The sequence below is a fragment of the uncultured Maribacter sp. genome (assembly GCF_963977385.1).
GTDB lineage: Bacteria > Bacteroidota > Bacteroidia > Flavobacteriales > Flavobacteriaceae > Maribacter.
In genome coordinates, this window is sequence record NZ_CAXBOU010000020.1 from 1 (window position 1) to 57,671 (window position 57,671).

45 protein-coding genes and 1 tRNA gene (1 of these 46 running past the window's edge) are annotated in these 57,671 nt (G+C 34.5%); 10 read left to right on the forward strand and 36 right to left on the reverse strand.

The genetic code is table 11. The features are described from left to right. Positions 1–417: 417 nt before the first annotated feature. Positions 418–1,002 carry a BfmA/BtgA family mobilization protein gene (locus tag AAC084_RS17935; RefSeq protein ID WP_339841626.1) on the reverse strand — a complete coding sequence of 195 codons (585 nt, stop codon included), beginning with the start codon at positions 1,000–1,002 and terminating at the stop codon, positions 418–420. Between the two features lie 274 nt (positions 1,003–1,276). Continuing rightward, the gene (locus AAC084_RS17940) at positions 1,277–2,536 is read right to left on the reverse strand and encodes a site-specific integrase (RefSeq protein WP_339841627.1); all 1,260 of its coding nucleotides are present in this window, start codon (positions 2,534–2,536) and stop codon (positions 1,277–1,279) included. Between the two features lie 141 nt (positions 2,537–2,677). On the opposite strand from AAC084_RS17940, the gene AAC084_RS17945 reads away from it, so the two are divergent. Further along, positions 2,678–2,830, forward strand: a complete 153-nt coding sequence (locus AAC084_RS17945; RefSeq protein WP_339841628.1) for a hypothetical protein — start codon at positions 2,678–2,680, stop codon at positions 2,828–2,830. A gap of 101 nt (positions 2,831–2,931) precedes the next feature. On the opposite strand, the gene AAC084_RS17950 is transcribed toward AAC084_RS17945, so the two are convergent. After that, entirely contained in the window at positions 2,932–8,991 is a 6,060-nt protein-coding gene (locus tag AAC084_RS17950; RefSeq protein WP_339841630.1) for an ATP-binding protein, read from the reverse strand. Positions 8,992–9,344: 353 nt separating this feature from the next. On the opposite strand from AAC084_RS17950, the gene AAC084_RS17955 reads away from it, so the two are divergent. Genes AAC084_RS17955 through AAC084_RS17965 form a run of 3 tightly spaced genes read left to right on the forward strand, consistent with a single transcriptional unit; the run spans position 9,345 to position 10,713 of the window. Then, complete coding sequence (locus AAC084_RS17955; protein WP_339841631.1) at positions 9,345–9,887, forward strand: hypothetical protein; 543 nt, start codon at positions 9,345–9,347, stop codon at positions 9,885–9,887. Positions 9,888–9,889: 2 nt separating this feature from the next. After that, on the forward strand, positions 9,890–10,261 hold the full coding sequence (locus AAC084_RS17960) for a helix-turn-helix transcriptional regulator (protein WP_339841632.1): 372 nt from the start codon (positions 9,890–9,892) through the stop codon (positions 10,259–10,261). Then, positions 10,261–10,713, forward strand: a complete 453-nt coding sequence (locus tag AAC084_RS17965) for a hypothetical protein (protein WP_339841633.1) — start codon at positions 10,261–10,263, stop codon at positions 10,711–10,713. Before AAC084_RS17960 ends, AAC084_RS17965 begins: the two co-directional genes overlap by 1 nt. Positions 10,714–10,869: 156 nt before the next feature. On the opposite strand, the gene AAC084_RS17970 is transcribed toward AAC084_RS17965, so the two are convergent. From AAC084_RS17970 to AAC084_RS17995, 6 genes are all read right to left on the reverse strand, one after another. Continuing rightward, the gene (locus tag AAC084_RS17970) at positions 10,870–12,591 is read right to left on the reverse strand and encodes a WG repeat-containing protein (protein WP_339841634.1); all 1,722 of its coding nucleotides are present in this window, start codon (positions 12,589–12,591) and stop codon (positions 10,870–10,872) included. A 161-nt stretch (positions 12,592–12,752) separates the two neighbouring features. Beyond that, the gene (locus AAC084_RS17975) at positions 12,753–13,325 is read right to left on the reverse strand and encodes a BfmA/BtgA family mobilization protein (RefSeq protein ID WP_339841635.1); all 573 of its coding nucleotides are present in this window, start codon (positions 13,323–13,325) and stop codon (positions 12,753–12,755) included. A 363-nt stretch (positions 13,326–13,688) separates the two neighbouring features. Continuing rightward, the gene (locus tag AAC084_RS17980; protein WP_339841636.1) at positions 13,689–14,945 is read right to left on the reverse strand and encodes a site-specific integrase; all 1,257 of its coding nucleotides are present in this window, start codon (positions 14,943–14,945) and stop codon (positions 13,689–13,691) included. Positions 14,946–15,163: 218 nt separating this feature from the next. After that, positions 15,164–15,237, reverse strand: a tRNA-Pro gene (locus tag AAC084_RS17985). A gap of 66 nt (positions 15,238–15,303) precedes the next feature. Continuing rightward, complete coding sequence (locus tag AAC084_RS17990) at positions 15,304–16,236, reverse strand: alpha/beta hydrolase (RefSeq protein WP_339841637.1); 933 nt, start codon at positions 16,234–16,236, stop codon at positions 15,304–15,306. Continuing rightward, positions 16,233–17,003: a M15 family metallopeptidase gene (locus AAC084_RS17995; RefSeq protein ID WP_339841638.1), complete on the reverse strand. Its 771-nt coding sequence runs from the start codon at positions 17,001–17,003 to the stop codon at positions 16,233–16,235. The genes AAC084_RS17990 and AAC084_RS17995 overlap by 4 nt, the downstream gene beginning before the upstream one ends. Before the next feature lie 108 nt (positions 17,004–17,111). Between AAC084_RS17995 and AAC084_RS18000 the strand changes: the two genes are divergently transcribed. Next, positions 17,112–18,236, forward strand: coding sequence for a glycoside hydrolase family 130 protein (locus AAC084_RS18000; RefSeq protein ID WP_339841639.1), 1,125 nt, complete (start codon positions 17,112–17,114; stop codon positions 18,234–18,236). A 34-nt stretch (positions 18,237–18,270) separates the two neighbouring features. Beyond that, positions 18,271–20,058, forward strand: a complete 1,788-nt coding sequence (locus AAC084_RS18005) for an arylsulfatase (protein WP_339841641.1) — start codon at positions 18,271–18,273, stop codon at positions 20,056–20,058. Positions 20,059–20,110: 52 nt separating this feature from the next. Here AAC084_RS18005 and AAC084_RS18010 read toward each other — a convergent pair whose 3' ends face one another. From AAC084_RS18010 to AAC084_RS18025, 4 genes are all read right to left on the reverse strand, one after another. Then, positions 20,111–20,932: a sugar phosphate isomerase/epimerase gene (locus AAC084_RS18010; protein ID WP_339841642.1), complete on the reverse strand. Its 822-nt coding sequence runs from the start codon at positions 20,930–20,932 to the stop codon at positions 20,111–20,113. 14 nt (positions 20,933–20,946) lie between these two features. Next, the gene (locus AAC084_RS18015) at positions 20,947–21,672 is read right to left on the reverse strand and encodes a gluconate 2-dehydrogenase subunit 3 family protein (RefSeq protein WP_339841643.1); all 726 of its coding nucleotides are present in this window, start codon (positions 21,670–21,672) and stop codon (positions 20,947–20,949) included. After that, complete coding sequence (locus AAC084_RS18020; RefSeq protein WP_339841645.1) at positions 21,673–23,394, reverse strand: GMC family oxidoreductase; 1,722 nt, start codon at positions 23,392–23,394, stop codon at positions 21,673–21,675. A gap of 122 nt (positions 23,395–23,516) precedes the next feature. Then, positions 23,517–24,896, reverse strand: coding sequence for a sialate O-acetylesterase (locus tag AAC084_RS18025; protein ID WP_339841646.1), 1,380 nt, complete (start codon positions 24,894–24,896; stop codon positions 23,517–23,519). Positions 24,897–25,038: 142 nt separating this feature from the next. Between AAC084_RS18025 and AAC084_RS18030 the strand changes: the two genes are divergently transcribed. Beyond that, positions 25,039–26,412, forward strand: coding sequence for a Gfo/Idh/MocA family oxidoreductase (locus AAC084_RS18030; RefSeq protein ID WP_339841647.1), 1,374 nt, complete (start codon positions 25,039–25,041; stop codon positions 26,410–26,412). A gap of 1 nt (position 26,413) precedes the next feature. On the opposite strand, the gene AAC084_RS18035 is transcribed toward AAC084_RS18030, so the two are convergent. The 7 genes from AAC084_RS18035 to AAC084_RS18065 all read right to left on the reverse strand — a co-directional run bounded on the left by AAC084_RS18035 (position 26,414) and on the right by AAC084_RS18065 (position 35,257). After that, positions 26,414–27,430 carry a LacI family DNA-binding transcriptional regulator gene (locus AAC084_RS18035; RefSeq protein WP_339841648.1) on the reverse strand — a complete coding sequence of 339 codons (1,017 nt, stop codon included), beginning with the start codon at positions 27,428–27,430 and terminating at the stop codon, positions 26,414–26,416. Between the two features lie 159 nt (positions 27,431–27,589). Continuing rightward, entirely contained in the window at positions 27,590–28,915 is a 1,326-nt protein-coding gene (gene xylA, locus AAC084_RS18040) for a xylose isomerase (protein WP_339841713.1), read from the reverse strand. A 4-nt stretch (positions 28,916–28,919) separates the two neighbouring features. Then, positions 28,920–30,404, reverse strand: a complete 1,485-nt coding sequence (locus tag AAC084_RS18045; protein WP_339841649.1) for an FGGY family carbohydrate kinase — start codon at positions 30,402–30,404, stop codon at positions 28,920–28,922. A gap of 238 nt (positions 30,405–30,642) precedes the next feature. Then, a complete protein-coding gene (locus AAC084_RS18050) occupies positions 30,643–31,284 on the reverse strand; it encodes a response regulator transcription factor (protein WP_339841650.1) in 642 nt (213 codons plus the stop codon). A gap of 675 nt (positions 31,285–31,959) precedes the next feature. Then, on the reverse strand, positions 31,960–33,666 hold the full coding sequence (locus tag AAC084_RS18055; protein WP_339841651.1) for a type IX secretion system membrane protein PorP/SprF: 1,707 nt from the start codon (positions 33,664–33,666) through the stop codon (positions 31,960–31,962). A gap of 66 nt (positions 33,667–33,732) precedes the next feature. Next, positions 33,733–34,959 carry a cell envelope biogenesis protein OmpA gene (locus AAC084_RS18060; RefSeq protein ID WP_339841652.1) on the reverse strand — a complete coding sequence of 409 codons (1,227 nt, stop codon included), beginning with the start codon at positions 34,957–34,959 and terminating at the stop codon, positions 33,733–33,735. A gap of 154 nt (positions 34,960–35,113) precedes the next feature. Beyond that, a complete protein-coding gene (locus tag AAC084_RS18065; protein ID WP_339841653.1) occupies positions 35,114–35,257 on the reverse strand; it encodes a hypothetical protein in 144 nt (47 codons plus the stop codon). A 242-nt stretch (positions 35,258–35,499) separates the two neighbouring features. Between AAC084_RS18065 and AAC084_RS18070 the strand changes: the two genes are divergently transcribed. Continuing rightward, positions 35,500–35,952 carry a PA2169 family four-helix-bundle protein gene (locus AAC084_RS18070; protein WP_339841654.1) on the forward strand — a complete coding sequence of 151 codons (453 nt, stop codon included), beginning with the start codon at positions 35,500–35,502 and terminating at the stop codon, positions 35,950–35,952. Between the two features lie 60 nt (positions 35,953–36,012). Here AAC084_RS18070 and raiA read toward each other — a convergent pair whose 3' ends face one another. The 5 genes from raiA to sbnA form a co-directional block, all read right to left on the reverse strand. Next, positions 36,013–36,315, reverse strand: a complete 303-nt coding sequence (gene raiA / locus AAC084_RS18075) for a ribosome-associated translation inhibitor RaiA (RefSeq protein ID WP_339841655.1) — start codon at positions 36,313–36,315, stop codon at positions 36,013–36,015. A 10-nt stretch (positions 36,316–36,325) separates the two neighbouring features. Continuing rightward, the gene (locus AAC084_RS18080; protein WP_339841656.1) at positions 36,326–36,724 is read right to left on the reverse strand and encodes a VOC family protein; all 399 of its coding nucleotides are present in this window, start codon (positions 36,722–36,724) and stop codon (positions 36,326–36,328) included. 90 nt (positions 36,725–36,814) lie between these two features. Beyond that, on the reverse strand, positions 36,815–38,284 hold the full coding sequence (locus AAC084_RS18085; RefSeq protein WP_339841657.1) for a Y4yA family PLP-dependent enzyme: 1,470 nt from the start codon (positions 38,282–38,284) through the stop codon (positions 36,815–36,817). Continuing rightward, positions 38,259–40,100 (reverse strand): FAD/NAD(P)-binding protein, encoded by a 1,842-nt coding sequence (locus AAC084_RS18090; RefSeq protein ID WP_339841659.1) that lies wholly within the window; start codon positions 40,098–40,100, stop codon positions 38,259–38,261. Before AAC084_RS18090 ends, AAC084_RS18085 begins: the two co-directional genes overlap by 26 nt. Beyond that, positions 40,094–41,098, reverse strand: coding sequence for a 2,3-diaminopropionate biosynthesis protein SbnA (sbnA, locus tag AAC084_RS18095; protein ID WP_339841660.1), 1,005 nt, complete (start codon positions 41,096–41,098; stop codon positions 40,094–40,096). The genes AAC084_RS18090 and sbnA overlap by 7 nt, the downstream gene beginning before the upstream one ends. A 332-nt stretch (positions 41,099–41,430) precedes the next feature. Here sbnA and AAC084_RS18100 point away from each other — a divergent pair, with 332 nt between their 5' ends. Next, positions 41,431–41,895 carry a (2Fe-2S)-binding protein gene (locus AAC084_RS18100; protein ID WP_339841661.1) on the forward strand — a complete coding sequence of 155 codons (465 nt, stop codon included), beginning with the start codon at positions 41,431–41,433 and terminating at the stop codon, positions 41,893–41,895. 51 nt (positions 41,896–41,946) lie between these two features. After that, positions 41,947–44,151: a molybdopterin cofactor-binding domain-containing protein gene (locus tag AAC084_RS18105; RefSeq protein WP_339841662.1), complete on the forward strand. Its 2,205-nt coding sequence runs from the start codon at positions 41,947–41,949 to the stop codon at positions 44,149–44,151. Positions 44,152–44,227: 76 nt separating this feature from the next. Here AAC084_RS18105 and AAC084_RS18110 read toward each other — a convergent pair whose 3' ends face one another. The 11 genes from AAC084_RS18110 to AAC084_RS18160 form a co-directional block, all read right to left on the reverse strand. Then, the gene (locus AAC084_RS18110; RefSeq protein ID WP_339841663.1) at positions 44,228–45,106 is read right to left on the reverse strand and encodes a DUF6268 family outer membrane beta-barrel protein; all 879 of its coding nucleotides are present in this window, start codon (positions 45,104–45,106) and stop codon (positions 44,228–44,230) included. Between the two features lie 106 nt (positions 45,107–45,212). Next, positions 45,213–46,694: a malate dehydrogenase (quinone) gene (mqo, locus tag AAC084_RS18115; RefSeq protein ID WP_339841664.1), complete on the reverse strand. Its 1,482-nt coding sequence runs from the start codon at positions 46,692–46,694 to the stop codon at positions 45,213–45,215. A 148-nt stretch (positions 46,695–46,842) separates the two neighbouring features. Then, positions 46,843–48,168, reverse strand: coding sequence for a DUF3570 domain-containing protein (locus tag AAC084_RS18120; protein WP_339841666.1), 1,326 nt, complete (start codon positions 48,166–48,168; stop codon positions 46,843–46,845). 22 nt (positions 48,169–48,190) lie between these two features. After that, entirely contained in the window at positions 48,191–48,403 is a 213-nt protein-coding gene (locus tag AAC084_RS18125; protein ID WP_291787746.1) for a DUF4266 domain-containing protein, read from the reverse strand. Continuing rightward, complete coding sequence (locus AAC084_RS18130) at positions 48,400–49,380, reverse strand: FAD:protein FMN transferase (protein WP_339841667.1); 981 nt, start codon at positions 49,378–49,380, stop codon at positions 48,400–48,402. The genes AAC084_RS18125 and AAC084_RS18130 overlap by 4 nt, the downstream gene beginning before the upstream one ends. Position 49,381: 1 nt before the next feature. Continuing rightward, positions 49,382–49,822, reverse strand: a complete 441-nt coding sequence (locus AAC084_RS18135) for a thioredoxin family protein (RefSeq protein ID WP_339841668.1) — start codon at positions 49,820–49,822, stop codon at positions 49,382–49,384. Between the two features lie 104 nt (positions 49,823–49,926). After that, complete coding sequence (locus tag AAC084_RS18140; protein WP_339841670.1) at positions 49,927–51,069, reverse strand: efflux RND transporter periplasmic adaptor subunit; 1,143 nt, start codon at positions 51,067–51,069, stop codon at positions 49,927–49,929. A gap of 10 nt (positions 51,070–51,079) precedes the next feature. Continuing rightward, positions 51,080–55,417: a CusA/CzcA family heavy metal efflux RND transporter gene (locus AAC084_RS18145; protein ID WP_339841671.1), complete on the reverse strand. Its 4,338-nt coding sequence runs from the start codon at positions 55,415–55,417 to the stop codon at positions 51,080–51,082. Between the two features lie 77 nt (positions 55,418–55,494). Next, a complete protein-coding gene (locus AAC084_RS18150; protein ID WP_339841672.1) occupies positions 55,495–55,854 on the reverse strand; it encodes a hypothetical protein in 360 nt (119 codons plus the stop codon). A gap of 110 nt (positions 55,855–55,964) precedes the next feature. Beyond that, on the reverse strand, positions 55,965–56,909 hold the full coding sequence (locus AAC084_RS18155) for a L,D-transpeptidase (protein WP_339841673.1): 945 nt from the start codon (positions 56,907–56,909) through the stop codon (positions 55,965–55,967). Positions 56,910–56,929: 20 nt separating this feature from the next. Further along, on the reverse strand, positions 56,930–57,671 hold the 3' portion of the coding sequence (locus tag AAC084_RS18160; RefSeq protein ID WP_339841674.1) for a TIGR00730 family Rossman fold protein. The gene runs 17 nt beyond the window's last position; the window shows 742 of its 759 coding nt (coding positions 18–759); its start codon lies off the right edge, out of view; the stop codon is at positions 56,930–56,932.

Genomic DNA, 57,671 nt, shown 5'->3' on the forward strand with positions numbered 1-57,671 from the left:
ACTTACGAAAGTCCTCGCGGACTTTCTTGGTCGGTAATTATTTACTAAATTAGTTGCATAAACCACGCAACAAACCATATACAAACACGTTGGCATTAATTATGACCCGTCCTGAAATATGTATACAAAACACTTCAAGTATATGTATAAAAATGATGGATATGTAAGACGCTATAGCGAGAGCTTTAAACTAAAAGTCTTAGCAGAACTTTCTCACGCAAATATTTAGTCTACTTAGGGACGTAAGTCCTCGATTTTTTTGAGTTTTAGCGAGCGAAACAAAATTTCGTGCTGCAAGTCCCAAATTCTTACCCCTAACTTTGCGCGTGGTTCCTGTGCGGCTTTTGTAGTGTTCCGGTAGATAAACGTTAAGCAAAAACCGCATAGGGCGCATCCTGCTTATGTTGATTAAATAGTTCATTTATTAATTAGTTCTTGTTCAAGGATATTCAATTCGGTTGCATTAATTTCAATTTTAAAATACGGCTTACCAAAAGCGGGTTCTACTCTTTTTATTTTACGGAGTACTTCTCTAAACTTTCTCAAGTCATTTCCTTTGGACTGAACTAGTTCATGGTATTTATCAAGGGATACAGTTCCTTGCTCCTTATGCCATTCTTCTAGTGTCAACTTTTTTAAACTCTTTTCTAATAAGACAGGTTGCTTATTTTCTTGAATAGCTTGACCTTGAAAAAGACTTAGAAGCATATCATGCGTAGGCTTATGGTATTTAAGTTCTTGTTCTCGAATTAGTTCAATAATATAGTCCAGTCTGCCCTTCATGTAATTTTGAAACGTAATAAAACTAATCATCACCTCACTTTCTGGAGTGATTTTCGTCTTCTCAAAAAAATCAATAATCGTGTCAATAGTGTCTGAATGTGATTTTGAAACTGTCTTGGAAAATGCCCGAAATCGCTCCGCTGTTATTCGATTAATACTAATTGCTGAAAATGTGCTTTTTTTCTTGTTCTTTAAGTCCATTACTGTAATTTTCTTCAACGTTTATAGGGTCTTGTGGCTTGTTTGATACAAATTTTCAATAAACTATAATAAGTAATTATTTTCAATTCATTGAAAATCAATGGTTTGAAACTCTTAACATCGCTTTAGCGTGTTATCCTCTTGCTATTCAAACTTTATCCGCTTCGCTTCTAAACCTTGAATACTTTCAATGAGTACTTTCATAAGGAAAAAGTAGGTGCGCCCTATTCGGTTTTTGCTTAACGCTTACCTATCGGGACGCTACAAAAACCAAACAGGAACCATGCGCATTTCAGTTAAGGTAAGATTTGGGGGCTTCGCTTCTTTGTTTCTCCTTTGCTTCGAAAAGTTTCATTAGGTTTTGCATATCCTCTCCTACTTTCTTTTGTAAAACCCTAGCATAAATCTGAGTGGTGGTGAGTTTAGTATGGCCTAAAAGTTTTGAAACTGTTTCTATAGGAACTCCGTTTGATAGTGTCACTGTTGTAGCAAAAGTGTGGCGCGCTACATGGAAGGTAATGTTCTTATGTATTCCGCAAGCCTTGGCAATCTCCTTCAAATTCTTATTCATCTTTTGATTACTATAAACAGGAAGTAATTTATCTGATGCTACAATTTCGTTTTTGTACTTCTCTAAAATCTTTTTTGCCTTAGGAAGTAATGGAATTTTAAGTTGCTCGTTGGTTTTAATTCTCTTTGTATGTATCCATTTATTTCCATCGATACCAACAAGGATTTGATTGGGATTCAATTCTCTAATATCAATATAGGATAAACCTGTATAACAACTAAATAAGAAGATATCCTTGACTATTTGTAGGCCAATAGTTATGAAGGTAGTTCCTTCAAATAAATCTAGCTCTCGTTCTGTAAGATAGTCCCTTTCATTTTTAACAAACCTTAGCTTGTAGTTCTTAAAAGGATCTTTGTCCAACCACTCCATTCGGATAGCCATGTTAATTATTTTCATCAGTCTAGACATATGCTTCATCACCCCATTATTGGTACAGGTTCTTCTTTCTTTTTTCGGCTTATAGGTTCTAATGTAATTCTCAAAATTTACAATAAACCTATAGTTGAGTTGTACCAAATAAATATCATCCGTTTTGTGCTTTTCTTGGAGGAACTCTCTTAAATAATTCTCAGTAGAGAAATAGTTTTTCAAAGTTCCTATCCTGAGTTCATTGTTGATATTTAGATTGTGGTACTCCACAGACTTCATTAAGGTCATTCGCTGTTCGTCCTCCCCGAAGTACCTTAACTTGATTCCTTTGGCGGTAATCACCTTCCTTTCGGAGTGTAATTGCTTGTGGGCATTGAGAACTTCGGCATGGACGTCATCCAAATAGGTGTTAAGTAAAATGTGATTATGGTCGATTTCTTTGGCTCTACACCTGAAAATATGCCAATTGCACACCGAAATGTCACGTTTTATACTGAATTCAGCGCGCTGTTTATTGACCGTAATTCGGACATAGATGTCCAATAATTCGGGATTACTTCGTTTTCTTCTAGTAAAGAAAATTACTCCTAAAGTGCTGTCTGTACGCATGTTGTAAGTCTTTTTAATTAAACATCTTTTGTTTAAAGACTACATCTAAAATGGTCTAAATGCTATTTAAAGTTAGCACAAAATACGTACCGCTTTGTACACCGAATTGCACACCAGAATGGTGGTTTCAAACGATATCATATGAATGCATGGAAAATGAAAAACCCTGATAATCATACGATTAGCAGGGTTTTGATATTGCCAAAATGGCCGTTCGTCGGGATGACAGAAGTAATGCTATCATCGCAATATGTTAACTATCAGTCTTTTAAAGACTCTATTTTAAATGGTTAACCGAACTCTAAACTCGGTTCAAAATGGCACAAATAGATGCAAATTTTATGCGTCTTTTGCAATACTAAATTAAGAAATATTTTAATATAAAATAAACAAGTTTATATGTCTATTTCAGTAATATTCCAATGGTCATGTTCTTCTTTTATATGTGTGTTATACCTCCTTTGGTGAAACTCCATTCTTCTAAATATTTTTTTATGATGGAATAAATGGCCAACACCAAGAGATTTGATTCTATTTAATCCTTCTTGGGAGATTATAACAAACCAACCAAAACCGCTTTCAGAGTGTAAATTTCTATTGCGATTACCCTCATCATTATTACGCCAAAAGACTGATTCAACAACAATTTCTCCATTTTCATTTACCCAGCGAAAATTACCTTCATCAGATAATTTCAAATTCATTGCTTTAGCCAAACTAGGATTTATGGCTAACCAATTTCTTTTTTTTCCAAAGTTTAAAATCCAATTGTAAAAGCAAATGGAATTGTTTTTGCTTAAATTATGGTAATCCTCAATACGCGCTTTCATATCAACATTAAATATTGTGTGGTTATCCTTTATATCAGATTCCTTCTCTATTGCCACAAAAGCCTGTCTAATTTCACTGCTAATCCCGTCACCTTGTCCTTCAATGATACTATTTTCAGCAAGAACAAAAAACCCATTTTCAACCTGAAAACTCAATTTATCTCTTAAATAATCATCTGATAGTTCATAAACCCAACCTTTTTTTGCAGAAGGTGCATAATCTCTTTCTTCACTGCCTATAATAGAGGATATGAATTTTGGTTTCTTAGTAGGTCCTATAAAAAAAGTTTCTTCTTCAAATTGATTAGAAATAAAATCACAAAGCCATTTATCTAAGTAGTCTAATTCCAATAACTCTTTTAAAACAACCATTAAGCCACACCAAACCTTTTGAGACTGAGGTCTTCTGTATGGTATTTTTAACTCTAGGTCGTGTTTATATATGTTTCTTATCTCTTTTTCGGACAACCCATTTAACCAATCTGGTTGTTTGTGATAGCTTTCTCCAATATTTTTAATTCTGGTCGCAATATTAATTACCTCTAAACCACTATCTTCTGAAATTTTCTTGATATCCTCCATGTATATGTTACAATATTCGATAGGGTCGTTGGTTTCTCTCAAATACCCCGTTTGTTGAATTCTATCCATGCGTTCAATTCCTGATACAATTAATTCTGGGCTATGGACAATTTCAATTGTATAGATAAATGGCAGAGTTTTAGTTTTTGGGTGGTAAAAGGATTCATAATCTTCACCCATACGTTTCACTATTCTACAACCAATAGAATGTATATCATATCGATCGTGATTAACAAGCCCTGTTAACTTCTCGTGGAAATCCCAAACAAAATCTAAATCTATTAAGCTAAGTCCTGCAAGTAGTTTTATAAACTTAAAATCGTATTCATTTTCATGGTAATGATTAAGAATGGCTTTGACTAAAGGTTGGTTTGATTGGAACTCTTCTAGCAGAATCTCAAAAATGATATTATCAAATCCACTCGGTATTTCAGTAAGAAATAGAATTAAAGATTCTAGGATCTTATCATCGGAATCGATTCCGACTATTGAAGGAGAATCGTTTTCTTCATAATGAATGTCAATAAATAGATCCTTATAGCCTTTTATATGTGAATAATAATCATCATAGGAGAATTTGGGGTCGATAATTTTAAAAATATCATCTATTGTATTGAATAATCTACTACTCGATATTTCAATACTGTTGGCAAAATCATTGAAAGCAATATCCCTTACTTCATCTCCCTCATCTATTTTTATCAATTGCTTATAGGTTTTTATTTTACTGCCCCCATCGTATACCCAACTCCAATTAATATCCGAGGAATTTGCAATAGCCTTGTGAAGCAGCTTGCTTATCGTCTTTTTATCACGATTCTTCTTGCCTAAGTGCTCGGCAATATCTGCAAGTTCTGAAACCCCTAAGTTTATTTTTTCTGCAAGGGATTTAATTTCTTCATCTGTTATTTTATCAATTTTCTCAATAATAATTTTTGACCATCTAAAGAAACTATTTGCTTGGTCTTCTTGTTCCAATAAATTAAGAATATCTTGGTAAGAATCCACTTTTACTAAAACCTCGGCATATTCCATTTTATCTAATCCCTTAAGACGTAATTCAGAGGGAGAATTTGATTCTAACTTAGAAGTTAACTCCTGTTCAATTCCGATTTCAGATAAAGGGAGTTCAATATCTTGAGCATATTCCTGTATTGCAGATAAATAGTCCTTTCTTTGTTGATATACCGCATAAATATTTACTTCCTGAACCAATAATTTCAAATCATCCAAACTAGGTTTTAAGGAAAATAATTTGTTCAAGAAAGTACTTCTAAATCTATTTGAACCATCATGGTTGAGAATAACTCTAGAATATAGTTTTATAAAAGAAGTGTTGTTTGAAAACCTTTCTATAAAATGACTTAAGAATGATTCTAAAGCGTCATTTAAGTTAGTAAACTGATTGAATAGTAAATATTTAAATAGATTAAAACTATTTCCTTTACCCAAAGCGTAATTAAAAATCTGTTTAACTATATAGTCTGTAGAATGACTTGTTTTGTGCTTTATAGAATCGAGACTTTTTACATAAGATTCAAACTCTTCTGTTTTATCTTTTTCAAGGCTGACAAGCCAATCAATCATATAATCAAGCTGATAGTCCTTCTCATATCGAATATCAACAGAAATAGACATAAGCCTATTCAAAATATCATTCCCTTTTTCATATTTGTCAAGCTTCGACCAAAGCTCTATTTGTTCTATACCACTTTCTATTCTAGAGCTTATATCACTATATTCTAAAATGGAATTATGTAAGTGATTCAAATAGTTTTCGCACCAAGTATCATTTATTTTTGTGTCGATAACAAAGTCTATTATTTGCTGCTTAGAACTGTTACCCCAATATCGGGAGTAGTTTGACCACTCTTCATCTATCTCTTCTAATATTTCGTTGAAAAATTCATTAGAGATTTTTGAACTAATATTCAGAATTAGATTTACTAATGATGATTTGTTTTGACTGATTGAATATTCGTACTGATAATCGGTAACATCAAAATGAAAATAGTGCATTAATTCCTTAAATCTGAAGCGAAATTCCTTTGCAGCCTCGGGACTATCATGATAAATGTAAGCAAAGGCTTTACCTAATTTTGCAAACTCTTTATAGTACGCCGTAAGGGTTATTTTCGACTCTATCGGGGTAAAATCAGGTTCTTTCTCAAAATTTTTAGATGTAATATAAAATAGGCCTGAATAGTGAAAAATATAATTTAGAAAACCTTCATCAAAGCGATCAAAGTTATTAGAGGACTTAATCTTGTTTGGTGGAAGTAATTGCTTAAAGTAAATTTTTGCTTTATCAAGATTTTTTACTCTCAAAGTATTAAACAATGCCAATCTTTTATTAATCGGATTTGACTGTGTTATTTTCCAAGTCGTTAATCTATCAAGACACTTTTCATAAAATGCGTCTTGATTTGGAAGTTCCCACACTATATCAAAATAGAAAAAGAACTGATTGTATTCGTCAAGGTTTCTTACATATTTTTCTAGTTGATTTAGCCTGCTCCAATCTTCTAATTCAATATATAAATCGGTAAGACCTTCTACTGTTTCTACTATGATATTCCTTTTGCTATTGTTAGGCCTATGCTCATCATAGACTATTTCTAAGTTTTCGATTCGTTTAAAAACGTCTCGCAATTCGTTATATAGACTTGCCAATTTAGCCCAATCAATGATTAAAGAAACTTCATCAATTTCATTCAATTCATTTCTATCATATCTATTCGGAGAAGCTTGTTTTGCAATATCTAAAAGATAATTTGGCTCACCCTTTTTAAGAAGTTCATAGGCCAAATCTTCGTATCCCTTTTTATATAGGTCTAGAGCATATTCTAACACCTTACTATTCGATACTAAAAGCTCCGTTGCATCGAAAACAAATGAATTAGATAGAGCAATTAAATTTAGATTTAAAAAAGTACTAGTATAGTTGCTCAGATAAAAATTATTTATCCTTTGGTCCAACTCTGAATAGCTAACAAAACAGTCAAATAAAGCTTTAGGTTTCTTTGCTTTATACGATGCTTTTGCCGTAATCTTTATATCTTCAAAAATGTACTTGTAATTTCGGAAACTAAACCACTGTGACCTGAAAAATTCTTGATTCCCAAGTTCGACGACTTTTGTAAACTCTTGTGCCTCATATAGATGAAACAGGATATTATACTCATAGTCGTTATCTAAATCTTTTATAACATCATAAATTCTTTGGTGATAGTTTTTATTTAGTTTTTCATTGTATTGATCGGTTATGAAATCTTTGGCGGTTTCTTCTTTCAAAAATTCTTTAAAACTGTTATGGAAGTATTGCCAAATATTATTTTTTCTGAAAAAGTAATGTTCGGAAACTTTCTGTACCTTATTCCAATGTTTACGGCTTTTAATAAAATTAGGTAATAAACTAATATCAACATAAGAGTATCGAAATCTAGAAATTATACCTAGAATGTCGACGAACTCATCCTCATCTTTATTTTTACTCCAGAAGATTTTATATTCATCGTAAATGTCACCCTTAAAATCTTTTTGGGATATAATGGTGTCATAAAGTGATTCATCAGCATTTTTGATTTCCTCAATGGTGTATCGCAGAAATAAAGGATGTCCCAAAGTATTGGAATGTAGAGCAGAAATTTGGTCTTTTGCTAAACTGATTTGATGCGAATCTAAAAGTGTTGTTACTTTAGCTATTGATAATGGAGCTATTACTATTACTCTATTTTCGTCTTGAAGATTAATCTTTATTCTGTCCGGAAGCCCCTCTAGGTTTTCTGTAGTTCTAGTTCCAAGGATAAAGTAGACATTATGTGGTATCTGTTCGGGATTGGGCAATATGTCAATAAGACTTCTGTTGACTTTCTGTTCTCTTTCAATATGGTCTAACCCATCAACAATAATAAAAGTTTTCTCACCCCCTCTGCTCAATATTTCCAATTCGCTATAAAGTTGCTTTTGCAACTGTTGGAAATCGTGGGAAGGCAAATTTTCTTGTTGCGAAAATTGTTTTTCTCTGATTTGAACTAGTAAATCTTTTAAAAAAATATTTGCCTCACCTCTATAACCAAACTCGTTGTTTAATTCTTTATTTACATAAGCATAGTATTTTAGTATATTTTCTTTTCTGCCACTTATCCATTTAGTTAATAGGGTGGACTTTCCTGAACCTGCATTTCCAATTAATGCTATATAACCACCATGTGTATTTTTAAGTAAGTCCTCAAGATTTGTTATAGTTTCATTAATAGGCTGGTAGTGTTCATTATCAACAAAAAAGGAGTGTTTAAAATGTGTTTCGTAACGTGATAACAAACCAAACTCATGTAATATCTGGTTTTCGTTTAAAATGACATTTCCTCTTTTACCAATAATAGTAAAGATCTGTCTAGAAATTTTTTCAATATCATCAATTCTCAAATAGTTGACCCCTAGCTTTGTATTCTTAACCTTTGCATATTCATCTTCAAGCAAAAATCTAAACGATTTGATAAATGCCTCTAGCTCCTCATCATTAGAATTAGAGACAGTTTTCAACTCATTAATTATGGGTGTCCAATCTGATGAAAATGAATGCAACGACTTAGATGAATCGTTTATTTCATCCCAAAAGAAGCTTTTAAATTTTTTAAAATGAGGTTTATCTACACCGCTAAATGATTGAATTTTATCATGAGATGAAGGTTTTTGATTTGATATATAATAGGCTCTTATTTCTTTATTAGGGTATTTGGATTTTAGCAGTGAAAAATCTTCAAAACTTCCTTTAAAAAGATTGTTGTCAGAATTAAGAAAGCTTTTATATGTAAAATTTTCAGTAATATCTTTTACTTGATAAGCCAGTACATAATTTTTACAAATTATAAGTATGTCATCAAGCTTTTTTAATTCTTTGGAAGCGAACTCTACTTCTTCTAACTGATTGTTTAAAAGTGCATCGTAAATTTCCAATGCGCAGATTTCATATTGTTTGTAATAACCTACAATCGCTGAAACTTCACCAGTATTTTTGATTAGTGAATTAAAATCCCTCATTTACATCGTATATGGTTTGTAAAAAATCTATCTACCGTACTAAAAGTACCCAAAATCAAACATTTTTAAACAACAAGTGTGGCTGCTAAGGAACAAATTTGTCGTGGGGACAACATAAGATCGCTTAGCTTTTCTTATAAGAACTAGCATCAATCTCCAAAGTGGGATTAAAAAGAAAATGTTACTAGATGATATATATGCTTGTAATTATAAATCAACTGATTATTTATTTAGATATTTACCGATAAATAAATTCCATTTATACAACCCACACTACAAAATACAATGTTTTCACAACAAAATAACATAGCATTTCACTTATAAGTGAAATTAATTTATATATTTACCGACCAATGAATGGCATAGTACGCTTAAAACATATTGATGATTATTCCAAAGTATGTTACTATTCTGTTTGTTTGAATCAAGAAGATAGAAGTGTTGACTATGTTTATTCTTTATACGAGTCTTTCATTAAAGAGCAGGAAGTTTTGAATCTTGATAAGCTAAACCATATTACTGCATGGTTAGGGGAAATAGGTGATAAATATGGAGCAACTACGAGATATTTTAGACATGAGCAACATCAGGGAGAAGCCATGGGCTTGCCCCCAAATCAAATCGGAAAAGAACCCGTTTATACCGAAGATGGTGAAACAGTACCCAACAACCTTAGATTATATTGTCATAGGTTGAATGAAAATGTGGTTATTTTATTTTCAGGTGCCGTAAAAACTGCAAAAACGCCTCAAGAATGTCCAAATGTGAAAAAGCATTTCGAATTAGCCAATAAACTAACAAACGTAATTGACAGTGCCATCAGAGAACGGGATATCGTTTGGATTGATGGAAATAAGGATATAGACTATTCAGATGACCTAATTCTATACTATTAACTATGAAAAAAAATAAAATCATAAGCAACTGGCTTAAAGAAAAAGGCAATCCTGAAATCGCAAGACTAGTAAGTCTTAATCTTGCCATTTCAAATAAAGTCCATAAAATATTGGAAGAAAGAAAGCTTAGTGATACCGATTTTGCAAAAATGCTAGGAAAAACTCCATCCGAAGTATCCAAGTGGTTAAGCGGCACACATAATTTAACTCAAAAATCCATTATAAAAATGGAAATAGCCCTAGGAGAGCCTCTTATTCACGTAGAACAAGTTGAGAAATACGTTTATTTCCATATTGAAAGAACTACTAGGGAAAAAGTGGAAGAGTATACAGAAGGTAATTATAATACTACCATGCCTGCATACGCAAGCTAATGACAAAACAAAAAATTAATATCGATCCAGCAAAAATACATCTCAAGTTAATTGAAGAGGTGTATTCGAAAATTGAAGAAATCGATGAGGCTGATCAACAGTCGGAATTCGATACAAACCTTGCTCATAAAAGTGCTTATAACATTTCTGCTAATGGTTTTCTACTGGGATTAAAAGTAGAATTCAAAACATCTGGTAAAGACAAAGCGAAATCTTGTCAATTCCGCTATAATTTCCATTTTATTATTGAAAATTTAGAAGAAATGTATCATTTAAATGAGGATGACCTACCTGTTTTCCAGACTTTATTTGTAGCCACATTATCAGGTATCTCCTATTCTACTCTAAGAGGTATTATTTTTGAAAAGACCCTAAGAACCAATTGGAACGGCTTGACACTTCCAGTTGTCGACCCCTCCTTAATATTAAATAGCTGGATTGAAAAAGATTAACTCTAGCTATAAAGGTTGGACTTTTAATTTTGAGGCATTTTTTAAACTGTCCCAAATCCTTACCTCTAAACTTTGCGCACGGATCCTGTTTCGATTTTATAGTGTTCCGGTAGATAAGCGTTAAGTAAAATCGAAATAGGGCGCATCCTATATCTCCTAGTATGAATTGTTTGAAGTAATCAAGTACTCAAACTTTTCTTCAATAAACTCTTTGGAAACGGAGTTGTCAAGGATATTTCCTAAAGTGTCGGTAGCGAAATATTTTCCTGATTCCTTTAAAAAAACTGTATCCAAATCTTTGCCAGTTAAGTAAGGCCATTCCCAATAGATTTGCTCATATTTAATGGGGTGTACTATTTCGTTTTTCCAGTTAATGGTTCCGTACAATTCATCCTGTTTGACTTTTATTAGTTTGCTATTGTTAACGGTTATTTCATTGTAGATTGGAGGAACAACAATTTCGCCTTCCCTACCAATTAACCCATGCTTCCCGTTTTTCACCACAAGATGTTCTTTCGGACCGTATTCTACCCAATTGGAAATTTCATCATATTCCAAAGAAACAATTGTATCCTGTTCTTTGTTGATAATTCCTAACTTACCATTAATACCAGCAATGAATCGGTTATTTTCATCATAGTGGCATGGTCTCAAATAGTCATATTTCAACGGAATGATTTCTTTTCCGCCTTTGGTAAATAAACCGAACTTACCTTTATTTTCGACAATAAGGTAATCAAACCACCGACCTGACCGGATAAAGTTATTTTCGATTGGTATAACCTCTTTGCCCTGCCAGTTAATTAGACCGTACTTATTATTTCGCAAGACTACCGAATAACTATAACCGTTAACAACTTGAAACTTCTGAATGGAATCGTATTCCAAAGGAATAAGAATATTACCATCATAATCTGATACCCCAAACTTCCCATTTTGATTTTTTAGTATCAGGGTGCCTTTTGAAATAGTATCAAACTTGAAATAGTTGGGCACAATAGACTTATATCGGATTGGTAAAATCTTGTTTGCAAAAGAATCAAAAATTCCATTTAATCCATTTAATCTAATCTTATATCGTTCGGAGGGATACGGAAAATATTCAATTGATTCATATTTTGGTTCGAGAATGAAACGATCTTCAGGGTCAATCAAACCGAATCCCATATATGTTTCAATTATCGCTCTTTTCGATTGATCGAAGGCAATAGGTTTTGTATACTTTCCGTAGGGAATTACAACATTAAAATTTTCATTAATGAACCCATACTTACCGTCAATATTTACCAGACATGGGCCATTTTTGAAGTAGGTATAATTATCTTCGTTATATTTGCCTTCGACTATCCGATCATATTGGAAATCTGTCAATTTCCGTCCATCACATGAAAAAAAACCCCATTTATTGTTCTGGGATAGACAAACGTATGAATCCAATTTGTTGAAACTAGCTTTTTCATACTTTATTGGTATTACCTCATTTCCAGATTTATCTATAAACCCCCATTTCCCATTTTGCTTTGCAGCAGCAAGACCACAATTATAAAAATAGCCCTCATTGTCAAATTCAAATGGAACCATAATTTCTCCTGACCTAGTTAAATGGCCCCATTTCCCATTCATTTTTGCTGGTGCCAGACCATTTGAGAAAAGCCCTATGTCCTCATAAATAAAATCAACAAGAGTATCTTGGTTGATATTGATGTAGCCAGAACGACCTTCATTATGGGCAAGGATCATTCCTTCTTTATCAAGCGGATTTAGAAACTCATATTTGTTAAGAGGGATGAGAGTGTCGCCATTTGAATCTATATAGCCCCAACTTTCATCATAATAAATTCGTTTAAATGGTTCTTTAAAGCTTTGGGGCTTTTCCATCCGTGTAACGCAGGAAAAGGAGAGTAAAAGCAGTGTAAAATAAAAAAGCGATTTCTTTATCATTGTTTGGTCGAAGTCAGTCAGAATAAACTAAAATAACAAAAAGCGTTCCAATTAAATTTCAGGAGTTTAACAAAAATGCAAAGTGAATCCGATAAAAACTAAATTTGGTTTCCATTTAATTCCTTTCGAATCCTTTCCAATTCAACTGCATCAATTTCAACTTTAAAATAAGGCTTCCCAAAAGTGGGTTCTACTTTAGTAATACTTTCCAGAACTTTAAAAAAAGTTTGTCGGTCTTTGCTTCTTGCTTTTATGGCATCGTGGTATTTTTCGAAGGAAACTTTCCCCTCTTCCATATTCCACTCCTCTCTAGTCATTCTCATGCTCTTTTTGTCCACGAGTAAGGGTTGCTCTTTTTTCTTCAATGCCGTTCCCTCGAATAGGCTTTTAAGCATATCATGGGTGGGCTTTAGCTGCTCACGCTCCATCCTACGCAATACTTCCTCTATATAATCAATACGTCCCATCATGTAGTTTTGGAACTTGATAAAGCTAATAATCACTTCACTTTTGGGAGTTATTTTCGCTTTTTCAAAAAAGTCGATCATGGTATCAATCGTATCCGAATGTGATTTTGAAACGGTTTTGGAATAGGCACGGAATCGCTCAGCGGTTATCCGATTGATACTTATAGCCGAAAAGGTATTTTTTCTTTTAATTTTCACATCCATTACTGTAATTTTTATTAATGTTTTCAGGCGTTTCCAGAAGGTTTGACGCAAATTTGTCCTAGTGGAAAACTCATGAGTACTTCTATAATTTTTATAATCAATTGAATAGCAGTATTTTAATCGTTAAACGATTTATGTCATCAAAACGGTTTACTGTAAATTCTTTCAGTGTTTTTAGAGGCTTACAGGGTGTTTGACGCAAATTTAGCCTAAGCTCCATAACCAGAATGTTTTCAATTAATTGAAAATCAATGGTTTGAATATCGTAACATCGCTTTAGCGTGTTACCCTCTTGCTATTCAAACCTTCTCCGCTTCGCTACTAAAATTTGAATACCTCTAAATGGTTTGCCTAATTTGAAAATCAATCGCCGACTTTAGAAAGTTTCTGTTGCTTTTTGGACTCAAATTGGGCAATCAAATTTTGCATGTCCTCCCCGACTTTCTTCTCTAACACCCGTGCATAAATTTGTGTAGTGGTCAATTTTGCATGGCCCAACATTTTTGACACCGTTTCAATGGGTACACCATTGGAAAGTGTTACCGTGGTAGCAAAAGTATGCCTGGCGGAATGAAATGTGATTTTTTTATGGATACCACAAGCCTTTGTAATCACTTTCAAGTAGCTATTCATCTTTTGATTGCTGAAAACAGGTAGCAACTTACCCTCTGGATGCTGCCTCATTTCATCAGCATATCTTTTAATGATGGCCTTTGCTTTTGGTAGTAGTGGAATCTTGACGATTTCGTTCGTTTTTTCCCTTTTGGTATGCAACCAATAATTCCCATCGATACCCAAAACCATTTGTTCGGCTAATAACTGCTTTACGTCTATATAGGCCAAACCTGTATAACAGGAAAATAGAAATACGTTCCGAACCTTTTCGTAACCCGCACCTTTAAAAGTTGTTTCCTCGATTAGTTCGAGTTCTCTTTCGGACAAGTAACTCCGATTATGTTTTTGAAAATTTAACTTGAATTGGTGAAAAGGGTCTTTCTCCAACCATTCCAACTTGACCGCAAGGTTGGTCATTTTCATCAAGCGTTCCAAGTGCTTCATCGCACCGTTGTTGGAGCAAGTCCGTCTTGCCTTATCCGGCTGATAATTTCTTAGATACTGTTCAAAATCCGCAATAAATCGGTAATTCAATTGCTTCAAGTAGATGTCGGGGGTCTTGAATTTATCCCTCAAAAATCTATGCAGATAGCGTTCCGTGGAATAGTAGTTCTTCATCGTACCGTATTTCAGTACGGAATCCATAGTGGTATTGTGGTACTTGACCAATTCCATCAAGGTCTTGTGTTGTTCGTCCTGCCCCAAATAACGGGCTTTGACGGCTTGTGCGGTAATCACTTTACCTTCGGAAAGCAATTGCTTATGCGCCTCCATAATTTGTACATACACCTCATCCAAATAGCTGTTGAGCAGTCTTGCTTTTTGGGTCGTTCCAATGACCCTTCCTTTGGAAACGTCCCAAACATTCACCGAAGTATAACGTTTTAGACTGATTTCGGCGCGCCTTCCATCGACCGTAATCCGGGCATAAATTGTTAGCTTATCGGGATTATAGGTAATGTCCCGAGTGAAAATAAGTACTGCTAAAGTGCTGTTGTTGCGCATGATACACGTCTTTTGAATTAAACAAACCTTGTTTGCAAAGACGACCTTAAATAGCCCTAAATGCTACTTAAATTTACAACAACTTGTATACCGATTCATTCACCGAACTCTACACCTTTTATATGATATCAAATGAATTCATTTGAATACATTAAAAACAAAAAGCACTGTCAACCAGTCAGTTAACAGTGCTTTGATACCACTTAAAAAGTGGTTCGTCGGGATGACAGGATTTGAACCTGCGACCACTCGACCCCCAGCCGAGTGCGCTACCGGACTGCGCTACATCCCGAATTTGGATTGCAAAAATATAAAAGTTAACTAGATTATCTTCTATGTTCTTCTGGTAAAATAAAAACTATTCAAGGCTTTCTATCCAGGCATGCATAAGCTCTGGCCAACCTTTTAAATACTGATCTTTAAGTGCTAACGAAAAACCATGTCCTCCTTTTGGATAAATATGCATTGTAGCCGAGATTCCTTTATCCTTTAGGGCCTTATAAAAAAGTAAACTATTCTCAACTGGAACGGCGGTATCGTCGGTAGCATGAAGCAAAAAAGTTGGAGGCGTATTTGTGGTAACCTGTTTTTCATTTGAAAATGAATCTAGATTTTTTTGGGAAGGATTCTTACCTAATAAATTTTTCTTAGAACCTTCATGAGTCATGGGGCCCATACTTATTACTGGGTACCCTAATACCATAAAATCTGGTCGGGCACTTTGTTTATCCACATCATCTATAGGGTCATAAACCTGATTATCAAAGTGTGTGCCCAAGGTAGATGCGAGATGTCCGCCAGCAGAAAATCCGATTATACCAATTTTATCTATATCTATATTAAATTTTTCAGCATCATAACGAACCATTCGTATAGCTCTTTGAGCATCTATTAATGGTACATTTTGTTTATTTGTTTGCGATGCATCTGATGGTAATCTATATTTAACAACTATACCTGCAATACCTTTACCATTCAGATATTTTGCAATATCCGTTCCTTCCCAGTCATAGGCTAGTATTCGATAACTACCACCTGGAAATATTAACATTGCCTCACCTGTAGCATTCTGTTTGGCAGGCAAAAATACTTCAATTGTAGGTTCTTGTACATTTGCGTATCTGTGAATTCCACCTGTTTCTATATATTCTTCTTTTTTATCACTTGCTTTCCAATTTGGTATCTTATTCTTTGGCCATAATGGTATAATAATATCTTGTGCCATGATTTGCCCTCCAAAAATTAATACAATAAGCAATGTTATATATTTCATATCTCTAACCTTTTTCATTCACATATCCATTTAAAGTTGGCTATAGGATCATTAGATGCTCCTTGTAAGTTATAGTGCCACCATTCTGTTCTTGTCGACCAGAAACCATATTTCTCCATGGTTTCTTTCAATAATTTTCTATTTTCTAAAATTTCTTTCGGCAAATCAAAATTATCATGATACGCACGTTTACCGAAAAAATCAAAATCCGTACCCATATCCAACTCCTCCCCTTCTATAGTTACCAAAGTAATATCTACGGCCCCACCTTTGTTATGAATAGAACCTTTAACAGGATTTGCCACATATTGCGGATTGGGAACTATCTTCCACATTTTGTATTGTACTGAATTTGGCCGGTAACAATCATAAAATTTTATTTTAACTCCGTGTTCCTTAAATTCTTTATTAACTGCTAACAAAGCTTTTACAGTTTTTACCCTAGTATAGCATTCAGCACAATCGTATACTTTTTCTTTTAAGAAATTATTATCGGTAGCATATCTTAAATCAAAGGCAAAACCATCGCTGTAATCTGCCAATCTTACAAATGTTGTATCAATAAGTGAAGCTAAAGGCACTACCTCCTTTTTACTTTTTAATTCTATAATATCAGTTTTAGGCAAAGAATCTACTTTTACGAATACATTTGTCGGTGTTGACTCAGGTATTTCTGTCTTAACATTTTCTTTACAAGAAAGTATCAACACCAAATTAAAAAACGCTATCATTCTTAATCTAAAGCTTTTTCTAAATTCTTGTTTTAAAGTCATTAAGCAACTCATTTTCTTTACCCTTCTGTTATTCAACATCTTCCTTTAATAGGTTACGTACTTGTAGAATAATAACTACCTTACTTGTACCTTTTAATTATAGCAATTTAACCAAAAACTATGAACCACCATATATCGTTATTTTTCACACTCGCAATTTTGTTTATCTCTTGTAAAGATGAAAAAGGCTCAACATCTGAATCTAAAGAAGTTAACAAATCTCCTTGGTTGCTAGGTTTTGAAAAAACCAAAATAAATCCAATAATGCAGGCAGATTCGACCTATACATTTTTAGACCCAATATCAAACAACGAAGTAAAATGGCAAAAAGCCGATGTTTTTAATCCTGGAGCAATCGTAAAAAACGATACTGTATTTCTATTATTTAGGGCAGAGGATAATCCTGCTGCTATTTTAGGCGGAAGAACCTCTCGTATCGGATTGGCTTATAGTACAAACGGGATTGACTTCACAAAATATCCTGAACCTGTACTATTCCCAGATAATGACGAATTTTCGCAATGGGACCAACCTGGCGGAATCGAAGACCCACGTGTCGTGGAAACTCCTGATGGCACCTTTATTATGTTATACACAAGTTGGAATAAAGATGTTGCCCGTCTATCAAGTGCGACTTCTAAAGACCTGAGAAATTGGTCTAAACAAGGCCCTATTTTTGAAGATGCTAATGATGGTAAGTTTTTAAATGAATGGAGCAAATCGGGTTCTATTGTAACAGAGCTGGCAGATGGAAGATTGATTGCGAAAAAGATAAACGGGAAGTACTTAATGTATTGGGGCGAGCTATTTGTAAATCTTGCAACTTCTAGTAATGGTGTCGATTGGGAGCCAACATTGACCGAAACAGGAGAATTACTGCATAGTTTTAAACCAACTTTAAATGAGTTCGATAGCCACTTAACCGAACCAGGTCCTCCTGCCCTATATACAGATGCAGGCATTCTTTTACTATACAATGGAAAGAATTTAAGCGGCGAAGGTGCCACAGACAAATTTCCAGAAGGAACCTATTGTGGAGGGCAAGTTTTATTCGATAAAAATGACCCAACTAAGATGATAGAAAGACTAGACACTCCTTTTATCTGTCCTAGCCTACCACATGAAATAAGCGGTCAGTATAAGGCCGGTACTACCTTCATTGAAGGTTTGGTCTATTTTAAAGATAAATGGTTTCTATATTATGGAACAGCAGATTCTATGGTGGGTTTAGCGGTTAAAGAGTAAATTTTAAAAATCCAGTAAAGTCTTTAGATATTTCATGAAGCAATTTAAAATATTAAGCATTCTTATCTTTTTATCAGCACTAATTTCTTGTGTTGAAAAAGTAAAGGAAAAAAGCTCGAAACCCTCAATAAAAAAACCTAACATAATTCTGATTCTTGCTGATGACCAAGGCTGGGGCGATTTAAGTAGCAATGGTAACACCAATCTAAATACACCCAATATTGACTCTTTAAGAATTAATGGAGCATCCTTTGAAAATTTCTATGTGCAACCAGTTTGCTCACCCACACGAGCCGAATTATTGACCGGTAGATATTTTACTCGTATGGGCGTTTATGAAACCTCATCTGGAGGTGAACGTTTTAATTTGAATGAAACTACCATAGCTGAACTTCTTAAAAATGTAGGTTATCATACTGCTGCATTTGGCAAATGGCATAATGGTATGCAACCTCCCTATCACCCAAATTCAAGAGGATTTGAACAGTTTTATGGTTTCGCTTCTGGCCATTGGGGTAATTACTTTAGTCCCATGTTAGAATATAATGGAGAGATAGTTAAAGGGAATGGTTTTTTAGTAGATGACCTTACAGATAAAGGACTTGATTTTATTGAGAAGAATGCCAATGAAGCATTCTTTCTTTATCTGCCCTACAACACCCCTCATAGTCCAATGCAAGTACCTGATAAATATTGGGATAGAATGAAATACAAGTCCTTAGAATTACTTTCTGAAGCTGATATAGGGGAAGATTTACAATTTACAAAAGCCGCGTTGGCCATGGTCGAAAATATAGACGATAATGTTGGCAGAGTTACCGATAAAATTAAACAGCTAGGTTTAGAAGAGGACACCATCATTATTTATCTTTCAGACAATGGACCTAATTCATACCGATGGAACGGTGGCATGAAAGGTAAAAAAGGATACGTAGATGAAGGTGGCGTTCGTACTCCATTCTATATTCAATGGGTGAACCATATTGAAAAAGGGTTGAACCTTACCGAAGTAGCAAGTGGTATCGATATTTTGCCAACCCTTTGCAATTTACTATCGATACCTATAAAAACAGAAAAGCCAATTGATGGCATAGATTTGAGCGCATTACTATTAGGAAATGCTGTACCTATTAAAGACCGTTTTATCTATAATCATTGGAATGGTAAAACAAGTGTTAGAAGTCAGCAATTTAGATTAGATGAAGAAAATAGACTTTACGATATTAGTATTGATCGTGGTCAAAAATTTGATGTATCGAATAAATATCCACAAATTACAGACTCACTAATTACGGCAAAGAATAGCTGGGAAAAAGAGACGATTCAAATAACCAAGGAAAACGATAAACGTGATTTCACATTGGGTTACCCAAAAGCATTATATACTCAGCTGCCTGCAAGAGACGGTGAAGCCCATGGAAATATTAAACGAAGTAATCAATGGCCTAATGACTCATTTTTCACAAATTGGATATCAGTTAAAGATTCAATTATCTGGAATATTGAGGTAATTGACGATGGAAGATTTGAGGTAGAATTGTACTATACGTGCCCAGAAATAGATTTAGGGTCAATTGTTGAACTAAGCTTTAACAATAGTAAAATAGCTAAGAAAATTATAGAACCACATAACCCCAAATTAATTGGCATGAACGAGGATAGAGTTCCAAGAATGGAATCTTATGTTAAAGATTTTAAACCGCTTAATTTAGGTGTTATTACCCTTTCCAAAGGAAGTGGCACACTCACACTCAAAGCCTTAAAAATAGAAGGTAGCCAAGTTGGTGACTTTAGGTTATTACAGTTTAAAAAAATAGAATAAAAAAAGCCCAAACTTCATAATTGAAATATGGGCTTTTTATGGTTAATTGGTTCTATTTTTCTAATTGACCTAGATATTCTAAGCTTTTAGGCACCTGTGAAACTACATCAGATGATTCATCTTCAATAAACATATATTCTATACCTAACTTTTTAGCTTCGGCAACAATACCTGAAATATCTACTTGACCTGTACCTAGCACAACATTAGAATCATCTTCTTCATGGCCGGTATCGTTTCCAACTACATCCTTGTGCATATCTTTTAAATGAAGTAAGACAAACTTTTTAGGATACTTTTTCATCAAAGCTAACGGATCTGCACCACCATGTTGTGCCCAAAATACATCTAATTCAAAACTGAAATCAGTTGCATTCTTGGCCATATAATCGAACAACGTACCATTCTTATAAGGTCTAAACTCATACCCATGCGCATGATAAGCTAGGGTGAGTCCATTTTTCTTCAAAATCTTACCTGCTTTATTAAAAACATTGGTTGCATGTTCTGTTTCTTCCAAATCCCATTTGTTACCATCATGAGGTACCCAAGCACACATTACATATTTAGCGTCAAAATCTTTAGCGTTTTTAATGACTTTTTCGATGTCATTCTCTAAGTCATCAAAACCAGCACCTACACTTACTACGTCTAAATTGTTTTTATCAAGTAAAGCTTTAAAATCATCAACGGGCATACCATAAGTGTCTCCTCCTTCAATTTTAGTAATTCCCCATTCATTAATTAGGCCCAATGTATTTGATACATCAACTTTAAATTGATCCCGCAAACTATAGAGTTGCAAGCCAACCTCTTGTGACTGCCCCAGAAAACCACTACCCAAAAGGATAGTGGCTATGATAATTCTTTTCATATTATTTCTTTTATCTAGGTAAGTAAATTACCATTTTCATCCCATTCGGCGATGACATTTCTTTGGCTCTGATCTACACACTTTGCTATCCATGCTGGATCATAAGCTACACCATGCTGGTCAAGAACATCTTGAGGTACCCCATCCCAAACATTAGGTGAATTACCTTTATAGCCTAGTTCTGCTATACCTACTTCAGAGGTATAATAACCTGTTACGGTTAGGCCTCGCATCATATAAAAAAACTGTATTTCTAAAGGTTGTTTTTCTAAAGGTATTTCCTCATCGTGCCAACAAATTTCATCACAGATCTGTTTCTTTTGTTCTAAGGTAATAGACTTAAACTCTGCTCCGAATTCTGTATTACTCTTATGATCCAACCACATTAAGCCACCTAACAGCGTAGGTGCCATTTCTGGAATATCTTTTCCCATGAATTCTACAAGGTCGGGAACACCAGCCTCAATAGGTCCGCCATGCGGTTCTTTTGCAGGAAGAATAACTACAGCCAATGCTGCAATAGTTTCCATCTCATGTTCATTAAATAATTGCTCTGCATTTATTTTTTCAATACGCTCCAATTCTTCTGGCGTTCTTCCAAAATATTTCTCACTACCACTGATAATAGCTTCATCGATAGTATCAGCGTTTTCCGTTTTACAGGAATTAAATACTAAACCAGTACTGGCCGCAGCACCACCAAGTATTAATGTTTGTAAACTCTTTCTTCTGTCCATCATCTAAATGTTTTGTGCTTTAAGTTGTTCAATAATATAGTCAGATGCTCTCCATGAAAGTGCCATTATTGTCCAAGTACAATTCTTATCTGCTTGAGAAACGAAAACCCCTGCATCTACAATGAAAACATTGTCAACATCATGTAACTGCTGATACTTATTAGTTACGGAAGTCTTTGGGTCATCACCCATTCTTGTCGTTCCTACTTCATGTATTATTTCACCTGGTTTATGTAGCCCATAATCTTTATCCTTACCAGGTTTATCACCTAAATAATGACCACCCATATTATGAATTAGCTCTTCAAAAGTATCTTGCATATGCTTGGCTTGATTTCTTTCTAAATCTGACCACTTGTAATTAAACTTTAATACAGGAATACCAAATTGATCAACAGTTGTTGGGTCAATTTCACAATAGTTATCTTTTCGAGCAAGACCTTCACCACGACCACCAAAACCAATTACTGAACCGTAATATTTTTTTACATCATCTCGCAAACTATCTCCATAACCTCCAGATTTTAATCCGAAGTATTTGTTCATTGCATTAGGATCAAAACCAAAACCATAATTAGGTTGACTCATACCTCCCCAAACTTCAATATGATACCCTCTAGGGAAATCTAGCTTGGAATTATCGCCCCACCATGGCGAATACACATGCATACCACCAACACCATCTTCATTATAAGAAGTCTTTCTATCTAACAATCCTGGGATGATACCTGCGGCACTTGCACCAGTTGAATCATGTAAATACTTACCTACATGATTACTACTATTTCCTAATCCGTTAGGGTGTTGTTTACTTTTAGAGTTTAACAAAATTCGCGCCGAACTACATGCAGATGCAGCCAATACGACAACCTTTCCTCTAAGCTTGTATTCTTTTCTATCGTCTTTACTGATGTATGAAACTCCTGTTGCTTTACCTTCCTCATTGGTCGTTATTTCGCGAACCATTGAATTAACGAATATCTTTACTTTACCACCACTCTTCTGTGCTGGAAATATTAAACAGCTACCCGCTGAGAAATCGGCATATACAGAACAAGAACGGGAACATTGCCCACAATAGAAACAAACACCGCGATCTTCATTAATTCTTTTGGTCAACATTGAAAGTCTACCCGGTATTACAGGGATATTAGATTTCTTTGCGCCATTGATATAAAACAACTCATGCAATCTTGGTTTCGGGGGAGGAAGAAAGAATCCGTCAGGATCATTCTCACGGCCTTCATTGGTTCCAAAAACACCAATTAGCTTATCTAATTTATCATAGTAAGGTTTAACATCATCATACCCTATAGGCCAATCATCACCATGCCCATCACGCGTTTTTCCTTTAAAATCTTTTGGTCCGAATCGTAAAGAAATTCGTCCCCAATGGTTGGTTCGTCCACCTAACATTCTTGCTCTCCACCACTTAAACTCTGTACCTTCTTCATGTGTGTATGGCTCTCCATCAACTTCCCAGTCTCCCCAAGACATATCCCATTCACCAAAAGCACGATCAGTTCCTGCTCCTCTACGAGGAGAATCATATGGTTGCTTTAATTGAGTCATAGTTTTAGGATCAGCTGGGTCAAAAAATGGACCCGCCTCAACTACAGCTACATTAAGACCAGCATCTGCCAACTGTTTGGTAGCCATTCCACCACCAGCGCCAGAACCAACAATAATGACATCATATAATTCTGAGGATTCTTTTATCTGCATAATTTCGAATTAGTTATTGAATACAATTTAGTTATTAATCAAAAAATAGTACTTGTTTTTAGCTGAATAACAGTAATGATTGGATGGGCGTAGTATTTTAAAGGTCATTCGCGCACTCTACTTCACTCAGTTGTAAATGTGGATGCAGGTAAACCTGCTTCATTAATCAAATTACTTAAATTAGTACTTTTCCAAGCGTACCTGACTGCTTTAGGGTTTTTAACGTTTTTTGAACTCACTAAAACAGCACCATTTTTCAATTTTGCTTTAGCCGTAAACCACTCCCCTTTCGCATTTGATAATTCAAATAATTCTATATTTTTTTTGGTGCTTTTTAACCCCTTATCATGACTGAATTTTACCTGAATTTGACTCCCTATAATTTCTGCAGAATCGAACAAAGGGCCATAAACCTCTTGGTCCTTTAAAATATTATAATGTTGTTTCAAAGCTATATTTGCCAATCGCAAACCAACGTCTTGTTTGTTCTGTGGATGTATGTCTTCAACCGTACAAATATCACTGGTCAGTGCCATTCCTGTATTTTTCAAGGCTAAAGTTCTGCGTTGTTGATCACGAACTATACCACCTTCGAACTCTCCACCATATTTAAACGGTGCAATTTGCACGTAGTAAAATGGAAAATCATTATTCCAATTAGCGCGCCATGAAGTAATCATTTCAGTAAAAATCTGTTGGTAAGATTCTGCGTTAGCCGTGTTCGATTCTCCTTGATACCACAAAACTCCTCCAATTTTAAAATCGGTCAATGGTGCAATCATGGCATTATATAAAATAGATTTCTCTATCGTCACCCATTTATTGGGTTGAATCAGTTCATGTGCTGTAACCAATTCTGGATGTGCTTCAAAAACAGATTCTGGCGTCCATACTTCAGCACAAGAAGCACCCCAAGACGAATCGATTAACCCTATAGGAATATTCAATTCTTTTTGAACTTTTCTAGCAAAGAAATAAGCCACGGCACTAAAATCTTGCATGGTTTCAGGAGAGCAAGTTTCCCAAGTTCCTATTACATTATCTAACGGATATACTGCAGTTCTTTTCTCAACAGTGAATAATCGAATATTCGGATGGTCTGCATTTTTAATTTCAAACTCCTTATTGTCAATATTGCTGTTGGCACTCCACTCCATATTACTTTGTCCTGAACAAAGCCATACCTCACCTATCAACACATTTTTTAAAATAACTTCATTAATATTCCCTTTAAAACTAATTCGATAAGGCCCTCCCGCTTTTGGCGTTGCCACCTGTATTTCCCATTTCGCATCATTTCCGGTTTTTACATTTAACGTGGTATCATCCCAACTTGTGTAAATCGTAAATTCCTCATTTGGATTTGCCCATCCGTATAACAAAACATTAGATTCTCTTTGCAAAACCATATGATCCGAAAAGATATTGGGTAACGTTATTTCTGCCTTAACAATACTGATTGCAAATAGGCATAATAAAAAAAGACTTAAACGTAATTTCATAGAATTGATAATAAATATGATTTAAATATACTTAAATATGATTCATAATGACAAATTCGTAAACAGGGAGTATTAATTTTAAATGATTTCATACCTTAACTCTTCTTATTATCAATTTCATAAGTAACCAAAAAACACCACCATGTCAAAGTTCAAAGATCCTATAAAAAGACGGAATTTTATTAAAGCTGCATCGGCTTCACTATTGCTAACTTCTTTAAACTCATATGGTTTTGAATTCTTTAAAGATGAAAAGCCCAAAAAAGTAGGACTTATAGGTACTGGCTGGTATGGTACTAGTGATTTAATGCGGTTAATTCAGGTAGCTAATGTTGAAGTTGTTTCTCTTTGTGATGTAGATTCGAATTTTCTAAACGAAACTGCACTACTCGTTTCTCAACGTCAAAAAAATGGGAAGAAACCTAAACTTTATTCTGATTACAGAACTATGCTAAAAAGTGATGACTTGGATATTGTTCTAATCGGCACACCTGATCATTGGCATGCTTTAACTTGTATCGAAGCCCTAAAATCTGGCGCTCATGTATATGTACAAAAGCCTATTAGTGTCGATATCATTGAAGGAGAAGCCATGGTTGCTGCAGGCCGAAAGTACAATAGAACGGTACAAGTTGGTACCCAAAGAAAAAGCACACCACATTTAATTGATGTAAAAAAACAAATCATAGATACGGGATTGTTAGGTACTATTGGTCATGTTGATATGGCTTGTTATTATCACATGCGTGCAAATGACAACCCTCCGCTACAAGCAGTACCCGATTACTTTGATTATGAAATGTGGACTGGCCCGGCACCAATGAGACCTTACGATGGTATTCCACACCGAAGATGGTGGCGAACTTTTCGGGAATACGGAAACGGAATAACCGGAGATATGTGTGTTCATATGCTCGATACTGTTCGGTGGATGCTAGATCTAGGATGGCCAAAACGCATAAGCTCTGAAGGTGGAATTTTTGTTCAGAAGGATGGAAAATCGAATATATCCGATACACAATCGGCAGTATTTGAATATGATGACCTTAACTGTAATTGGCAGCATAGAACTTGGGGTAACCCAGCCGACCCAGATTACCCTTGGTCGTTTAAAATTTATGGTTCTAAAGGCGTTTTAAAAGGAGATGTAATGAAGGCAGAATTTATTCCAATTGATGGTGGAGAAATTACCCGTTTCGATGTTCTTTATGAACGTGAAAAATACCCTGAAGATTTAACCGAAAAAGATATAGAGTTACATGCAGCACCTGCAACACGTGGGCATATGATAGATTTTTTAAACGCCATTAAAAACAATACTAAGCCTATTGCTGATATTGAAGAGGGACACATTTCAACAGCTAGTTGCATATTAGCTAACCTTTCAATGGATTTAAAAAGACCATTAATTTATGACCCAAAGAGTAGAACGGTATTAAACGACCCTGAAGCAACTACATTATTACAAAGAGATTATAGAGGCGAATGGGAGCATCCACATCCTGACACCGTATAAATTATTGTAGCTTTTTAGTAGAATCTCTAACCAAAAGACTGGTTTTTACAGTTTTGGTCTCATAAGGCAGACCTGGTGTTTTAATTCTATTTATCAGTAATTTAGCGGTAAGTTCGCCAATATATTTGCCATGCTGACTAACCATGGTTAATGATGGTGTCACATATTTTGATAATTGCCCGTTGGTGAACCCTATAATAGATATATCGTTGGGCACATTATACCCTCTAGCTTTTACCACTTCTAACACTTTTACAGCCGTAATCTCATCTAAACCAATTATACCTTCTATTGTTTTATAGTTAAGTAAAAAGGACATCAACATATCTAAATCGTCCTTTGATGTAAGGTTCATTATCAACTTAGGATCATAAGGTATATCAAATTCCTCAAGTGCCTTTTTATATCCTAAAAGCCTCAACTTACCTACACTTGAACTGCCTGTAGGGTTTACAACCGCAATATTATTACAGCCAATATTAATTAAGTGTTTCGTAGTTTTATAACCTGCTTCAAAATCATCAACAACAACTTTGTCGCACTCTAGCGCATCTGTAACGCGGTCAAATAGCACTACCGGTATATCATTATTTATAATATCCGATAAAGCTTCATGTTTATTCTCATTCTGGGTTTCTTCCGCTAAAGAAATTATAAGTCCGTCGACGGTTCCCGAATCAAAAAATTCTAAGGTCTTACTTTCCTTTGCACTAGATTCATTACTAATACAACTAATTATATTATATCCATTCTCATTGGCAACTTTTTCAATACCATATAAAACCTGAACAAAGAAGTAATTTAAGATATTAGGCACAACAACCCCAATAGTATTGGTACTTCTATTCAGTAAATTCAGTGCTAATCTGTTGGGTTTATAGTGCTTTTCTTTCGCGTATTCTTGAATCTTCAGTTTTAATTCAGCACTTATTTCATGACTATCATTTACAGCTTTTGAAACAGTAGAAATAGAAACATTAAAATGCCCAGCAATATCTTTTAAAGTTACTTTTTTCATATTTCATTCTTAAATGGAACTCATTTTACACGCTGCTTCCACCTTGTATTCATACTAAAGCAAACTGTCCCTAATGGAAAACCAAGGGACAGATTACTATATTATTTTGGATGATAAAACTACTAACGTATTTTACTGATACAGTTAGAGCTTAATCAATTATATGTATTGATTAATGATATTCTCGAACATCTCTTGTTTACCACTCTGTAATTCTAATTCACCATTCTCTTTTGCGATAGTGTATAGATCTTTCAAATCTAATTTACCATTTTCAAAATCTTTCCCTTTACCAGCGTCGAAAGAGCTATATCTCTTTTCACGTAACTTGTTATAAGCTGATGATGAAATGATTTTATCTGCAGTAATCAATGCTCTCGCAAAGGTATCTGCACCACCTATATGTGCATGGAATACATCATCTAAGTCTGTACTATTTCTTCTGATTTTTGCATCAAAATTGACACCGCCACCTTGCAATCCGCCAGCTGCCAAGAATACTAACATAGCTTCTGTTGTTTCTTGAATGTTGTTCGGGAACTGATCAGTATCCCATCCATTTTGGTAATCACCTCTGTTAGCGTCCATACTACCAAGCATACCAGCTTTCGCTGCAACAGCTATTTCATGTTGAAAAGTGTGCTGTGCCAACGTAGCATGATTCACCTCTATATTCATTTTAAAATCATTCTCTAAACCATACTCCTTAAGGAAACCGATAGCAGTAGCACAATCAAAATCGTACTGATGCTTCATTGGCTCCATTGGTTTTGGCTCGATAAAGAAATTTCCTTTAAATCCTTGGCTACGAGCATAATCTCTTGCCATCGTTAAAAATTGACCCAAGTGATCTACCTCGCGACCTAAATCAGTATTTAAAAGAGACATATAACCTTCTCTACCTCCCCAGAATACGTAATTCTCACCACCTAAAGCGATAGTTGCATCTAAAGCCAATTTAATTTGACCACCTGCTCTTGCCATTACATTAAAATCAGGATTGGTTGCCGCACCATTCATATATCTAGGGTTCGAAAAACAGTTGGCTGTACCCCAAAGTAATTTCTTACCTGTTTCCTTTTGCTTCTCCTTTATATAATCGGTAATCGTAGACAGTCTTTTTTCAGATTCTGCAAAAGTTGACCCCTCTTGAATTAAATCAAAATCATGGAAACAGAAATAATCAAATCCTATTTTATCAAAAAATTCAAAAGCCGCATCTGCCTTATCTTTAGCTGCTTGTATGGCATCAGAAGATTTATCCCACTCAAAATTTTGGGTACCAGGACCAAATGGGTCTGAACCTTGCCCACAGAAGGTATGCCAGTATGCTGTTGAAAATTTAAAATGATCTCTCATGGTTTTACCTGCCACAACCTGATCGGGATTATAATATTTAAAGGCCATTGGATTGTCAGATTCCTTCCCTTCAAATTTAATTTTATCTATCCCCTTAAAATATTCCTTGTTTGCCATTATGTTGATTTTATTATTTGTTTAAAATTAATTCCAATTCATTTTTCCAAGTAGTATAGGCTTCTTGATATACTTCCTTATCTACTTTAGGACTAAACGTCATTACATAATCATTTTCTAATATCGCTTTACCAAAAGCTTCAAAATCACCTTTATGCAAATTTGCTGCTCTAGCTGCACCAATTGCACCTGTGGTATTGTAGATTTCTATATCGTAGCCAATTAACGTAGCAACAGTAGTTGAGAAAATTTCTGAACGAAAAAGATTGTCGTTACCTGCTCTCATTACATTAACTTTTATTCCATCAGATTCCATGATTTCCATACCATAAACAAATGAAAAAGCAATGCCTTCTAATGCAGCTCTGCACAAATGGCCTTTACCATGATTATTCAAGTTAAGGTTAACGATACGCGTGCCAACCTCCTTATTCTTAAGCATGCGCTCTGCACCATTACCAAAAGGTATTAAGGCGATACCATCTGAACCTATAGGCACATCATTCGCCAATGTATTCATTTCATCGTACGAATCAACATCAAGGTTATTCAACAACCATCTGTATTGAATACCAGCTCCATTTATACACAATAATTTACCGATTCTTGTAGGTTTACCCGGAGTATAATTTACATGTGCGAAGTTATTTACACGTGAACTTTCCTTAACTGAAAGATTATCGGTTACAGCGTATACAACACCAGATGTACCACCAGTGGCAGCTACTTCACCAGGTTTAAAAACATTTAAGGTCAGTGCATTATTTGGTTGATCTCCAGCTCTATATAGAATAGGCGTGCCAATTTTAAGACCACTCTCCCCAGCTCCTTTTTCATTTACGTTTGATTGTACCGAAAAGGTATCGACGATATCTGGAATCATTGCTTTTTCCAAGCCGTAATGTTCCAATAAAATATCTGCGATTTCATCTTTCTTAAAATCCCATAAAATACCTTCTGAAAGTCCGGATACAGTTGTATTTACTATTCCTGACAATTTATAAGCGATATAATCGCCCGGTAGCATCATTTTATAAATCTGGGCGTAGATATCGGGTTCATTTTCTTTTACCCATTTTAATTTAGATGCTGTGAAGTTCGCCGGCGAATTCAATAAATGAGTATCGCAGCGTTCAGCACCTATTTCATCGTAAGCTTTTTGACCAATAGCAACTGCTCTACTATCGCACCAAATGATAGATTTTCTTAAGGCATTTCCCTCTTTATCAATTAACACTAAACCGTGCATCTGATATGAAATACCTATACCCGAAATATCGGTTATATCTATATTATATTGTAAGCTCAATTTTTTGATACCGCTACATACGTAACGCCACCAATCTTCTGGACTTTGTTCTGCCCAGCCATTCTTTACAGCCTCCATTGACATTTCTGTCTCGGGCTCAGTAATCACTCCGATACTCTTTCCGGTTACAGCATTTACCAGAGCAATTTTTATAGATGAGCTTCCTATATCTAATCCTAAATGGTACATAAATAGTGTGAATTGATTTATAGCAGTATTAAGTTAAACCAAAAATAACTACTATGCGTCCAATTCCATATTACCTCAACGAAAATTTATAGTAAATACAACATAATGAAAAAAAATATTTTATTTAAAATTAACACAAAGAACTTAATATCAACTATTTATACTAAATATTGTTACTCTATAATTTTCGAAAAGGTTTTCGTAATACCACTAAAACCAACATTGAATATTGTTTAATTTAATACTCTTCTAGTTGATTTTGTAATTGTTCGAGCTTAGAAAGCGCCTCAGATTTGGAGTTCACATCTAACTTTAAGTAGATATTTTGAATATGAAAATTAACTGCACTGGGGGTTACAAAAAGCTTTTGTGCAATCATTTTATAGGTAGCTCCTTGACACAAGAAATCTACAATCTGGTTCTCTCTTTCAGAGAAAAATGCAAACGTTTTCTTATGAAAATTATGAATGATTTTTTTTACGATATCATTACTCATCGCAGCACCTTCCTTTTCCATACTACGTAATGCATGCTCTAATTTATCTAAGGTTAACGGTTTTGTCAAATAGCCATTTGCACCTTTTTTGAAAGCATTTTTAATAACGTCGAAATCATTGATTTCACTAAACATTATTATTTTAATACCCCATTCTTTTTTCCTGAATAGTTTAATGGCATCGATACCATTAGTACCGTTTAAATCGATTTCAGATAAAACAATTTGCGGTTTTGTAAAACTAAAATCTTTTAAGGCTTCTTTAGCAGAAGTATAACTGCCAACTAATTCATAATCCTCTATTTCTTCAAAATGATTTTTATAAACAGTATGTAATGATTTATCTTGCTCTAATACAATAATTCGAATGCTAGAATTTTTCATAATTTCAAAATGTTAGCGATACCCTTCTAAGAACAGAAGAATACCTAGGGTTAGTTTTGAGTAATATCAAGAACCTAAAAGTTCTTGAAAAACTAAACATAGGCAGTACTTATGAGCCTATAGATTTAACTATAAGTTCATTAAAGTATACCAAATGAGTATACCTCGTAGAACAATCTTTGTTCTTAGATTATTCCTCGCCCATGTTCAGTCTAATTTATTTAAATCAATTAGCGTTGGTCGCTAATGATTTAAATTTAGACTACCGAAACGATCGCTAAATTTTGGAATAAGGAAAATTCTTTTTGCTAAGAAATTGGAAATCTCATTGAAAAAGAGATGGTGATTAATACAAAAAATTAGTAGGTAAAATTTTGTCATAATTGTGGGGGGATTTGGGGTTAAACATTGATTTACAATAAATTTGGTTCGAGAAATATATATATTAATATAATATAGTCGACGAAAACATAAGAATTTTCGTTCAAATACAGCTTTTTACTAATAAAAAAGGTAGTTCATCGATTGTAAACCAAATGTTTAACCGACAACTACCACTATTTTATAATAAAAAAAAAGGAGGGAACCCAGTCATCCCCCCGGATAACGCCCCCTCCTTTATTGACAATTCAAATCAACCATAAAATCGTAGAAAATAATGGCTCAATCTCACCCTTATTCTCTACTTATATCATCATCCTCAAAAGTATTTGATGCTGTTGCCGTTGTTTCGTTAACCTGCATAATCCACTTTTCTTGATTGTATTTTCCGTTTAAATCTGTACTTGCAGCCATTTGAGCATCATTTTTATAATCATAATCTGCTAAATACACATAGTATAGACCGTTCTCCTTATTGTAAAACTGTTTTGGATCTAACCCTTTTTCTCTAAGTTCAGTCATGAAAGCATTCATGTATTTAGTTTGACTGTAAACATTTGCAATTACATAGTAACCAGAATTCATATCTATTACATCAGAATCTACCAGCATTTTAACCGGCAACTCTTTGAAATTTGCTCTTCTTGATGATGTTGATGCTACTTTTGCTGTTGCGAACGCATCTGCAGGTTCTGTTACAAAGTCCATATCATTATCGCCATTAGACGCATATGATGTATTTTCCTCTACACTAAAATCTTGTAATGAACTTTTAATAGTGGTATCTATATCGTTACGTAACATTCTAACAATTAGCTCGAAACGTTCTTCAAAAGCTGCAATCCTTTCACCTTCTATAGAATCTTGACGAAGAATTAATTCGTCTAATATAATTTTGTTCTCGTAAGCCAAGTTATTATCAGATACATCTGTGTGTTTTCTTTTTTGGTTCGATTTTCTTGCACTATCACGTTCGTCTATCAAGTGCGCGATTTGCTCTTCGTAATTACGAACAATATTATCTATTTGATTATCAGATGAATTATCTGCTACTGTTATATTTAGATCATCATCTTTAAATTTATATGCTAAAGTTATTTCATGATTCCAACCAAGGTTGGCATCCGTACTAGATAAATCTTTTTCCATTAAATAACCAAGAGACATTTTCTCACTTAGGTTAAAACCTATTCCTGCCGCTACTCCATATTCTTCATCTACTGTAGTTTGAAGCCATCCGTAATTTGGTAAGTCCAATAACAAAGACCCAAAATAGTATAAGCTACCATCTAAGTTTTGACCTACTTGTGCCATTGGCATTAATCGTGCATCTTCAAAAAGACCTCTAGAATGTTCAAACGAGTGAGTATACTGCACAGATGCCTTAACACTTTTGGTAGATAAATCGGTTAAAAACTCATTAGTTGTTTGATTATACTTAAGAAGGTCTTCTGCATAAAAACCAAAATCAAATTTTCCTAATGACAGATTAATTCCTGGTTGTATTGCTATTTTACTTTCTTTTCTAGCATTTGCAAGTTCAGGGTCATCTTCACTAACGACAATTCTATTTTTATCTAATCCCTGATTAAAATATGTAATATTTGTACCGAAAGTTAATATTGATTTTTCTCCTAAACGTACTGACGAAGCGTAATTGGCATTAAAACCAAATTCTTGCACTACACCAGACCATTGGCTATAAACTCCTATACCAACAGCTGTATGATCATTTATCTTATTACTGAACCCTAGAAAATAATTTTGACTGTTATCATCAAATGTTGCATATTGATTTCTATGCAAAATGTTCAAATAAGATTTGTTTTCGCGCACCAATGAAAAAGTAGGATTGATGAAAAAACGATTGAAGAATAATTGATTGTGATAAGTACTACTTGATCCTAAATTTGTGTTGGTTTCTTGGCCATTGGCTGTTTGGACAAGGGCCAATAAAAGTAATGCAATAATTAAACTATTGATTTTTAACGGACTTTCCATAACGATTGAATTTTATGATTAGTGATATGTTTGTCAAATTAATTGGGGGAAATGAATAATGGGTGGTTATTCATCGTCAAAAACAGAACTAGAATACTGTGTCTGTCTTTCAGTATTAAATGCTTCTAAAAAGCGGTCATCTCTATCTTTCTCATTAATAGGTTTATCGTTCAAATTAAAAGCTACATTCTGCACGCTCTTACCTTTTGCTATTCTATTTGACACCACATACCCAGAACCATTACCTTGTAAAAGGTTTACAGAATATTCATCAAATGAACTATTTATTGAGTTTCCCATATTTACGGCAAGGCCAACTTTTCTCTGCCCTACTTCTACCATAAATACATCTAGGCCGCCAAAACCTTCTCTACCTTCTGAGGCAAAAACAAGCGTACCATTTGAAATAGGGTTTGGATGTACATCATTCTTAGCTGTATTTACCTTACTACCCAAGTTTTTAGCTTGACCTAAGCCGCCATTTTTCTGAATCGTAGCTACATATATATCGTATTCACCATAAGTACCTGGCATATTAGATGCGAAGAATAAACGACTACCATCTGGGGAAACTGCCGGATGCTTTGCAGAATAATCTCCCGGACAAATCGCAACCTCGGTAATTTTCTTCCATTCTCCGGCAACTTTATCTGCCTTATAAATTTTATATACTTCTTGCTTTTTAGAAAAAATACCGGTTGCAGGCTTACGGTATGTAGTTTTGCTGAAATACGCAGTGTTACCATTGTTTGTTAGTGCCACTGGTGGAGAATATTCACCAGTAGTTTTAGATGGATTCGCGCTATTTGATGCAAATTCTTCTTTACTACCTTGGTCGTCCCACGGTAAAAATTTGTTTCTGTTATTAGATGTTAAACGAGATGGAATGACAGTTTGTGTCATTTTGTAGTCATCTTTCACCAACTCTGTCCAATTCTCATCTGCGATTTCGTTTTGAACTTGCTTACCTAGTTTAGTGACGGCATGGTCAAATCTCTTTTGATAACTCTTAGATAAAGATCCATCTTCTGAAATTTCCATTAGTTTACCATACCAATACAATGCATTTTCATACTTCTTAGTTAGAAAGTTGGCATTACCTAAGTCTTCGAAAATTTCTTTATCGGCATAACCAAGAGATTTCAACTTCTTGTAATTGTCTGCTCGTTTTGTTACTTCTGTAATTTTCCTCTCTTGAAAATTTGTAGAGGACTGATTGAAGGCCAAATCTTGGCCATAGCCCATGGTCGCCATACAAGCAAACAAAAGGCTGCATTTTAATGAATTGTTCATGTTACTAGATTTTGGGGTTAAGACCACAAAGTTCTACTAACTAATTCGTTCCGTTCTTAATAAAAATTCATAGGTTTTGTAATAATATGTAAACTAACCTATCGAAAAATCTTTATATATCTCTAAATATCAATTGGTTATAAAAATATATTACTTATTTCATTACCTGTTTATTTTTTCTTTTATCAGAAATATACATGTATCCCAAATAGGCAAGCTGTAAACCTACCGCTGCCATTTTTAATTTTCTACTGCGTACTAGCATCTTCGCTACTCCAAATAGTGGTGATAATCCCATAATCTTATTGTTTAAGTATTTACACTAAAATACTACGAAACAACAGCTATGTTTAACTCAATCCGTAAAAAATATAAGCGAAAATTTAGATAAAAAATCAAGACAATTAATCACATCAAAATAATATGAATACAGCAAAAGTATTTATTATTATAGTTAACAATTATTCCTAAATACAAGTAACTTAGAGGAAGAGTTATAGTTAAACAGAAAGCATATTAGTTTACATAAAATTTAATATTATGAATAAGGACATAGAGAAAATTGAAAACAGATTAAAGGATTTAGTTAACAAGAATGAGGATGCTATAAAAGGTTTTGAAAAAGCATCAAAAAATTCTGAACAAGTAGGCATTAAAACTTACTTTGAAAATAAAGTGATTGAACGAATGCAGTTTTTAAGAGAAATCAGAGCTGCTGTGCCCGATTTAGATTTAGGAAGTGTTGCAATAGATGGAAGTACTGCTGGCGCCGTACACAGAACATGGATGGATGTTAAAGCATTTTTTGCAGGTGATAATGATGAGGCAATGTTAGAGGAAGCCGTAAGAGGTGATAAATCTGCTATTGAAGATTATGACAAAGCTTTAACCGAAACGATGATGCCACCGAGATTGAAAGAAATTATTAGAGCACAGCGTGAGAAATTACACAACGATTTAGAAACCACTGAAATTTTAGAAGATTATAAATAAAATAATCTATCAAATTTAAAAGCCCTTGCATATTGCAAGGGCTTTTTTTATCCTAACTTTTTAATAGGTTTTCATTTTGTCTTTGCGTTTCTTCAATTGTCGTTCCAATTCTTTAACAGATTCAACAACCGATTCTTCAAAATTTTGATTACTTGCCTCAGCAAATATTCTTGGCCCTGGTAAACTAAGCCGTATGTTACAAATCATACCCGTTTCTTCAGAAGAAGTGTTTTCTTGTTTCAAGAATACATCTGCCCTAATAATATCATCAAATTTATGATGAAGCTTACTTAACTTTTCTTCTGTGAAACTCTCTAATCTTTGACTAGCAGTAACACCATCGTACTCATATATAATAACCATAGTTATCTTTTTATTTGTCAACATTTACCATCCATCCAATACCGAAACGGTCTGTACATCTCCCAAAATGGCCCCACTCTCGTTCCCTGAATTCATGATGTATTTGTCCTCCACTTGATAAGTTTTTGAACAGTTGCTTACCTTCATCCAAATCATTAATATCAACACTCATATTAATCTGATTTCCATTATTTAAAGGTGTATCTGGTGATGCATCGTATGCCATAAAATGAACCCCTTTTCCTTTTAATTCAGCATGCTGTAATTTTTGGCGAAAAGATGATGGCACATCTATGTTCTTGTCCTCATAAGTTTGTCTGTTCTTAATTTCAGCGTTAAATAGATTTGCGTAAAAATTTAATGCCTCTTGGCAATTACCGTTGAAGGCTAAATATGCTTGTATTTTCATAATATTTTGTTTTAATTCAATTTACCTAATTAGCAAAAATTGGATTGTCTTAAAACGCTTTGTTATTGATTCAATTCCTAATGTATGTAGCTAATCAAGAACGATTTTAGTATCATCTATAAATTGAAAGAACGATAATTTTTCATTTGAACCTGTAAACATAAGGTTCGTTGAAAGCTCGAAAAGATGTGCTTCCGTTTCAAAAAAGTGCATCATATAACCTGCCGTATTTACAAAAGCAACATACTCCCCTATTGCCGGTAATTTTGGTAATCTAATTTTACGTTTCAAAAGAACATCACGTTCCAAACAATATGCACCTGTGAAATAAACATCTATAGGTTCTGGTTTATTTATTTCTGAAGAATACATCATATAAGGGTCTAAAAGATAATCTGCACTTGAGCTCATCATTTGACTCATATTCATTTCTAAACCAATTAACCATTGTCCTTTGGCATCTTTTTTTCTATGAACGACCCTAGCAATCGTTACTCCTACTTGATCTAATAAAGATCGCCCAGGTTCTATTCGAAGTTCAATTTCGTTTTTGCGTAAAAGACTAGCAACTGATGACCCACTATCATAATCAACAAAATCTAAAATCTCGCGCAGAAAAGTATCTTTATTGATTTTATTAAAAAATGGGTAGGTATTCAATTTACCTTTCAATTTACCATCTTCAAGCGTGTACCCTAATCCGTTATTATTAAAAGTAATATCATTGTTTTGTTCTAAAACAGCTGTTTTAAGTTTCTCGTCAAAAGTTTGCCATTCATTTTCATCTTCTAAATAATTCATTAAAATTCCGCCACCAATATCAATAAAGGATATTGGAAATCCTCTTTGCTTAAGGCGCATGCCAATTTGTATACTAGCTATTAAACTGACACTTCTTTGGTATGTAGAGTAACCATCTAAGTGAAAATGCAACCCAATCAGGTTTAACTTATTAAAGATTTTGTTTTCGCCTATATAAGACCCAATAAAATGAACCACCTCATCAACATCAAAACCGAACCGACTATATAACTTTTCTTCATCTACTTCGAAACCGCTTAAGCGAAAACCTACATTGGCCTTTTTACCAACCTTATTCGCAACTGCTTGTGTTAAAATACATTCATCTTCATTATCTATAACTATAGTTATACCGTTGTTTATTGCCAATACTATCTGCTCCTCTGTTTTAATTGCAGATGTAAGCACCAGATTCTCACTAGTACCACCCAATGATAATGATTGCTCTAGTTCCTTAAAACTTGCGGTATCTACACCAATACCAGAGGCAAATGCCTGCTTTACCAGACCTTTAGATTTGTTCGCCTTACGAGCATAAAATATGCTATACTTTAAATTATATGAATCAAATAACTGTTTATAATTATTACAATTATCATTAAAAGATGGTAAATGATGAATATTTATAGGAGAACCATATCTTTCCACTAAACCCCTTATAACATCTTGTTTTTCAAATAGTTCGTGCATCCATTTTGAAGTTATAGGTGTAAGTCCTTCCTCTTGGTTTCCTTTATAATATGTGCTTTTGTCTTTCATATATCTCTTTTCTATTTTCTCTTTCAATTATTTCCTCACAAATTATTTTCGCCCATGCAGACGCAAAGTCATTTCTAGATCTTGATAAGGTGTCATTATCGAAAGTGATACCTTCGGTTGGTGTGCCATAAAATGTGAAATCAGTATTTGCCTCCCCATTTATATCAATTGGATTGCCATTTTCATTTATGGCTAAGCAACCTGGTTTATAGCTAGAATTCCCTTTATTCTCAAATTGCTTAATGAGTCCGTTTTGTTTTAAATTTTGATATAATTCATTTTCAAAACCACCCTCTCTTGCTCTTGGTATAGTTGCATTGACATAATAGTCAATCGAGACTTTTTGAGATCCCTTATTAATTAGTAATCGCAATTTTTCATTATGCTCATCTTCAATTATATATGCAGATTTTGCAAACGTAAAATCCAATAACTCCGCTTCAAGAAGCCCTAATAATTTCTTCATATTATTTATAGGAGGACCGTATGCCAATCTATTAAAAAGTCCGAAATAATAGTTATCGAATTCCCTGTGAGAATCAGCATCCAAGCCTCCGTAACTATATAATTTATTGAAGATGGGATTAATTTTACGCCATGTAGAAACTGCAGCCATAAACGGACTTACCTCCTCTCCTAATTGAGCTTCATTTATTAGAAACTCAAAATATTCCTTTAGGATTTCAGTTGATAGGGTTTCTTTGTTTTCAAAGGGATTCACAATAGTACCCCAGCTAAAAACCTCAGCATTTGGATAATTCTGGTGAAATAATCTAACCTGATGTTCAATTAAATCAAAATTGACATCGAACAAAAGATCATGACCGTACTTTTGGAATAAAATGCGGTAAAAGGCAAAATAAAATTCCTTTTTAATTAATGGTAGTAAGATTGAATTAAAATCTATTGGAGCCTCGTGTTGAAGATTTTCGATTACTTCATCTGTAAAATATCGGAGTTTATAATTGGAATTTGGCAATCCATTTCTTGGCATCATAGGTATTCCTGTTCGAGAAAAAACATAAATTTTTCTCGGTTCTCTACCCGAAGGTTCATAAGACATAAAGCCATTTCTATCCTCCTTAAAAACACCTCCCCTAGCTTCCGTCAGTGCTAAAATCGCATCAATTGCTGTAAGGCCAAACCCTTTAATAGCAACTGATGAATTTGACGCTAAATGCTTGAGTCTTTCATTTGTTGGATATATAAATTGTACTTTATTCTCGTTCGATATTTTTTCTATAGACAGCGGTTTAAATGATGTATGACCCGTCGTGAAGAGCACTTTCTGACATATAATACTTGATTTTTTTTTACTCCTTCTATCGCTCCACACAAGGTTATAATCCCCATTTAAGCTATTGACATCCTTTACAGTACCTACATGAGTCATAACTCTTACATTAGTTGGCATTTTATTTATCAAGGTTTGAAAGCAGAACATTAGATAATCACCAACCATTGCTCTAGGGGCATAATCATGTAACCCTAAATTTGAAAATCCCTCATTTTTTAACCAGGTAACAAAATCTGGTGTATTGCTCAAAATAGGATTAGGGCTTTCTGATGGCCATACATTAATATTACTATTAGCGTAATTCATTATTAGACATTGGGGCTGGTCATTTCTATAAACATCACCTGCACCAAAAAAATGGGTGGTATTGAAAATATGAATTTCAATGGGTTTATTTATTGAAGCCAAATTTAAATTCGCCAATAGCCGCTCTAAACCATAAAATCCTTTAGGCCCGAAGCCAACTATAGCAATTTTATATGTGAGATAATCATCCATTTTCAAATCTAAATCTACCATCCGCCTAATGGTGTAAAAACATTTTTGCATTCAGGAAGCTCTTTCAATAACCATTCAATGCTATAGATGGTATCTAAATATCGTTCTCCACGATCACATAAGAACAGTGCACAATTACTTCCATCTTCAATTTTTTTACTATACTTTCTAACGGCACTTATCATTCCCCCAGAAGAACCTCCACATAAAATGGACTCATTTTCTAAAAGCGACCAACACCCTCTCGCGCAGTCTACATCGTCAACATATATGTAATCATGAATTTTTGTAGTATTTAAAAATTGTGAAGGTACACCTGCACCATGTCCGGGGATTAGTCTTTTTAAAGGAGGCCCGCCAAACAAAACACTCCCAACAGCATCTACAGCAATAATCTTTGTGTCAAGATTATTTTGATAAATATAATCGGCACAACCCATCAACGTACCGCAAGTGCTTGTTGCCACAAATAAGTAATCTAATTTACCATGTAAAGAATCCATAATTTCTGTCATGGTCTTATGGTGCGTTAATGGATTATCTAAATTTCCATATTGATTAGACCAAAAACTATTTGGAATGCCATCTAACAAGTTTTGAACACGTTCTAGCCGCGTTGCCAAAAATCCACCTTGTTCTTTGGGTTTCGTTACCTTTTCAATGCGAACACCATAGGTCTTTAGAATTTTTTCGGTATGTAAATTTAGTTTTGGATCTACCACAACTATTAACTTAAGGCCAAAATGTAAACAAGCCTGTGCTAAGCCGACCGCCATATTACCAGAGCTAGATTCAATTACGGTATCACCTTCTTTAATTCTACCATTTGCTAATGCTTGTTGTAAAATAAATAACGAAGTTCTATCCTTAATACTGCCGCCAGGGTTTGCAGCTTCTAGCTTACCAAAAAGATTAAAATTTCTTTTGGAGATTGTATTGTTCAGCTTGACCAAAGGTGTATTTCCGATGGTATTAATGATCGATTCGGAAACTGTATTTGAAATATGTTGAGTTATCATGTCCTAATGTATTTAACCAAAATGCTTTACAAAAGCATCGTATCATTCAGTTTTATAAAAATACTTAGGGTGTTAATAAAGGAATATCACAATTAAATTTATAAGTAACTCTTTTAGTTTTTATACTGTAGAATGTTATTTGTTTTACTCTATTCTATATCTAACAATAATTTTATTTTATTAAATATGAAATTAAAATAACCTACTATTTCGTTTGATTTATATATTATTCCCCCTTTAATCCAAATTTTAAGATACTTTATTAGTCAATCTCCCTAATTACTTTAAAAAATTACCTAATTTCAAGGGACTCAATTAAATAGTAAAAACTAATGGCAAATTTCAGTATTAAAGTTAATGGAAAAACCCAAGAAGTAGATGTAGATCCGTCTACACCAATGCTTTGGGTATTACGAGATCATCTAAAATTAGTAGGTACAAAATTTGGTTGTGGCATTGCACAATGTGGTGCTTGTACCGTTCATTTAGGTGATAATGCGGTACGTTCTTGTCAACTACCTGTTTCTGCAGTTGGCGAACAATCAATTACCACTATTGAAGGGTTATCAGAGAAAGGAGACCATCCGGTACAAAAAGCTTGGATAGAAGAAGACGTTTACCAATGCGGATATTGCCAGGCAGGTCAGATTATGAATGCTAGTGCATTTCTAAAAAGAAATCCTAATCCATCAGATGTAGAGATTGAGGATGCTATGAACGGTAATATCTGTCGTTGTGGCACATATACGCGAATTAAGAAAGCGATTAAAAACGCTGCCAATACTTCAAATGCGTAAAACAAGTGACCCACAATTTTGGGATTTTAACTTTCATTAAAAAACAAACAGATGACTCTAATAAAAACAACATATAATAGACGCTCTTTCTTAAAAAGTAGTTCCCTTGCAGGTGGAGGTATGATTTTAGGATTTAGTTGGTTAGCATCATGCAAACCAACACCTGAGCAAGTTAGTAACATGCCAAAAGAGTGGTTCGATATAAACGGATTTTTAAAAATTGGGGAGAATGGAATGGTTACCATAATGTCTCCTAATCCAGAAATTGGTCAAAACGTAAAAACATCAATGCCAATGATTGTGGCAGATGAATTAGATGTAGATTGGAACAATGTAATCGTAGAACAGGCGCCATTAAATACCGATATTTTTCAAAGACAATTAGCGGGTGGCAGCCAATCTATTCGTGCCGGTTGGCAAGGTTTACGTATGGCTGGGGCAACCGCTCGGCATATGTTGATTGCAGCAGCAGCAGATGCATGGCAAGTACCTGCTTCAGAAATTACTGCAAGCGCAGGCGTCTTAAGTCATAAAGCCTCTAATAAATCGGCTGGTTTTGGCGAAATGGCATCTTTGGCCGCAACAATGCCTGTTCCTGAAGAAGTTTCACTTAAGGAAACGAAAGATTTTGATATTATAGGGACAGATAGAAGAAATGTAGACGGACCAAATTTGGTTACAGGAAAACCTTTATTCGGAATTGATATTCAAGAGGAAGGTATGATGATTGCTATGATAGTTCATCCACCTGCTTTTGGAATGACGTACAAATCTATGGATGCAGCATCGGTTAAATCAATGCCAGGTATAAAAGATGTTTTTCCTATTGATGTGTATCCTGAAGGTGTTGAAAGACAATGGTCAGATGGTGGTGCTATAGATAAATTAGTAGCTATCGTCGGTGAGACCACTTGGCAATGCATGCAGGCAAAAAAAGCATTGAACGTTGAATGGGAGAAAACTTCTACTTTAGAAAGTACTACAGGTCATGATGAGGCATTGACAAAATTATTAAATACCTCTTCTAAAGAACCAGCTCGTAAAGATGGTAATGTGGCTAGTGCATTTAAAAAAGCTGCTCAAATTATTGAGCGCACTTACAGTGCTCCATTTTTGGCCCATAATACTATGGAACCCATGAATTTTTACGCCGACGTAACCGGTGAAAGGGCGATATTGAACGGTCCCATTCAAACTCCTGAGTTTCTAGAAAAAACCCTTGCATCTCGATTAGATTTGCCAGTGGAAAAAATTGATATAAAAATGACCCGTATGGGTGGTGGTTTCGGAAGGCGACTATATGGAACATTTGGTGTAGAGGCTGCCGTTATTTCACAAAAAATGCAGGCTCCGATTAAATTGGTTTATTCTCGTGAAGATGATATGACCCAAGGTACATACCGGCCAACGTATAAAGTAAAGTATAAAGCTGGAATAGATAAGGAAGGAAATCTAATTGCTTGGCATGTGAAAGGTGCTGGATCAAATGATGATTTGATATTTGAAAATAGATTTCCTGCAGGTGCAGTAGATAATTACTTGGCTGAAAAATTTAGTTTAGAAACCAATGTAACTACAGGAGCATGGCGTGCACCACGATCTAACTTTGTGGCAGGTGCCGAACAAGCTTTTATAGATGAAGTTGCAGAGGCTGCAGGAAAAGACCCTATTGAATTTAGACTAGAGTTATTTGACAGAGCAATTAAAAATCCTGTGGGTGACCCAAAAAATAATGACTATGACCCTGAGCGTTACGCAGGTGTTCTTAAATTAGTTAGAGAAAAAGCTGGTTGGGATGGAAATCAAAAAAATGGAACAGCTAGAGGTGTTTCATCATATTATTGCCATAACTCTTATGTTGCACAAGTACTGGATCTATCAACAGATGAAACGCCACATAAAGTAAGCAAGGTATGGTGTGCAGTTGATTGTGGTATTGTTATAAACCCAATGGCAGCAAAAAATCAAATAGAAGGCGGTATCATAGATGGTATTGGTCATGCAACTTATAGCGAAATGACCTTTGAAGATGGTAAACCTCAACATGCTAATTTTGATACCTATCGCTTAATACGACATAAAGAAGCACCAAAAGAAATTGAATGCTATTTTGTAGATAATGGTATTGATCCAACTGGTCTAGGAGAACCTTCTTTGCCTCCTATAATAGGAGCTTTGGCAAATGCCTTATATAAAGCTACTGGCCAAAGACATTATAATCAACCATTTATTACTGAGAAATCAGTAATTGGCTAATGCCCTTATGCTATTGTAAAACGAAAACGCCGGAAAATTTCTTTTCTGGCGTTTTTAATTTTTAAAAGCGTATAAATTAAATCTTGAATTTCAATACTGCCCTAAAGTAACTTCTAGAATCATTATCAATCGTTAATATATTATTATTACTACCATCTTTAAGTTTATTGCTGAGACTAAAATTATAGGCTGCACGTAAACCTAATTGTAAGTTATCCGTTAAATGATACTCATATTGCAAACCACCATTAATCAAGGACATATTTATAATCTCTGCATTTTCAGTTCCGTTGACCAAAGCTCCATTCTGAATATTAGAAGTAAAACCATCGAGTTGGGCGAATAACTTTAGACGATGCCTTTCAGATAGATGGTATTGTAAATTGGTTTTCGGTATTCCTATGTTAAACGACCAGTCTGGTCTGAATTTTTTATAATAGCTTATAAACGGTAATGGAAAAACATATCCCCTATTTTGTGAATACGATAGACCAACTATCAACCTTGAGGGCTTGTAGGCCTCCTTTTCAAACTTCTTTACAAAAACAATATCGCCGGAAAAAACAACATCGTCTGCAGTTAAGCTTTTGGCTGTATTGTTTGTACTAATACCTGGTTGAAAACGAACACCTAATCGCCATCCATTTTTAAGTGGTTTTGTATACCCAATGGTAAGATCTAATACTTGAAAATCATTTAGTAAGTCTCTATCAAAAGGTAAATTCTCATCTTTAAAACGAAGATGAATATTACTATAATCGAAACCGACGAATAAGTACTTCCCTTCTCCCTTTAAACGAATTGGATAATTTATAAGTACCCTAGACCTAGTATATTCTACATCAGACCCTTTATTCGGGATATACGTAAAATCAATTCTAGCCAAATCACTTAACTGTGCTTGTGATACAAAGCTAATTATGAGAAGAAAAAATAAAGGAAATCTAAATCGCATTTTTAATTGTTGACTCTATAGTAAATAATGATAATGCAACTTATCTATTTTTATTGTGTTCTATTACTGGGTATGGAAAAAAATATAGCTTAAATGAGCTTAATAATCAACCGTTTAAACTTAAAATTGCGTTTGATTTTTCTAGCTGTTCTTTAAACATTTCTTTAGTTACCTCTTTTTTATAAAAAGTCACCATATTGTTAAGCTGTCGTTTTCCGCTTTCAGATTCAGTTAATTCAGGAAATGCTTTTTCAAGAACATCTAACATGATTTTTACTGAAGTTGATGCTCCCGGAGATGCACCTAAAAGACACGTTATTCTACCGTCTTTACTACTAACCAATTGTGTTCCAAATTCTAAAGAACCACCTTCAAAGTCATCCTTTTTAATTGTTTGAACTCTTTGACCGGCAACTAATATTTCCCAATCTTCATTTTTTGCCTCTTTAATAAATTCTCTAAGCGAATTCATTCTATCATCAAAACTCATAGCTACTTGTTCTACCAAATACTTTGTCAGCGGTAAATTATGCCAAAAAACACCCCACATAGATGGTATATTCTCAAAATTAATTGATTTAAACAAATCTAGATTAGAACCCTCTTTTAAGAATTTCGGACTAAAACCAGCAAATGGTCCAAATAACAATTCTCTTTTACCATTAATATATCTGGTATCTAAATGCGGAACGGACATTGGCGGATCACCTATACCAGCTTTACTATATACTTTGGCATTATGTTGCTCTATAATAGCTCTATTCTTGCAGACTAACCATTCCCCACTTACCGGGAAACCTCCATAACCGTCCTTCTCCTCAATTTCTACTTTTTGAAGCAATAACAAACTACCTCCACCTGCGCCAATAAAAACATGCTCAGCGTCTACCGTTGCCTTCTTACCTGTTTTTCTATCCTCCATCTTAAGAAGCCATTCGATATCGGTATCGGGATCAATATCTTCTACTTCGGTGTTGAACAATATTTTTGTATTATATTCTTTCTCAAGTATAGCATACAATTGTTCTGTTAACGAGCCGTAGTTCATTTCCGTACCTCTATCTATTCTAGAGCCTGCCATAACCTCATCTTCTGTTCTGCCATGCATCATTAAAGGAAACCACTCTTTCATTTTAGCTATCTCTCTAGTAAACTCAATGGTATTGAACATAAAATGTTCTTTCAATGCCTTATACCTGTTTTCTAGATAATCTGAATTCTCTTTTCCTTTTACCCAACTATGGTGAGGAACTGGAGTAATAAATGACTTTGGGTCTTTAATTAGACCTTCACTAACCAAAAAAGACCAAAACTGCTTAGAAATTTCAAATTGTGTACAGACGTCAATTGCCTTTTTTATGTTCACTTGTCCATCTTCATCTTCTGGCGAATAGTTAAGTTCACATAGTGCAGAATGTCCTGTTCCTGCATTGTTCCAAGCAGCAGAACTTTCTTGCGCTACTTTATCTAATCGTTCAACGATCAGTACATTAAGATCTGGCTTTAACTGTTTTACCAACAATGCTAACGTGGCGCTCATAATACCTGCACCTACACAAACAAGGTCATATTCCTTTCTCAATTCCATTCAGATTAAAATTTTATTGCTTTTTTATATAATTGAAAAGTTAGTTATTTCAATTGATTATTTCTAAATGATTTGAAAATTATAACCATTTAGAAAAAACAAAAAGCAGGTCTTACGACCTGCTTTTAAATCTATTTTACTTCGTTAATTAGTCCATTACAAACTTGAATCCTGCAGTAATTATACTAGAACTAAAGGTGGTATCCCTGTCATATTTATAAAACTTAAGGTCAATACTTTTAAGACCTAGTTTCCAGATATGCATTTTGGTAAATATATCTGTATACGAAACTCCCATACCAAATTGATTCGCAGAATACTCCGATAAATCATAATCCGAAGTGTAAAAAGTATCTGTAGACAAGGCTTCTTCATAACCATTGAAATAATCTGCAGCTGTCTGCTGATAATATCTATAAGAAGGATATATCGTAAACTTATCTGACAGTTTTATAGGTACTTCTACACTTGCAGTATGCGAACTAATACCCCAATCATCAGAATAATATCGATAAAAGCTGCGTACTACAACTGTCTCATTAACATACCAATTTAAACGACCACCTACAGCTACTTTAAACCTGCTATCAGGTAATTGTTCTACTGCATCTGCCAATTGAAAATTTTCAATAAATGAATCTGCTACATCTGCAAAATACACACGTTGAAAAGGAGTTGATAATAATCCTTGCTGTTGTATGAAATCTAATGCCAAAGATCCCTGAAGGTTCTTACTCAGAATTTGAGAAAATCCAAATCCTAGAGAATAGGAATTTCTAGTTTCATCAGTGAACTCAGTAAAAATAGGACTGTAGTCAGTATTTCCAGTAATTGTATTATTGGTAAAAAAACCATTAGCCAAACCATTTGCTCCACTGGCAAAAGGTCTTAATTCAGAGGGATAAAGAGCATTCCATTTATCTAAATATACATTAGCATTTACACTAACTTCTGTATTTTTCTCATTATATAGTTTCGTTAATCCACCACCAAAACCTAAAGAGAAATAATCGTATTCTGAAGATACCGATAGTTTACCCGTTACAATTGTATTTCTATCATCTGAACTATGACTATAGGAACCAGATATGTTTGCCCAAGTATCTGAACTAGATGCTCCAGAACTAGCTACAAACGGATCTGCCGGTTGCCCGCCATCAAATGGATCAACATTACTCGAAGATGCTGATGTGTACGCAGAAACGCCCGCATCTATAGTTAATATTTCATCATCGTTTAATGGTATCGACACTACAAATGTACCTGTAAAGTCTGTAAGCTCTTCGGTTCCTAAACCTCCACTTACAGCAGCATTGTCACCTTCTTGCGAGTAATAGCTTGTCAAGAAATCCACCTCGGTAGTCTCTAAAACTCTCTTCTTATATGTTTTTACAGAATCTTGAGCTTGTTGCGAATAACACGACGCAACCAAAAGTAGAGTCACTATAAAACCAATCGATTTAAATATTTTCATTATTTATGAAATTCTATTTTAATTAATTACATCCACAGCCTCCGCCAGTCTTTCCTCCATTAGCACCTACAGCTGCCTCTCTATAGGAATGCATTGTAGTTAAATTACGGTCTGCCTTTTTATCTTGCAAAACCATATCTGGATCATTAATATTTATTTTCTCGTACTCTTTAAGCACCGTACAACTGCCAAATGAACTGGCAATAACAGCAATAATCAAAATCTTCTTTATCATGATTTTTCTATTTCTATATTTTTCGATGTGATGATATTTCCTTTATCATCAATTATAATACATTCTACTTTTGGTAATTGATTAATACGGTTTAACCCCACTTCTATGCCCATCACAAATACTGATGTCGCCAAAGCATCTGCCAATTCTGCTTTTGGGGCAAACACGGTAACACTTATTATACCTGTTGCTGGATACCCACTTCGAGGGTCGATAATATGGGTATATCGAACATCGTTAAAAGTCACATACTTCTCGTAATTACCTGATGTCACTACTGCCCCGTTAGTTATAGGTAATAAGGCGAACACCTTATTCTTATCCATAGGATTAGTAATAGCAACCTTCCATTCGCTACCATCGGGCTGCTTACCCCAGGTATTCATATCTCCTGAAGCATTGATAATACCTGACACAACACCTTTTGAAATCAATAAGTCCTTAGCCTTATCTGCTGCATAACCTTTACCAATTGCACCAAAGCCAAGCTTCATTCCTTTCAGCTTCAAAAACACAGTACTGCTTTCTTTATCTAACACTATATTTTGAAAACCCACTTTTTCAACCGAAGCTTTAATTGAATCTGCAGAAGGCATAACGGTCATACTACCATCAAACTTCCAAATTTTATCCATCGAAGCATAACTGATATCAAAAGCTCCATCGGTCAACTTAGAAATACCTATTGCCCTTTGAATCAAATCGAATAACTCGGTATCAACTTTTACAGGTTTAATACCTGCGTTTCTATTGATTTCCGATGTTTGCGAGTTTGAATCCCATGAAGATATTAACTGCTCTATTCTTGTTATTTCATTGACAGCCAAATCAATATATTCATTCGCTTCAACAGGATCTTTAGCTACCACCGTAATGTCAAAACGGCTACCCATTAACTTTAGGGTTCGTTTATATGGCTCTTGAGCAACGAGCAGACAAACAGAAAAAAATGTTAATATGAATACTAACTTCTTCACCTTATTTTATGAATGAATTCATTTCATTTATGTATTCTTTTGGAGCTAATTTTTTATAACTAGTTTCTCCATAAACCTCCCCTTTAGCATTCATAACAACAACGAAAGGAAAAACTCCGTTCCTGTTATATTTTTCTGCTAAGGCTTTGTTTTTATTCAATTGTTCTTCTGGCAGTGCATTACTTTTTCTGCGTGGAAAATCTGCCTGTAGCATTACATAATGTTCTTTCGCATAAACCTTAAATTCATCAGTAGCCCATACAGCTCTATCTAACTTTATACACGGTGCACACCAATCTGAACCCTGAAACACTAAAACAATAGGTAAGTCTTTAGATTTCGCCATTTCTTTAGCGGTACTAAAATCGGTTTGCCATTCTTGTGCAAACGACGTCCCTACTCCGGTTGCTACAAACAATACTAACAATATATACTTTTTCATGTCTTTTTATTTATTGTACTTAACTTAACCTAAGTCAATTATTATACCATTACCTTTCTTTTAAAATCACATTATTGTCATAATATTAGAAAGCCATCATTCATTTACTCTCCTATCAGGCTAAACGCACCTTTTGTTAAAAATTGTGCTCCTTCCTTAAAAACTGCCTTTTTATCTAAAGCGGTCATATTCTGATAACTACCCTGTGTTTGTACTGGCAATTGTTTAAAATAATAATTTCCCTCTTTTGTTTCATCTAAAAGTAGAACATACGATTGGTCATCAATTACACCTATAGCATCTGTAGGCAATGACAATTGGGTTGATGAATCTGAAATGATATTTGCCTCAACAAACATTCCTGTTAAAAAATTGGCTGCCTCTTCGTTCTCTAAATGCGCATGTACTTTAATGGTTCTATTCTCATCAATTGAAGTACCTACCAAATGAACTTCTGCCTTAAAGGTTTCTGTTGAAGATTCTGGAATTCTAAACTCCACTGATTGCCCCTTTTTCACCTTCAAAATATCTTTTTCAAAAACCGAAAGTTCTAAATGTATATGATCATTATTAATGATTTCCATGATTGAAACTGACGGTGAAACAAATGTTCCTCTTGAGACATTCACCTTTGTTATACTGCCATCTATTGGCGCATAAATAGATGCTACCGAAATTATTATTCCCTTTTCAACTTGCTCTGTAGATATATTCAACATATTTAATTGCTTTCGTAAACCGTTGTACTTGGCAACTGCAGTTTTATAATCGCTCTCGGCTTTTAAAAAACTTTTCTGTGAAGATATTTTCTCGGCAACCATGGTTTGTTGACGGTCATATTCTGCCTTTAAATAACTTAGCTGTCCATGAACTTCCATATATTCTTGTTGTAAGGATACAAACTCCGGATTTTCTATAGTCACCAACAACTGACCTTTACGAACCTTATCACCAATTAACAAAGGTGTCGTTTTAATATAACCACCCATGGTAGCACTAACTACCGCCCTATTCTCTGGCGGTACATCTATCATACCTGATGTGGTTACCATTATAGGGAAATCACTTTCTTTAATTTGCCCTAAACTCATGTTGTTTTGGTCAAATTGTTCTTGGGTAACTTGAATACGATCATCTGTATTTGTTTCTAATGTCGCATTTTCATTTGATTGCTTCTCTTTATCTCCACAACTTGATAGCATTGCGAAAGTAAAAAGGACTAAAATTTTATATATATGGTTTTGCATGATGCAGTATTTATAAGGTTAAGAAATTAATGCTTGTTGCGGCTTCATTGTACTCGCACAATTTATCTAGGTAGCCCAATTTTATATCATAGGCACTTTCTAAGCTCTGTATATATTGATAGAAATCAATTTCACCATTTTTAAAACTAATTTGAGCGGTCTTTAAAATTTCATCGGATAGCTTAGCACCTTCATTTTCATAATAATTCAACGAATTTTGAATCTGTGAAATTTCTTCGAGTAAAATTTCCTGCTTCGACTTTATTTGAATTTTATAATCAATGGACTCCATTACTGCCCTTTCTTTAGCAATTTTAGAAGTTTTAATTCTAGCCGCTTGCCCGCTGAATAACAATGGAATTTTCAACCCCATTTGATATCCTAAAAGATTATCATTCAGTTCTGAGTTTGAACCTTGAAAATAGGCTACACTAATATCTGGCAGTAGTTGCTGTTTTTCAAAATTACTTTCGGCAGCCATTAATTGCATGTTAGTTTCGTAATAGGCAATCTCTGGAGTGCTTTCAATAGTTATATCCTTCAAATCTATTTTTAGATTCATTTCTTCGGATAGCACTAAGTTATCTTCAACTTGAATTATTCTTGTCAAATTAGCATATGCCCTTGACACCTGTTGAATAGCTTGTTGGTAATCTAGATTGATTTTTCGCTGTTTTGAAGCTGCTGTTATCTTTTCTAAATAATTGGTTTCTCCCAATTCGAATTTTCTGGCTGCTACAGATGAAAAATTAGCGTACAAACTATCTAACCTTTTATACACCCTTACTTTTTCACGTGCAATTTGATACTCATAATACCCAATCGTTACATCTCTTTCTATAGCTTTACTCTGAATATCATACTCGGTTTGCACCAGATTATTCTTCACCTTATTCACCCTCTTTTGGGAAAAATATTCCGTAGGAAAACGAAAATCTTGCTGGATACCAAATACCTTTAGCGGCACATCGTTAATGGCAAGATTATTTTCATCGTATTCATAATACACATGCGTTTTATTGAAATTAAACGCGCTATTAATCATTGATTGAGATTCCTCTACTTTTAATTTACCGGCTTTCAAACCCACGTTGTTTTCAATAGCTAAGGGTATTAATTCATCAAGCTTTTGACTTTTTGATTCTTGTGCCGAAACTCCAACAGAAACAAGAATCGCAATAAACGCAATACCATTTTTTAAAGTTGTTTTAGAAATTGGTTTTCTTGAATTATCATGGCTTTCAAAAATGGAATACAATACGGGTAAAACCACCAAGGTTAAAATAGTAGCCGTAAACAAGCCCCCAATTACTACAGTTGCCAAGGGTCTTTGCACTTCTGCACCTGCATTCGTAGATATCGCCATTGGCAGAAAGCCAAGTGCAGCGGCAGAAGCAGTAAGCAATACCGCTCTTAACCTATCTTTAGTCCCCTGTTTAATTAAATCTTCCATACTATTGAATGAATGGTTTTTAAGCTCCTTAAAATGTTCTATTAAAACTATTCCGTTTAGCACGGCTATACCAAAAAGTGCTATAAAACCTACTCCTGCAGAAATACTAAATGGCAAACCTCTCATCCATAAAAGCAATACGCCACCTACCGCTGCTAATGGAATAGCGGAATAGATCATAAGTGCTTCTTTTACCGATTTGAAAGCAAAATATAACAGTACAAATATCAATACTAATGCTATTGGTACGGCTATTAGCAATCGGTCACGGGCACTCTGTAAATTTTCAAATTGACCACCATAGGTAATGGTATAACCTGCAGGTAATTTCACATTTTCATTAATTAGTTTTTGCACATCATCTACTACCGATTGTAAATCGCGGTTACGCACATTGACTCCTACTACGGTCCGTCTTTTTGTATCATCCCTAGATATTTTGGCTGCACCTTTTTTATAACTGATATCTGCCAATTCGCTCAATGGAACTTTACCACCGGTTGGTAGGTCTACATATAAGTTTTTTAGGTCATCTATATCTTGTCGCTTTGCCTTATCTAAACGCACAACGAGATCAAAACGTTTTTCGCCCTCAAAAACACTGCCAGCTGTTTTGCCAGCAAAACTCATGGATACCATGTCGTTCAATTCTTGAATATTCAATCCAAATCGGGCAATTTTAGCACGGTCGTAGTCAACACTCATTTCAGGTAATCCAGCAATTTTCTCCACACTAATATCTGCTGCACCTTCCACATCCTTAATCAAATTACCAATTTCGCTTCCTTTTTTAGCAAGAACATCTAAATCTGGTCCAAATATCTTAATAGCGATATCTGCTCGTACACCAGTGATCAATTCATTAAATCGCATTTCTATAGGTTGGGTAAACTCTACTTCCATACCTGGTATTACAGCCAACGCTTCCTTAAATTTATCTGCAAGTTCATCTTTAGAATCAGCACTTGTCCACTCTCCTTTTGGAGCCAATTTAATGATGACATCACTTTCTTCCATAGACATGGGATCTGTGGGTACTTCTGCTGCACCAATTCTTGTTACCACCTGCTCTACCTCTGGAAAATTCTTCAATAGTATTTTTTCTATTTCAGTAGTAATCTCAACGGTCTTGCTTAATGATGTTCCTGTTTTTAAAACTGGTTGTATCACAAAATCACCCTCATCTAATGTGGGTACAAACTCCCCACCCATAGAGGAATATAAAAATATTGCACCTAAAAGAAGTACTGATGCAACTCCCAAGACCAATTTCTTACTTTGTAATGCCCAATCTATAACTGGCTCATATTTCTTGTTCAACCATTTCATTAAACGAACCGAAATATTCTTATCAGATTCTTTAGACGGTTTTAAGAAAATTGATGCAGCTACTGGCACATAGGTAAAACACAAAATCATTGCCCCTATTAAAGCAAAACTAAAAGTCAATGCCATGGGTTTGAACATTTTGCCTTCTACTCCACTTAAAGATAGAATGGGTATAAAAACTATTAAAATTATGAGTTGCCCAAATATGGCAGAATTCATCATTTTTGAGGCTCCATTAAAGGTTATTTCATCTTTTAGATGTTGTTTCTCTAATTTGTCTAAACTATTTAGAGCATGCTGTTTTCTGGTTATTTCAAAGGCTATGAACTCTACAATTATTACCGCACCATCTATGATAATACCGAAATCTATTGCTCCTAAGCTCATTAAGTTGGCATCCACCCCGAATATATACATGAGTGATAATGCGAATAACAGACACAACGGAATTACCGATGCAACGACTAAACCTGACCTGAAGTTCCCTAATAACAAAACGACCACGAAGATGACAATCAAGCATCCTAAAACTAAGTTTTCAGTTACTGTAAATGTTGTTTTCGCTATTAGTTCACTTCGCTCTAAAAACGGATTAATATAAACCCCTTTCGGTAGCGACTTTGAAATTTCAGTTACACGTTCTTTAACCGCCTCTATTACTTTTTTAGAGTTCGCATCTTTTAGCATCATGACTTGCCCCATGACTTTCTCACCTTCGCCATTACCAGTAATTGCTCCAAAACGTATGGCACTACCAAAATCTACCGTGGCAATATCCTTAATATAAATAGGGATACCGTCTTTATTTTCGATAACGATATTTCGTATGTCCTCTAGCGATGAAACCAATCCTTCACCACGAATAAAAAATGCCTGATTTACTTTTTCTATGTAGCCACCACCAGAAACACTGTTATTACTTTCCAATGCCTTAAACACATCGCTAGCGGTGATATTCATTGCATTAAGTTTCTGGGTATTTATAGCAACCTCATATTGCTTTAAAAATCCGCCCCAAGTGTTGACCTCAACAACACCGGGTATACCAGACAATTGTCGCTTAACGACCCAATCTTGAATTGTTCTTAGATCTGTGGTGGTATACTCATCTTTATACTCAGGTTCAACTTCAAGTACATATTGATAGATTTCTCCTAAACCAGTAGTTATTGGCCCCATTTGTGGCGTGCCAAAACCTGCAGGTATTTTCTCTGAAGCAGAAGCTATTTTTTCGGCAATTAACTGTCTTGGTAAATAAGTTCCTAAATCATCGTCAAATACTATGGTTACTACCGATAGACCGAACTTTGATACGGACCGAATTTCCTTAACCCCTGGTAAGTTTGCCATTTCCAATTCTACCGGATAGGTGATAAATTGCTCCATATCTTGAGTAGAAAGATTACGCGACGTGGTAATTACCTGAACTTGGTTATTCGTCACATCTGGCACTGCCCCAATCGGAATTTGTGAAAGGGCAAATAGACCGTAGCCAACTATGAATACGGTAAATAATAGAATAATAAGCTTATTCTTTAAACTGAAATTAATGATATGTGATAGCATTTTTTCATATTAATCAATGTTAAGCGCTCAAATTCATACCTATGAACTTGAACTAAATAAATTAAAAATCGATTGTATTATGAAATGCGTGGTGGTTGCAAAATACCTTGTGAATGTAATGTAGATTTTAGTGCTTGATAATAGAAATTAAGCGACTTATAATCCAACAATTCAATAGTATTAAATTCTAACTTATATGTGTCTATAAAAACATCTGCAACACTAGTATGTGATGCACTATGATTAAAAGGAAGTTTTTCGTGATCTTTCTTTTCTTCTTGATGATCTCTTTGGTGGTCTGCTTTTAATTCACCGTAATGCTTAGAAAGAAAAACAATCATATTATCTCCATACTGGTCACTATGAAACTGCGCATGCTCGATTAATTCATCTAATTGAACAATATCATCATAATGCACACCAAAACTTTGCAACATGATTAGCGATGATAATAGTATGGAAAACAGTTTGTTCACTTTAGTAAAATTAATAAAATTATTAATATGGGGTACTTTAAAAACAATCACAAAGACAATTCATAATCATTCTAATCGGTTAAATTATAGACATCTTTAAATACCGAAATGACCATTCCCTCATCATAAGTCTCTAAATCATATCTAATTCTTAGTTTAGTACCTAATGGAGCATGATAATAAATCGTCCAAGCATCTGCTTCCCCCACCCCAATACAACCGTTAGAATAAGCTTTACCTAAGGTATTAGGATTTGTAGTAGGATGTATCATTTGACCATTTCTAATATTATTGATTTCAGTTTCTATCCAAGGAATTTGAGGCATCATAGTTGTTTTACCATCATCTCTTCTCGTTACATAAAAACGATTACCATTAACAGGATTGTAAAAATCTGGATGTTTTACATGTTTTACAATGCTACCTTTTCCTGTTTTGGTTCTTAAATCGGTTACCCTATCTCCAAATTTCAAATAGCGTTCCCTATATTGACCTACCCTAACTGGAAACGAGTATAACAATATCGAATCTTGAAAGATCCGTAATTTATATTCAGGAATATTCACGTCAATTTCGGTATTAGAGAAATCTTCTAGCAACTTACAAGCGCTAAGAGAATCTGGAATCTTTAATTGGCTCCCTTTTGGAAGAACAATCATTTGTTTTTGGTCATAAACAAATGAATCTCGTGCCATCATTCTGTAATAATCAGTATTTGCCAAAGTATCTATAATCCATGGATTATTTCTAACTAAAAGATGTTCAGATAAAGAGTAAGGCACAAGCGAATCGTACTTACTCACTACAGAATCCATAAACTCAAAATAATCTCCTACTCTTATATTCTTTAAAATCTGTACATCACTTAGTTCCTTTATTTTCTTCTTGTACACCATTGAAATTTTGGAACTATCTATTTGTACCGATTCTAAATTTGATTGTTTTTTAGGCTGACAAGAGATAAAAAAAACCAAGGAAAAAATTAGGGCCAATAAATATATAAATCTGATTCTCATTAATTTAACTTATTTTATTTCTATTTTATTTTAGTTTCTCCAAACCACCACCTTGTTCTCATTGGTTTTTTAATGAGTCCGAATCTTTGAACAGCATGTTCTTTTAGATGGGCTTTCATTTCTTCTACCGAGTCGGTTAAAAACATTAAATCCATATCCTCCTTTGATATACTTTCATTGTCTGCCATTATTTTAATATGGTGATATAATTCTTTATGATATTCCTTACCAAAAATAATTACAGGAAAATTGAGAATCATTTTGGTCTGAATTAAAGTTACGGCCTCAAAAAGCTCATCTAATGTACCAATACCACCAGGCAAAACCACAAAGGCATAAGAGTACTTCAACAATAGAAATTTGCGAACAAAAAAGTATGGAATGTTAATCCATTTATGTAAATATGGATTAGGTTCCTGCTCATGAGGAAGAATAATGTTACATCCTATAGAATATCCATTATTGAGAAAAGCACCCTTGTTAGCCGCCTCCATAATACCTGGGCCTCCACCAGTCATAACGGCAAACCCCATTTCAGATAGTGCTTTTCCGACTTCTTCAGCTTGTTTATAATACTCATTATTTTCATTAAAACGAGCAGAACCAAAAACGGTAACACAAGGTCCTATAAAATGTAGTTTTCTAAACGCTCTAATAAACTGATATTGCACTTTAAATGTGAACCACAGCTCTTTAAACCTACTTCGAGGTCCATCTAGAAAAGCACGTTCTTCCGTTAGAAATAATGAATCAGTGTCCTTT

What these genes read in the sequence shown, in the direction of transcription:
- AAC084_RS18015 (WP_339841643.1), bottom strand. Translation starts at nt 21,672, where the DNA reads ATGATGGACAGAAGAAAGAGTTTACAAACATTAATACTTGGTGGTGCT.
- AAC084_RS18070 (WP_339841654.1), top strand. Translation starts at nt 35,500, where the DNA reads ATGAATAAGGACATAGAGAAAATTGAAAACAGATTAAAGGATTTAGTT.
- AAC084_RS17945 (WP_339841628.1), top strand. Translation starts at nt 2,678, where the DNA reads ATGAATGCATGGAAAATGAAAAACCCTGATAATCATACGATTAGCAGG.
- AAC084_RS18000 (WP_339841639.1), top strand. Translation starts at nt 17,112, where the DNA reads ATGAACCACCATATATCGTTATTTTTCACACTCGCAATTTTGTTTATC.
- sbnA (WP_339841660.1), bottom strand. Translation starts at nt 41,098, where the DNA reads ATGATAACTCAACATATTTCAAATACAGTTTCCGAATCGATCATTAAT.
- raiA (WP_339841655.1), bottom strand. Translation starts at nt 36,315, where the DNA reads ATGGTTATTATATATGAGTACGATGGTGTTACTGCTAGTCAAAGATTA.
- AAC084_RS18120 (WP_339841666.1), bottom strand. Translation starts at nt 48,168, where the DNA reads ATGAAAATATTTAAATCGATTGGTTTTATAGTGACTCTACTTTTGGTT.
- AAC084_RS18060 (WP_339841652.1), bottom strand. Translation starts at nt 34,959, where the DNA reads ATGAACAATTCATTAAAATGCAGCCTTTTGTTTGCTTGTATGGCGACC.
- AAC084_RS18140 (WP_339841670.1), bottom strand. Translation starts at nt 51,069, where the DNA reads ATGCAAAACCATATATATAAAATTTTAGTCCTTTTTACTTTCGCAATG.
- AAC084_RS18065 (WP_339841653.1), bottom strand. Translation starts at nt 35,257, where the DNA reads ATGGGATTATCACCACTATTTGGAGTAGCGAAGATGCTAGTACGCAGT.
- AAC084_RS17965 (WP_339841633.1), top strand. Translation starts at nt 10,261, where the DNA reads ATGACAAAACAAAAAATTAATATCGATCCAGCAAAAATACATCTCAAG.
- AAC084_RS18025 (WP_339841646.1), bottom strand. Translation starts at nt 24,896, where the DNA reads ATGAAATTACGTTTAAGTCTTTTTTTATTATGCCTATTTGCAATCAGT.
- AAC084_RS17940 (WP_339841627.1), bottom strand. Translation starts at nt 2,536, where the DNA reads ATGCGTACAGACAGCACTTTAGGAGTAATTTTCTTTACTAGAAGAAAA.
- AAC084_RS18105 (WP_339841662.1), top strand. Translation starts at nt 41,947, where the DNA reads ATGACTCTAATAAAAACAACATATAATAGACGCTCTTTCTTAAAAAGT.
- AAC084_RS17980 (WP_339841636.1), bottom strand. Translation starts at nt 14,945, where the DNA reads ATGCGCAACAACAGCACTTTAGCAGTACTTATTTTCACTCGGGACATT.
- AAC084_RS18080 (WP_339841656.1), bottom strand. Translation starts at nt 36,724, where the DNA reads ATGAAAATACAAGCATATTTAGCCTTCAACGGTAATTGCCAAGAGGCA.
- AAC084_RS18125 (WP_291787746.1), bottom strand. Translation starts at nt 48,403, where the DNA reads ATGATAAAGAAGATTTTGATTATTGCTGTTATTGCCAGTTCATTTGGC.
- AAC084_RS17955 (WP_339841631.1), top strand. Translation starts at nt 9,345, where the DNA reads ATGAATGGCATAGTACGCTTAAAACATATTGATGATTATTCCAAAGTA.
- AAC084_RS17960 (WP_339841632.1), top strand. Translation starts at nt 9,890, where the DNA reads ATGAAAAAAAATAAAATCATAAGCAACTGGCTTAAAGAAAAAGGCAAT.
- AAC084_RS17950 (WP_339841630.1), bottom strand. Translation starts at nt 8,991, where the DNA reads ATGAGGGATTTTAATTCACTAATCAAAAATACTGGTGAAGTTTCAGCG.
- AAC084_RS18010 (WP_339841642.1), bottom strand. Translation starts at nt 20,932, where the DNA reads ATGAAAAGAATTATCATAGCCACTATCCTTTTGGGTAGTGGTTTTCTG.
- AAC084_RS18035 (WP_339841648.1), bottom strand. Translation starts at nt 27,430, where the DNA reads ATGAAAAAAGTAACTTTAAAAGATATTGCTGGGCATTTTAATGTTTCT.
- AAC084_RS18145 (WP_339841671.1), bottom strand. Translation starts at nt 55,417, where the DNA reads ATGCTATCACATATCATTAATTTCAGTTTAAAGAATAAGCTTATTATT.
- AAC084_RS18020 (WP_339841645.1), bottom strand. Translation starts at nt 23,394, where the DNA reads ATGCAGATAAAAGAATCCTCAGAATTATATGATGTCATTATTGTTGGT.
- AAC084_RS17995 (WP_339841638.1), bottom strand. Translation starts at nt 17,003, where the DNA reads ATGAGTTGCTTAATGACTTTAAAACAAGAATTTAGAAAAAGCTTTAGA.
- AAC084_RS18110 (WP_339841663.1), bottom strand. Translation starts at nt 45,106, where the DNA reads ATGCGATTTAGATTTCCTTTATTTTTTCTTCTCATAATTAGCTTTGTA.
- AAC084_RS17975 (WP_339841635.1), bottom strand. Translation starts at nt 13,325, where the DNA reads ATGGATGTGAAAATTAAAAGAAAAAATACCTTTTCGGCTATAAGTATC.
- AAC084_RS17990 (WP_339841637.1), bottom strand. Translation starts at nt 16,236, where the DNA reads ATGAAAAAGGTTAGAGATATGAAATATATAACATTGCTTATTGTATTA.
- AAC084_RS18005 (WP_339841641.1), top strand. Translation starts at nt 18,271, where the DNA reads ATGAAGCAATTTAAAATATTAAGCATTCTTATCTTTTTATCAGCACTA.
- AAC084_RS18135 (WP_339841668.1), bottom strand. Translation starts at nt 49,822, where the DNA reads ATGAAAAAGTATATATTGTTAGTATTGTTTGTAGCAACCGGAGTAGGG.
- AAC084_RS18100 (WP_339841661.1), top strand. Translation starts at nt 41,431, where the DNA reads ATGGCAAATTTCAGTATTAAAGTTAATGGAAAAACCCAAGAAGTAGAT.
- AAC084_RS18155 (WP_339841673.1), bottom strand. Translation starts at nt 56,909, where the DNA reads ATGAGAATCAGATTTATATATTTATTGGCCCTAATTTTTTCCTTGGTT.
- mqo (WP_339841664.1), bottom strand. Translation starts at nt 46,694, where the DNA reads ATGGAATTGAGAAAGGAATATGACCTTGTTTGTGTAGGTGCAGGTATT.
- AAC084_RS18090 (WP_339841659.1), bottom strand. Translation starts at nt 40,100, where the DNA reads ATGGTAGATTTAGATTTGAAAATGGATGATTATCTCACATATAAAATT.
- AAC084_RS18045 (WP_339841649.1), bottom strand. Translation starts at nt 30,404, where the DNA reads ATGTACCATTTAGGATTAGATATAGGAAGCTCATCTATAAAAATTGCT.
- AAC084_RS17970 (WP_339841634.1), bottom strand. Translation starts at nt 12,591, where the DNA reads ATGGAAAAGCCCCAAAGCTTTAAAGAACCATTTAAACGAATTTATTAT.
- AAC084_RS18150 (WP_339841672.1), bottom strand. Translation starts at nt 55,854, where the DNA reads ATGTTGCAAAGTTTTGGTGTGCATTATGATGATATTGTTCAATTAGAT.
- AAC084_RS18030 (WP_339841647.1), top strand. Translation starts at nt 25,039, where the DNA reads ATGTCAAAGTTCAAAGATCCTATAAAAAGACGGAATTTTATTAAAGCT.
- AAC084_RS18050 (WP_339841650.1), bottom strand. Translation starts at nt 31,284, where the DNA reads ATGAAAAATTCTAGCATTCGAATTATTGTATTAGAGCAAGATAAATCA.
- AAC084_RS18055 (WP_339841651.1), bottom strand. Translation starts at nt 33,666, where the DNA reads ATGGAAAGTCCGTTAAAAATCAATAGTTTAATTATTGCATTACTTTTA.
- AAC084_RS18085 (WP_339841657.1), bottom strand. Translation starts at nt 38,284, where the DNA reads ATGAAAGACAAAAGCACATATTATAAAGGAAACCAAGAGGAAGGACTT.